45 protein-coding genes, 1 tRNA gene and 2 other annotated features (2 of these 48 running past the window's edge) are annotated in these 57671 nt (G+C 33.6%); of the genes, 34 read left to right on the top strand and 12 right to left on the bottom strand.

The window, feature by feature from the left end; all coding sequences use genetic code 11:
* Both JK636_RS15115 and JK636_RS15120 read left to right on the top strand, forming a co-directional pair.
* On the top strand, window positions 1–714 hold the final stretch of the coding sequence (locus JK636_RS15115) for an MGH1-like glycoside hydrolase domain-containing protein (protein ID WP_202749846.1). It extends 1383 nt beyond the left edge of the window; 714 of the gene's 2097 nt are visible here — the last part of the coding sequence; its start codon lies beyond the left edge, outside the window; its stop codon occupies window positions 712–714.
* A 79-nt stretch (window positions 715–793) separates the two neighbouring features.
* Window positions 794–1804: a LacI family DNA-binding transcriptional regulator gene (locus tag JK636_RS15120; RefSeq protein WP_202749847.1), complete on the top strand. Its 1011-nt coding sequence runs from the start codon at window positions 794–796 to the stop codon at window positions 1802–1804.
* Between the two features lie 18 nt (window positions 1805–1822).
* Here JK636_RS15120 and JK636_RS15125 read toward each other — a convergent pair whose 3' ends face one another.
* Entirely contained in the window at window positions 1823–2911 is a 1089-nt protein-coding gene (locus tag JK636_RS15125) for an LCP family protein (protein WP_202749848.1), read from the bottom strand.
* Window positions 2912–3196: 285 nt separating this feature from the next.
* On the opposite strand from JK636_RS15125, the gene JK636_RS15130 reads away from it, so the two are divergent.
* The 12 genes from JK636_RS15130 to JK636_RS15185 all read left to right on the top strand — a co-directional run bounded on the left by JK636_RS15130 (window position 3197) and on the right by JK636_RS15185 (window position 14715).
* A complete protein-coding gene (locus tag JK636_RS15130) occupies window positions 3197–4687 on the top strand; it encodes an acyl-CoA carboxylase subunit beta (protein WP_202749849.1) in 1491 nt (496 codons plus the stop codon).
* A gap of 17 nt (window positions 4688–4704) precedes the next feature.
* Window positions 4705–5010 carry a hypothetical protein gene (locus tag JK636_RS15135; RefSeq protein WP_202749850.1) on the top strand — a complete coding sequence of 102 codons (306 nt, stop codon included), beginning with the start codon at window positions 4705–4707 and terminating at the stop codon, window positions 5008–5010.
* A gap of 453 nt (window positions 5011–5463) precedes the next feature.
* Window positions 5464–5859: a biotin/lipoyl-containing protein gene (locus JK636_RS15140; RefSeq protein ID WP_202749851.1), complete on the top strand. Its 396-nt coding sequence runs from the start codon at window positions 5464–5466 to the stop codon at window positions 5857–5859.
* A 69-nt stretch (window positions 5860–5928) separates the two neighbouring features.
* A complete protein-coding gene (locus JK636_RS15145) occupies window positions 5929–6717 on the top strand; it encodes a type III pantothenate kinase (RefSeq protein ID WP_202749852.1) in 789 nt (262 codons plus the stop codon).
* On the top strand, window positions 6717–7679 hold the full coding sequence (gene dusB / locus JK636_RS15150; protein ID WP_202749853.1) for a tRNA dihydrouridine synthase DusB: 963 nt from the start codon (window positions 6717–6719) through the stop codon (window positions 7677–7679). Before JK636_RS15145 ends, dusB begins: the two co-directional genes overlap by 1 nt.
* A 55-nt stretch (window positions 7680–7734) precedes the next feature.
* Window positions 7735–8550 carry a hypothetical protein gene (locus tag JK636_RS15155; protein ID WP_202749854.1) on the top strand — a complete coding sequence of 272 codons (816 nt, stop codon included), beginning with the start codon at window positions 7735–7737 and terminating at the stop codon, window positions 8548–8550.
* A 132-nt stretch (window positions 8551–8682) separates the two neighbouring features.
* Window positions 8683–9165: a transcription elongation factor GreA gene (gene greA / locus JK636_RS15160; protein WP_202749855.1), complete on the top strand. Its 483-nt coding sequence runs from the start codon at window positions 8683–8685 to the stop codon at window positions 9163–9165.
* A 24-nt stretch (window positions 9166–9189) separates the two neighbouring features.
* Window positions 9190–10701 carry a lysine--tRNA ligase gene (gene lysS / locus JK636_RS15165; protein ID WP_202749856.1) on the top strand — a complete coding sequence of 504 codons (1512 nt, stop codon included), beginning with the start codon at window positions 9190–9192 and terminating at the stop codon, window positions 10699–10701.
* A gap of 169 nt (window positions 10702–10870) precedes the next feature.
* Entirely contained in the window at window positions 10871–12607 is a 1737-nt protein-coding gene (locus JK636_RS15170) for a methyl-accepting chemotaxis protein (RefSeq protein WP_202749857.1), read from the top strand.
* A gap of 89 nt (window positions 12608–12696) precedes the next feature.
* Complete coding sequence (locus JK636_RS15175) at window positions 12697–13020, top strand: hypothetical protein (RefSeq protein ID WP_202749858.1); 324 nt, start codon at window positions 12697–12699, stop codon at window positions 13018–13020.
* Window positions 13021–13298: 278 nt separating this feature from the next.
* Entirely contained in the window at window positions 13299–13934 is a 636-nt protein-coding gene (locus JK636_RS15180) for an FMN-dependent NADH-azoreductase (RefSeq protein ID WP_202749859.1), read from the top strand.
* Between the two features lie 13 nt (window positions 13935–13947).
* Window positions 13948–14715, top strand: a complete 768-nt coding sequence (locus tag JK636_RS15185; RefSeq protein WP_202749860.1) for a DODA-type extradiol aromatic ring-opening family dioxygenase — start codon at window positions 13948–13950, stop codon at window positions 14713–14715.
* A 58-nt stretch (window positions 14716–14773) separates the two neighbouring features.
* Here JK636_RS15185 and JK636_RS15190 read toward each other — a convergent pair whose 3' ends face one another.
* On the bottom strand, window positions 14774–16549 hold the full coding sequence (locus JK636_RS15190) for a sensor histidine kinase (protein ID WP_202749861.1): 1776 nt from the start codon (window positions 16547–16549) through the stop codon (window positions 14774–14776).
* Complete coding sequence (locus JK636_RS15195) at window positions 16542–18107, bottom strand: response regulator transcription factor (protein WP_202749862.1); 1566 nt, start codon at window positions 18105–18107, stop codon at window positions 16542–16544. Before JK636_RS15195 ends, JK636_RS15190 begins: the two co-directional genes overlap by 8 nt.
* 339 nt (window positions 18108–18446) lie before the next feature.
* Here JK636_RS15195 and JK636_RS15200 point away from each other — a divergent pair, with 339 nt between their 5' ends.
* The 6 genes from JK636_RS15200 (at window position 18447) to JK636_RS15225 (ending at window position 27688) form a co-directional block, all read left to right on the top strand.
* Complete coding sequence (locus JK636_RS15200; RefSeq protein WP_202749863.1) at window positions 18447–19760, top strand: ABC transporter substrate-binding protein; 1314 nt, start codon at window positions 18447–18449, stop codon at window positions 19758–19760.
* 121 nt (window positions 19761–19881) lie between these two features.
* Window positions 19882–20772 (top strand): carbohydrate ABC transporter permease, encoded by an 891-nt coding sequence (locus JK636_RS15205; RefSeq protein WP_420839273.1) that lies wholly within the window; start codon window positions 19882–19884, stop codon window positions 20770–20772.
* A complete protein-coding gene (locus JK636_RS15210) occupies window positions 20769–21587 on the top strand; it encodes a carbohydrate ABC transporter permease (protein ID WP_202749864.1) in 819 nt (272 codons plus the stop codon). The genes JK636_RS15205 and JK636_RS15210 overlap by 4 nt, the downstream gene beginning before the upstream one ends.
* A 348-nt stretch (window positions 21588–21935) precedes the next feature.
* The gene (lacZ, locus tag JK636_RS15215) at window positions 21936–24950 is read left to right on the top strand and encodes a beta-galactosidase, LacZ type (protein ID WP_202749865.1); all 3015 of its coding nucleotides are present in this window, start codon (window positions 21936–21938) and stop codon (window positions 24948–24950) included.
* A 105-nt stretch (window positions 24951–25055) separates the two neighbouring features.
* A complete protein-coding gene (locus JK636_RS15220; RefSeq protein ID WP_202749866.1) occupies window positions 25056–27248 on the top strand; it encodes an alpha-galactosidase in 2193 nt (730 codons plus the stop codon).
* Window positions 27249–27367: 119 nt separating this feature from the next.
* Window positions 27368–27688 carry an MGMT family protein gene (locus JK636_RS15225; RefSeq protein ID WP_202749867.1) on the top strand — a complete coding sequence of 107 codons (321 nt, stop codon included), beginning with the start codon at window positions 27368–27370 and terminating at the stop codon, window positions 27686–27688.
* A gap of 38 nt (window positions 27689–27726) precedes the next feature.
* Here the strand turns inward: JK636_RS15225 and JK636_RS15230 are convergent, their stop codons facing one another.
* The 3 genes from JK636_RS15230 to JK636_RS15240 are packed head-to-tail and all read right to left on the bottom strand — an operon-like array spanning window position 27727 to window position 30099.
* Window positions 27727–28596 (bottom strand): ABC transporter ATP-binding protein, encoded by an 870-nt coding sequence (locus tag JK636_RS15230; protein ID WP_202749868.1) that lies wholly within the window; start codon window positions 28594–28596, stop codon window positions 27727–27729.
* Window positions 28596–29702 carry a hypothetical protein gene (locus JK636_RS15235; RefSeq protein WP_202749869.1) on the bottom strand — a complete coding sequence of 369 codons (1107 nt, stop codon included), beginning with the start codon at window positions 29700–29702 and terminating at the stop codon, window positions 28596–28598. Before JK636_RS15235 ends, JK636_RS15230 begins: the two co-directional genes overlap by 1 nt.
* Window positions 29695–30099 carry a GntR family transcriptional regulator gene (locus JK636_RS15240; RefSeq protein ID WP_034570137.1) on the bottom strand — a complete coding sequence of 135 codons (405 nt, stop codon included), beginning with the start codon at window positions 30097–30099 and terminating at the stop codon, window positions 29695–29697. The genes JK636_RS15235 and JK636_RS15240 overlap by 8 nt, the downstream gene beginning before the upstream one ends.
* A gap of 216 nt (window positions 30100–30315) precedes the next feature.
* Here JK636_RS15240 and splB point away from each other — a divergent pair, with 216 nt between their 5' ends.
* The 4 genes from splB to JK636_RS15260 all read left to right on the top strand — a co-directional run bounded on the left by splB (window position 30316) and on the right by JK636_RS15260 (window position 33416).
* The gene (splB, locus tag JK636_RS15245) at window positions 30316–31338 is read left to right on the top strand and encodes a spore photoproduct lyase (RefSeq protein ID WP_202749870.1); all 1023 of its coding nucleotides are present in this window, start codon (window positions 30316–30318) and stop codon (window positions 31336–31338) included.
* Between the two features lie 18 nt (window positions 31339–31356).
* The gene (locus JK636_RS24155; RefSeq protein ID WP_420839274.1) at window positions 31357–31431 is read left to right on the top strand and encodes a ferredoxin; all 75 of its coding nucleotides are present in this window, start codon (window positions 31357–31359) and stop codon (window positions 31429–31431) included.
* Between the two features lie 140 nt (window positions 31432–31571).
* Window positions 31572–32786, top strand: coding sequence for an NAD(P)/FAD-dependent oxidoreductase (locus tag JK636_RS15255; protein WP_202749871.1), 1215 nt, complete (start codon window positions 31572–31574; stop codon window positions 32784–32786).
* Window positions 32787–32843: 57 nt separating this feature from the next.
* Window positions 32844–33416, top strand: coding sequence for a 5-formyltetrahydrofolate cyclo-ligase (locus tag JK636_RS15260; protein WP_202749872.1), 573 nt, complete (start codon window positions 32844–32846; stop codon window positions 33414–33416).
* 25 nt (window positions 33417–33441) lie between these two features.
* On the opposite strand, the gene JK636_RS15265 is transcribed toward JK636_RS15260, so the two are convergent.
* Window positions 33442–33645: a hypothetical protein gene (locus JK636_RS15265; RefSeq protein WP_202749873.1), complete on the bottom strand. Its 204-nt coding sequence runs from the start codon at window positions 33643–33645 to the stop codon at window positions 33442–33444.
* A 732-nt stretch (window positions 33646–34377) separates the two neighbouring features.
* On the opposite strand from JK636_RS15265, the gene JK636_RS15270 reads away from it, so the two are divergent.
* Both JK636_RS15270 and JK636_RS15275 read left to right on the top strand, forming a co-directional pair.
* A complete protein-coding gene (locus tag JK636_RS15270; RefSeq protein ID WP_202749874.1) occupies window positions 34378–39381 on the top strand; it encodes a family 10 glycosylhydrolase in 5004 nt (1667 codons plus the stop codon).
* A 221-nt stretch (window positions 39382–39602) separates the two neighbouring features.
* Complete coding sequence (locus JK636_RS15275; protein WP_202749875.1) at window positions 39603–42524, top strand: LPXTG cell wall anchor domain-containing protein; 2922 nt, start codon at window positions 39603–39605, stop codon at window positions 42522–42524.
* 161 nt (window positions 42525–42685) lie between these two features.
* Here the strand turns inward: JK636_RS15275 and gltX are convergent, their stop codons facing one another.
* Complete coding sequence (gene gltX, locus JK636_RS15280) at window positions 42686–44323, bottom strand: glutamate--tRNA ligase (protein ID WP_202749876.1); 1638 nt, start codon at window positions 44321–44323, stop codon at window positions 42686–42688.
* 186 nt (window positions 44324–44509) lie between these two features.
* Window positions 44510–44766 (bottom strand) — a binding site (T-box leader).
* Window positions 44767–44924: 158 nt separating this feature from the next.
* Between gltX and JK636_RS15285 the strand changes: the two genes are divergently transcribed.
* Window positions 44925–45878, top strand: a complete 954-nt coding sequence (locus JK636_RS15285; RefSeq protein ID WP_243428239.1) for a metallophosphoesterase family protein — start codon at window positions 44925–44927, stop codon at window positions 45876–45878.
* A gap of 331 nt (window positions 45879–46209) precedes the next feature.
* Here the strand turns inward: JK636_RS15285 and JK636_RS15290 are convergent, their stop codons facing one another.
* Window positions 46210–46980, bottom strand: coding sequence for a histidinol phosphate phosphatase (locus JK636_RS15290; RefSeq protein WP_202749893.1), 771 nt, complete (start codon window positions 46978–46980; stop codon window positions 46210–46212).
* 168 nt (window positions 46981–47148) lie between these two features.
* On the opposite strand from JK636_RS15290, the gene JK636_RS15295 reads away from it, so the two are divergent.
* Window positions 47149–47223, top strand: a tRNA-Asn gene (locus JK636_RS15295).
* Window positions 47224–47601: 378 nt separating this feature from the next.
* Entirely contained in the window at window positions 47602–48222 is a 621-nt protein-coding gene (locus JK636_RS15300) for a nitroreductase family protein (RefSeq protein ID WP_202749877.1), read from the top strand.
* 54 nt (window positions 48223–48276) lie between these two features.
* Here the strand turns inward: JK636_RS15300 and ytaF are convergent, their stop codons facing one another.
* Window positions 48277–48861 carry a sporulation membrane protein YtaF gene (ytaF, locus tag JK636_RS15305; RefSeq protein ID WP_202749878.1) on the bottom strand — a complete coding sequence of 195 codons (585 nt, stop codon included), beginning with the start codon at window positions 48859–48861 and terminating at the stop codon, window positions 48277–48279.
* 175 nt (window positions 48862–49036) lie between these two features.
* Window positions 49037–49207, top strand: a binding site (T-box leader).
* Window positions 49208–49258: 51 nt separating this feature from the next.
* On the opposite strand from ytaF, the gene JK636_RS15310 reads away from it, so the two are divergent.
* Window positions 49259–50650, top strand: a complete 1392-nt coding sequence (locus JK636_RS15310; protein ID WP_202749879.1) for a glycine--tRNA ligase — start codon at window positions 49259–49261, stop codon at window positions 50648–50650.
* 1027 nt (window positions 50651–51677) lie between these two features.
* Window positions 51678–53057 carry a UDP-N-acetylmuramoyl-L-alanine--D-glutamate ligase gene (gene murD / locus JK636_RS15315; protein ID WP_202749880.1) on the top strand — a complete coding sequence of 460 codons (1380 nt, stop codon included), beginning with the start codon at window positions 51678–51680 and terminating at the stop codon, window positions 53055–53057.
* Window positions 53058–53112: 55 nt separating this feature from the next.
* Here murD and JK636_RS15320 read toward each other — a convergent pair whose 3' ends face one another.
* Complete coding sequence (locus tag JK636_RS15320; protein WP_202749881.1) at window positions 53113–54093, bottom strand: HD-GYP domain-containing protein; 981 nt, start codon at window positions 54091–54093, stop codon at window positions 53113–53115.
* A 180-nt stretch (window positions 54094–54273) separates the two neighbouring features.
* A complete protein-coding gene (locus JK636_RS15325) occupies window positions 54274–55698 on the bottom strand; it encodes a branched-chain amino acid transporter BcaP (protein ID WP_202749882.1) in 1425 nt (474 codons plus the stop codon).
* Between the two features lie 244 nt (window positions 55699–55942).
* Between JK636_RS15325 and JK636_RS15330 the strand changes: the two genes are divergently transcribed.
* The 3 genes in view from JK636_RS15330 to JK636_RS15340 are tightly spaced (at most 29 nt apart) and all read left to right on the top strand, a layout consistent with a single transcriptional unit that may run on beyond the window.
* Window positions 55943–56728: a transporter substrate-binding domain-containing protein gene (locus tag JK636_RS15330; protein ID WP_202749883.1), complete on the top strand. Its 786-nt coding sequence runs from the start codon at window positions 55943–55945 to the stop codon at window positions 56726–56728.
* A gap of 29 nt (window positions 56729–56757) precedes the next feature.
* Entirely contained in the window at window positions 56758–57411 is a 654-nt protein-coding gene (locus JK636_RS15335; RefSeq protein WP_202749884.1) for an amino acid ABC transporter permease, read from the top strand.
* On the top strand, window positions 57408–57671 hold the 5' portion of the coding sequence (locus JK636_RS15340) for an amino acid ABC transporter ATP-binding protein (RefSeq protein WP_202749885.1). Its footprint extends 465 nt past the window's final position; only the first 264 of its 729 coding nucleotides appear in the window; the start codon lies at window positions 57408–57410; its stop codon lies beyond the right edge, outside the window. Before JK636_RS15335 ends, JK636_RS15340 begins: the two co-directional genes overlap by 4 nt.

Below are 57671 nucleotides of genomic sequence, written 5' to 3' on the forward strand. Positions count from 1 at the left end.
GAAAGCGGCATGGATAATGCAGTGAGATTTGATAAGGATTACGGTATAAGCATTCTCGAAAATAAGGATGAGGAAGGAAAGGCTTTAGGGTACTCCATAAGCCAGGAATCCGTTGACTTAAATTCTTATCTTTTTGCAGAGAAAAAGCTTTTATCTAAAATAGCTGCTATTCTTAATAAGCAAGAAGACAGCAGCAAATATGAAAAGGAAGCAGAGTATGTAAAGAAATTTATTCAGAAGAATATGTTTGACAGTGAAAAAGGCCTTTTCTTTGATATTGATATTAAAACTAAAAAGCCATTAACAAACAGAGGTATGGGACCTGAAGGATTAATTCCTCTGTGGGCTGGAGCTACTTCTAAGGAGCAGGCTGAAGCAGTTAAAAACAACGTAATGGATTTAGCTAAATTTAATAGTAAGGTTCCTATTCCCACAGCTTCAAAGGATAATGAGAGATATAATCCTGTGAAATATTGGAGAGGCCCTGTTTGGCTTGATCAGGCATATTTTGCAATTGAAGGCTTAAAGCTTTATGGTTATGAAAGAGAAGCAGAAGAGCTTTCTAAAAAAATATTAGACAATGCTGAAGGGGTTAATGAAAAAGGCAAGACTATTAGAGAAAATTATAATCCTGAAAGTGGAGAAGGACTTCACTGCACCAATTTCAGCTGGTCTGCAGGAATGGTTTATTTGCTTTATAAAGAGTATATTTAAGTAAATTGTATATTAAAAATCAATGTGTTATGATTACAAATAAGGAATAAGTTTCATGGAAGGCGGGGAGAAGTCCTAAATGGCTACAATTAAAGAAATAGCTGAAAAGGCAGGAGTATCTATTGCAACTGTCTCAAGAGTTTTAAATTACGATGAGTCACTAAATGTATCGGATGCCACAAGAAAAAGAATATTTGAGGTTGCTCAGGAGCTTGAATATGTTACTACAAAGGAAAGAAAAAGTAAGAAAGCGGCTTATGAGGTCTGCATTATTAAAGGATATTCAGAAAAGGAAGAATTAGAGGATACCTATTACTTATCTATAAGACTTTCTATTGAAAAGTGCTTAAAGGAAGAAAATATAGATTATATAGTTATTTCTAAGGATAAGCTTATAGATGAAAGACTTAAGACTATAGACGGAATATTGGCTGTAGGCATTTTTTCTTCTAAAGAGGTTGAAATGCTTAAGAATATAAACCATAATATAGTATTTGTTGACAGCGATCCAGAGGATGAGGATTTTGATTGTGTAGTAATTAGTATGAGAAGAGTAGTTAAAAAGGTGCTTGATCACTTTATAGTCTCAGGTCATAAAGAGATAGGCTATATAGGTGGAATTGATAGCTTTGACGAGGCCAGTCAAAAACTTACGGATTACAGGGAACGATGGTTTAGGGAATACATGAAGGAAATGGGGCTTTTAAATGAAAGTTTTATTAGAATAGGAAGCTTCACTCCTGCCAGTGGTTATGAACTTATGAAGGATATTTTAAGCACGAATAAGTATCCTGATGCTTTTTTTATAGCTAACGATTCTATGGCCATAGGAGCCTATAGGGCTGTTATGGAAAAGGGACTTAGTATTCCTGGGGATATAAGCATAATAGGCTGTAACGATATATCAACAGCTCAGTTTATAGTACCTCCTTTAAGCACTGTAAAGATTTATATAGATTTAATGGGAGAAACTTCTGTTGAACTTTTGCTTGAGAGGGTTAAATTTGAAAGGAAGATAAGTAAAAAAATTGTGCTTCCAACTAAACTTATAATTAGAGAAAGCTGCAAAAAAAGTCCTGAAGAGTATTAACTTTTCAGGACTAAGTTTTTAAAACAGAGGAGCTTTAGCCTCAGGTTTGATATTTCTATAAATAAAGTTATTAATTTGATTTACCGTTGTTCTGTTGTCAGGTTTTAAAGTTAAATACCAAATGCCTCTGATAACCTCACCTTTGCAGTAGCCGTCTAAAGGGAATCTTTCCTGTTCAACAGCTCTAAGGTTTTGTGTAAGTACAGAGCTTCCAAGCTTTATAATTTCACTCTTTGTAAGACTTGTTTCTATCATAGGAAATATTTCTGAAGCTAAAGAAGTATATTTTAATAATCCAGTACTTTGAATTTTTTTAAACAGTTCATTTAATACTATTCTCTGTCTTGAGGTTCTTTCAAAATCACCGTGGCCTACGCTTCTGATTCGGCAGTAGGCAACGGCTTGAATGCCTTTTAAATTTTGAATTCCAGCCTCTTTTACAAGATGAGGCCTTTTGTTTTGAAGGTCTGCAGCTTCTTTTATTCTGTAATTTAACTCCTTTACTTCATAGTCTTTGACTTCTACAGCAACTCCTCCAAGTACATCAATTACCTTTTCAAGATTGAAGAAATCAACTGCGGCATAATCTCTTATATTAAGGTTAAAATTTTCATTAAGAGTTCTGATTGCAAGCTGAGGGCCGCCATAGGCATAGGCATCTCCGATTTTTCCGCGGCCATGGCCGTAAATTTTAACATAGGTATCTCTCATAACAGAAGAAAGCTTAATTTTATTATTTTTAAAATCTAACGTAACTATAATTATTGAATCTGAATGAGGTGCATCATATTTTGCTCTTCCAACGTCTGTACCATATAGTGCTATATTTATTATATCGCTCCTATTTTCAGGCAAAGGAAGCTGTTCTGCCTCAGTCTTTGGTGAAGGGATAGTTTCTAAACTAGATGGAGTAAACTGAAAATCATCCTGGCTCGGAGAAGGTTCGGTCCTAATTCCAAGGTCTTCATCTGTTTTTGAAATCCTTACATTTTTTATTTTATTAAGCTGAGAATAAGCGTATATGCTGGCTGTGGTTGCAGAAGCTATAAATAGTATAATAAATATGTATAAAAACTTTTTAAAAGTTTTAGTATGTTTTCTTTCCATCTTATACCCCCTTATATTTATAAAAATTATTAGCGGATATTGTTTTTCTATTATTTATATTTCCCGCTTCAAGGATACAAAATGCCGGGGGTTGTTGGATGCAGTGGAACAAAATTCTATATAAAAATATAAAGTGAATTTTGTAAATCTTTTTATTTGTGATATTATTTATAGTAATGATATTTTGGAAAAATATATAAATATGAAAATATATAAATATTTATATATTTTTTATTTAAACTCAATTTGATTAGTATAAACAATTTAAAGCATAGGAGGAATCTCATGGACAGCATACAGAAGCTAATAGATACAAAAGAAAAGTCTAACCAAGGCGGAGGAGAGCAGAAGATAGAAGCTCAACATAATCTAAATAAGCTTACGGCAAGAGAAAGAGTAGAAACTGTTATTGACAAAGGCTCCTTCATTGAAGTCGGTTCCTTAGAAGGGAAAAACGGCGGCGGCGTTATAACTGGCTATGGAACTGTAAATGGAAGATTAACATACGTATTTAGTCAGGATTATACTTCCAGTGGAGGAAGTATTAACTTAATAAACAGCAATAAGATATGCAGGATAATGGATATGGCTTTAAAGATGGGAGCGCCTATTATCGAAATTTATGATTCTGTAGGAGCAGATATATCTGAGGGAGTTGAAGTCTTAGGAGCCTATGGAAAGATAATTAGGAAAAATGCTGAACTTTCAGGTGCCGTACCTCAAATAGCAGTTATAGCCGGAGCCTGTACTGGAACAGCAGCTATAAGTGCAGCAATGAGTGACTTTACCATAATGGTTGAACACAGCGGGGAGCTTTACATAAATTCTCCAGATAAAATTGCTGAAGTGGAAGAGAATTACGTTAATATTAACATGTATGGAGATGCTGTAAGCGGAAGTAAGAATGGAACAGCTCAGCTTACTGCAAAGGATGATAAAGAGGCCCTAGAGGTTGCTAGAAGACTCATTGATTATCTGCCTTCAAATACTTTAGAACTTTCTTTAAATACTAATGCTGATGAATTAAGTGTTCCAGAAAGTGCTTTAGATGAGATATCAAAAGAAAAAAATTATGATATATATGAAATTTTAAATTATATAGGCGATAAAGACAGCCTAATAGAAATAAACGGAAATCATATGAAAGAAGTCTTAACAGGGCTTATGAAGCTGAATGGTATTACTATTGGAGTTATGGCTACAGATAAAATTGAAAATAATGAAGGCATATGCATTAAGGCTGTAGATAAGCTTACAAGGTTTGCAAAGCTTTGTAGTTCTTATAATCTTCCAATATTAAGTATAGTAGACACAAAAGGCTTTAGAATTGCTTTAGATGAAGAAAGAAACGGCTTGGCGTTATCAGCTTCAAAACTTTTGTTTACACTTTCTGAAGCAAAGGTACCAAAGGTTTCTTTAATAATAGGAGATGCCTTTGGAAGTGCATATATAACCTTAGCCAGTAAGGAAGCTGCTTTTGATATTACATACGCTTGGCCTAGTGCAAGAATTTCAATAGGAGAGCCTGAAGCTGTAATTAAGAGTATATATAAGGAAGAAATTTTAAGTTCAGATAAACCGAAGGATAAGGAGAAAGAAATAATCGAAAAATACGGTGATGAATTTACGAATCCATATTTAGCTGCAGAAAAGGGTATTATAGACGATATAATCCTGCCTTCCGAATCAAGAATAAGATTATTTGCTGTAATTGATATGCTTCAAAGTAAAAGAGTGATAAGCTATCCTAAAAAGCATGGAAGTATTTTTATATAGGGAGGTTGAAGGTAATAATGGTTAGTTTTTTTAGCAGTTCAACTGGTATAGCTGTTTTAGCAATTGCAGCATTTGTGGTTATTTACTTTTTAGGACCGAATCGTAAAGAAACTGATATTAGTGACAATGTAAATGATGAACAGATAGCGGTATCAAAAATAAGCACAGTACGTGAAGAAGAAAACAGACAGGAAGATTTAGAGGTTGTTGCGGTTGTTATGGGAGCTTTATCCGCTTATCTAGATACACCTGTATCAAAGCTTAGAATAAAGAGTATAAAAAGAGTTGAACAAAACGTTCCTGTATGGAGGTCAAAGCCCTAAATGGGCTTTGACGGGCAGATTGCGAGCGAGAGCGAGTGATCTAAGCTGCCCAGTGGGCGGAGCCAAAGCCCTAAATGGGCTTTGACGGGCAGATTGCGAGCGAGAGCGAGTGATCTAAGCTGCCCAGTGGGCGGAGCCAAAGCCCTAAATGGGCTTTGACGGGCAGATTGCGAGCGAGAGCGAGTGATCTAAGCTGCCCAGTGGGCGGAGCCAAAGCCCTAAATGGGCTTTGACGGGCAGATTGCGAGCGAGAGCGAGTGATCTAAGCTGCCCAGTGGGCGGAGCCAAAGCCCTAAATGGGCTTTGACGGGCAGATTGCGAGCGAGAACGAGTGATCTAAGCTGCCCAGTGGGCGGAGCCAAAGCCCTAAATGGGCTTTGACGAGCAGATTGCGAGCGAGAGCGAGTGATTTAGACTGCCCAGTGTTCGAGAGAAAGGAGAAGAGAAATTAAAATGAAGAAATATTATGTAACTGTTAATGGAAATAGATATGAGGTTGAGGTTGAAGAGGTAATGGGGAATTTTGAGCCAGTACAGCCGCAGATAACAGAGTCTAAAGCTTTAAAGACAGAAGTTAAGCAGCAAGAAATCAAAAAAGAAACACCTAAAGCAGCGCCTAAGGCAGTACCAGAAGGGGGCACAAAAATAAATGCTCCAATGCCAGGTACAATAGTTGGAGTTAATATAAAAGAAGGAGACAAAATTAACAAGGGAGATTTATTATTTGTTCTTGAAGCCATGAAAATGGAAAATGAAATTGTTTCACCAGTTGATGGAACAGTTGTAAGTGTTCAAGTTTCAAAAGGGCAGAGTGTTAATACCGAGGATTTAATGGCAGTTATAGAATAGAAATATTTTTCTCTTGACAAATTGTTGCCAGGGTTTAAAATTAAAGGCGTGAAAAAAGAGGTGTTAGATATGATTTTAGTTTTAGATGTTGGAAATACAAATATTGTTCTTGGTGTTTATGAAGGAAAGAATCTAATAGCAGACTGGAGACTGGCGACAGATCATAAAAGAACTGCGGATGAGTACGGTGTTCAGGTTATGCAGCTTTTTACTCAGAAAAAGCTTGAGCTTGATAAGGTTGAGGGTGTAATAGTTTCATCAGTAGTGCCTAACATTATGTATACAGTAGAACATATGGTGAGAAAATACTTTAATCAGACTCCCCTTGTAGTAGGCCCTGGCATAAAAACAGGTATAAATATCAAGTATGATAATCCAAAAGAAGTTGGAGCTGACAGAATAGTTAATGCTGTAGCTGCACATGAAACTTATAATAGAGCTCTAATAATCATAGATTTTGGTACAGCAACTACTTTTTGCGCTGTAACTAAAAATGGAGATTATTTAGGAGGGACAATTTGCCCAGGTATAAAAATATCGGCAGAGGCATTATTTGAAAAAGCAGCAAAGCTTCCTAGAGTTGAACTTGTCAAAACTCCGGGAGTTATTTGTAAAAATACTGTTACAAGCATGCAGGCCGGAATATTATATGGCTATACAGGTTCTGTTGATTATATAGTAGAAAAGATGAAAAAAGAAATGCAGGACTATGGAGAGAGCGAGCCGCTTGTTATTGCTACAGGAGGACTTGCAACTTTAATAAGCAAGGATTCAAAGCATATTGATAAGGTTGTTCCTTATTTAACTTTGGAGGGACTAAGAATTATTTATGATAAGAATAAAGAACAGGTGAGTTAATGAAGATCGGAAATCTTGAATTTAATAATAATGTGTTTCTGGCACCTATGGCAGGAGTTACAGATATAGCCTTTAGGGGGCTCTGCGTTGAGATGGGCTGCGGTCTTTCATATACTGAAATGGTTAGTGCCAAGGGACTTTATTATAAAAGCGATAACACAGAACAAATGCTAAGGGTTTCAGAAGAAGAAAAGCCTGTGGCAGTGCAGATTTTTGGAAATGATCCTTATATAATGGCTAAGGCCTGTGATTATTTTAATGATAATGATGACATATGTTTAATTGATATAAACATGGGGTGTCCAGTACCTAAGGTTGTAAAAAATGGTGAAGGCTCTGCACTTATGAGAAATCCTAAGCTTGCAGCTGAAATTGTCAGAGAAGTTAAAAAAGCTTCAAAAAAGCCCGTTACTGTAAAATTCAGGAAGGGTTTTAATGACAGAGAAATAAACGCTGTAGATTTTGCAAAGGAAATGGAACAAGCAGGAGCATGTGCTGTTGCTGTTCATGGAAGAACCCGAGAGCAGATGTATGAAGGGAAGGCAGATTGGGATATAATAAGACAAGTAAAAGAAAGTGTAAGTATTCCTGTTATAGGAAATGGTGATATTTTTTCTGCAGAGGCTGCTGTGCTGATTAGTAATTACACAAAGTGTGACGGCATTATGATAGCAAGAGGCGCTCAAGGGAATCCATGGATTTTTAGAGAAGTAACTCAGGCTTTGAGAGGGGAAGAAGTCACTTACCCTTCAGATCTTGAAAAAATAGATTTGGGTATAAGACACTTGAGCTTAGCGGTACGATATCATGGAGAACTTAAAGCAGTAAGAGAAATGAGAAAGCACATTGGCTGGTATATAAAAGGAATGAAAAATTGTACAGATATTAAAAATGAAGTTAATGCTGAAAAAACTGCACAAGGTGTAAAAGATATATTAAATAGATATAGAAATATACTGTAATTTTTAAAATATGTATGAATATAATAGCATTGTAAATAATTATTAGAGGTTCATAATGAAGCCTGTTATATATGTAAGTACCGACTTAAACAAGGCATATTATGATGACAGCTTTCTTGGTAGGATTAAGGATAGGTTTAGAATAAGGTTAAAAGGAGAGAGTTTTATAAAAGAGCTTGATTTAACTGTTGCTCATGTAAAACTCCCTCCTAATTTTAATAATAAAGCTTACCTTGGCAATATGGAGAAAGCTAAGAGTTTCATAAGGAAGCAAAGTGTGGAGCTTGCTCCAAAAACAGCTAGAAATTTGGATTTTAATATTTTAAATGAATTCCAAAGAAAACTTTTCGCTTATGGAGTAGTTAACAGTGTAAAAATACTCCTTAGAATAAGTCAAAAAAGTATTAAAACTTCCTGTATTGTTATTTATGATGCCGCAGACAAAGAACTTTATAATATAGTCTGCGAGCTTGCCAAGGAATGCAAATATTTTATACTGGTTTCAAAGGACATAAAAAGAACAAGAACCTTAAGTGACTACATAATAGCCAATTATGGCATATCCCCTGTTGTAACAGCTGATTATGATTATGCTGTAAGAGAAGCAGATTTTATAATAAGCTCAATGGAAATTGAAGCTAAGATACCAGTATGGTACATAAATAATTTGTTTATTCCAGATAATACATCCACAGTAATAAATGACGTAAGCTTTGCTGTGCCATGGGATATAAATAATCTGGAATTTGGCTGTGAAGTGTTGGGAGCTATTTTAAATCAGATGCAGGAGAGAGATGTAGAGAAAGCACTTAGGTATAATGGAATTTATTTAGATAAGGTTAAGTTTAATGAAAAAGTTATAGAAATGTAGAAGGCAAAATTGCTAGTTGTTGACATTATGAAAATGCTGTTTTATAATATGTACTTAATGAATTAGCTTGTTTAGCTTACATGAATTATTGGGTAAGGGAATTATGATTATATTTTAGAAGGGGAGAAAGAAATGAGTGATTCAAAAAAGTTTTTAATGACATATGAAGGTGTAAAAAAGTTAGAGGAAGAATTAGAATATCTTAAAACAATAAAAAGAGTTGATATAAAAGAAAAAATAAAGGTTGCACGTTCTTTTGGGGACTTAAGCGAAAATGCTGAGTATGATGAAGCTAAAAATGAACAAGCTTTTGTTGAAGGTAGGATTGCTCAGCTTGAAAATATGCTTAAAAATGCAACTGTAGTTGATGAGTCTGAAATTCCTAGAGATAAGGTTAGCGTAGGTTCTATTGTTAAGGTTAAGGATTTTGAATTTGATGAAGAAATGGAGCTTTCTATTGTTGGTTCTGCAGAAGCTGATCCTATGGAAAATAAAATTTCTAATGAATCACCAGTTGGAAATGCGCTTATAGGAAAAAAGGTAGGGGATGTAGTAGAAGTTCCAGTACCAGATGGAGTAAATAAGTACGAAATACTTGGAATAAGAACAGCTTAAACAAACGAAGTGGAGGAAAGATAAATGGCTAATGATGAATTAAATGTTCAGCAGCAGGAAGCTAAGTATAATGAGCAGGTAACGCTTAGAAGACAAAAGCTTGCTGATCTTCAAGCACAGGGGAAGGATCCATTTGATGTTTATAAGGTTAATAGAACTCATACATCACAGGAAGTTAAAGATAACTTTGAAAGTTTAGAAAACCAAACTGTTACTGTTGCAGGAAGACTTATGTCTAAGAGAGTACAGGGTAAGGCTGGCTTTTCACACATTCAAGACAGATTCGGAAGACTTCAAATGTATATAAAGATTGATGATGTTGGAGAAGAAAAGCTAAAGGAATTTAAAACTTTAGATTTAGGAGACTGGATTAGTGTAACAGGTTTTGTATTCAAAACTAAAACAGAAGAAATTTCAGTACATATTAAGGATTTCCAGTTAATATCCAAGTCATTGAAGCCGCTTCCAGATAAGTGGCATGGTCTTAAAGACCCAGACCTTAGATATAGACAAAGAGAAGTTGATCTTATAATGAATGAAAATGTAAGAGAGACTTTTATTAAGAGAACTCAAATTATTAGATATGTAAGAGAGTTTTTAGACAATAGAGGATATCTTGAGGCTGAAACTCCAATACTTTCACCTATTGCTGGCGGAGCAGCTGCTAGACCATTTACTACTCATCATAACGCTCTTGATATAGATATGTATCTTAGAATAGCTACAGAGCTATATTTAAAGAGACTTATCGTAGGCGGCTTTGAAAAAGTTTATGATATGGGCAAGAACTTTAGAAATGAAGGTATAGATATAAGACATAATCCAGAGTTTACTATGATAGAATTATACGAAGCTTATGCTGACTACAATGATATGATGGAACTTATGGAAAACCTTGTAGCTTACGTTTGTCAAAAGGTTAACGGAACTACAAAGATAACTTACCAAGATACAGAGATAGATTTAACTCCACCATGGAGAAGATTATCAATGGTGGATGCAGTTAAAGAATATGCCGACATAGACTTTACTACAATTAAAACTGATGAAGAAGCTCAGGCTATTGCTAAAGAAAAGCATCTTGAGTTTAAGAAAGAAATTAAGGACTGCACAAAGGCAGATGTATTAAATGGATTGTTTGAAGAATATGCAGAACATCATTTAATTCAACCTACTTTCTTAATTGATTATCCAGTTGAGATTTCACCTCTTACTAAGAAAAAGAGAGGAAACGCAGACTTTACTGAAAGGTTTGAAGGATTCATCTTTGGAAGAGAAGTATGTAATGCTTATTCAGAGCTTAATGATCCAATAGTTCAAAGAGATAGATTTGAGCAGCAGGCTAAGGAAAGAGAGCTTGGAGACGATGAAGCTTATATGATAGATGAGGAATTTATGAGTGCTCTTGAAACAGGGATGCCTCCAACAGGCGGACTTGGAATAGGCATAGACAGAATAGTAATGTTCTTAACAGATGCTATTTCTATAAGAGACGTATTATTATTCCCAACAATGAAACCAATAGATAATAAATAATTAATAATTAATAATCGATAAAGCGGTTGGCTTAGGCTGACCGCTTTATTTTTTAAAACTCATGATTCGAGTTACTTCGACAAGCATAGTGTAGTAAAATGAATTTTGCATGTATACTCTTACTGGTATGTGGAATAAAGTTACAATAAATGAGATTATTGGAGGAGAAATGAATAATACAATTAAGTCATCAACAATACCTTACTTCAAACGATTAAAAACGAAGATAACCGTATTATTTTTTATTATATCATTAATTATGATTAGTCTGCTTTCAAGTGCTTTGTATTTAATAAACTATAATATAACGACTAAAGGTCTTGTTCAAAGAGCTTCAGATATTTCAAAAAATACACTTGGATATATTGATGTTAAAGAGTTTCAGAAGCTAAAAATAAAAGAAGATGAACAAAAAGATTCCTATAAAAAGATGAGAGAAAGTCTTAGCGCTATTAGGGAGTTCAGTGGTGCAAAATATGTTTTTACAATGAGGAGAAATGAGGATGGAAAGTTCTCTTATGTTGTTGATGGATCTAAGGAAGAAGGTATGTCTCATATTGGAGATATAGAAGATATCAATAACAGATATGAAACTGCTTGGAATGGGAATATATATACTGATAAGAAAATAAGGGATGAGGGAAAGTGGGGAATACTTATAAGCTCCTACTATCCTATAAAAGAAAATGACAAGGTGATAGGTTTTGTTGGTATAGATTATGATGCAGAAGACACATATCTAGCTTTACATAAGTTTAGACTTACAGCTATACTTATATCTCTTGGAATAAGTTTAATTATAGCATTTTGCGGATATCTTGTTGCAAGTTACGTCTCTAAACCAATAATAGAGATAGCCGGTATTGCAGAAAGTGTTGCTTCAAATGACTTGAATGTACGAAAGTTGAAAATAAGAGATAATGATGAACTGGGAACTTTATCTAAGTCATTTAACCTAATGATTGATAATATTAGAAAAATGATTAATAAAATGCAACGGACATCAGATGAATTAGTACAAGCCTCGAAAATTATAGGACTTTCAACTCAAGAAATCGCATCTTCTAGTGAAGGAATTACAAGTCAAGTTCAACAGATTGCAGCAGGAGGCACTGTACAGGCTGACGAGGCATCTAAAAGCTACGATTTAGTAAGTAATTTATCAACTAAAATTGAAGATATGAATGAAAGATTGGATATTACGTCTAATAATACAACAAATATGCAGGATGCAAATAGGCAAGGAACAATTGCTATTAGTAGTCTTGAAAATAATTTTGATAGGTATCTAGGAACAGCTCTAGAAGTAGCTTCAAAGGTAGAAGAACTTCACTTATCTTCAAAATCAATAGTTAGTATTTTAACAACAATTAATTCAATCGCTGAGCAGACTAATCTTCTAGCTTTAAATGCTGCCATCGAAGCTGCCAGAGCAGGAGAGCATGGAAAAGGCTTTGCAGTTGTATCAGAAGAAATAAGAAAATTAGCAGAGCAGGCAGCATTTTCTACTAAGGAAATTCAAGGTATAGTGGACAAAATTTCAAAGGATGTTTTAAATATAAGCAACCTTACTGTTGAATCTAAGGATTTGATATTTTATGTAAAGGATGCAATAGATAAATCAAAGGAGTCATTAACTAATATAGAAGTATCAGCGACAGATACAGTAAATGAGATAAATAACCTGGACAATGATATAAAATACATTGAGACCTTAAAAGAAAGAGTTTTAAAGTCTGTTCAAGATATGGCTGCTATTGCACAGGAGTCTGCTGCTGGAACTGAGGAAATCAGTGCTTCTTCGGAAGAACAGTCGGCATCAATAGAAGAGGTTCTATCTTCTATTGATAGCTTAAATGAAATGATAGAAGAATTAAACGATATGATTAAAGAATATAAGTTATAAACAAAAGCTCTATAATAAGTAACTCTTTTATTATATAAACATACTATATAGAAGGACAAGCAAAGTTGTTTATAAGGAGGCAGTTATATATGAGCTATGGTTTTGGATTTGTTGAGAATGTTCAAGATAACTTAGGACAAACTGTTAGTATATTCACTACAAGTGGTGGACAATCTGGTTCAGGTTTTACTGGAGTTTTAGCTAATGCAAATAATGATTTTGTAAGATTAGTTAATCAAATAGGTCAGGGACCAGGATGTGCTCTTGGAAATTGTTGTGACAGTTTTGGCGGGCATGATGGATATAATGAGGCAGGAATGAATTGCGGTAGAAATATGTTAGGAACAGTGGTTGATATTCCATATAACAGGATGGCAGCCTTTGTCCATAATGCTGTAGGTTCACACTGGTAAAAATAAAAACTTCCTCTGAGACTAAACAGAGGAAGTTTTTTATTCTCAATAATGTTGTAAAACTATCCGCTGTAGAAGTCAAATGAAAATTATTTTCAATTATTTTATTATAGATACTTGACAAAAGTAATTATAATGATGTATTATAGTTACATAAGATAACTAAGTAACTATAAGTTATGATATGTGATGTATAAAAACTATTTAAATTACTATTACTATAAATGTACAAGTGCTTAGTTGAAAAAATAGAAAAGAGCATAAAGGAGAAGATAAAAATGTCAAAAATACTATATATTACTGCAAACCCAAAAGCTAAGGAGCAATCTTTCAGCTTAACTCTAGGAGAGGCTTTTTTAAACACTTATAAGGAATTAAATCCTAATGATGAAATTGTTAATGTAGATGTATATGATATGGAAGTTCCACTTATAGATGAAGTTGTTTTTAGTGCCTGGGGTAAATTTGGTCAAGGACTTTCCTTTGGTGAATTAACCTCAGAAGAACAGCACAAGGTATCAGTTATGAACGAAATATTAGAGCAGTTCTTATCTGCTGATAAATATGTTTTGGTTACACCTCTTTGGAACTTTTCTGTTCCTCCAATGATGAAGGCTTATATTGATAATATATGTATTGCAGGCAAAACCTTCAAGTATACAGAAAATGGTCCAGTGGGATTATTAGGAGGTAAAAAGGCTGTTCATATTCAGGCAAGAGGAGGAATATATTCTGAAGGTCCCGCAGCTGCTGTTGAAATGGGAGATAAATATATAAATGCCGTTTTAAATTTTATAGGCATTACTGATAAAGAATCTGTAATAGTTGAAGGAATGGCCGCAGCTCCAGATAAGTCAGAGAATATAAAGAATGATGGAATAGCAAGAGCTAAGGAAGCGGCTAAGAGATTTTAGGGGAGATGAGAATATGGTACCTTCAATATTTGTTTGTCACGGAGGACCAACTCTTGCAATAGAGGATAATCAATACACAAGCTTTTTAAAAAACTTGGGCAAGAGTATTAAACCAAAGGCAATAGTCATTTTTACAGCACATTTTGAAGAAGAAATTACTACTATATCTTCTGTAGAAGGCACTTATGATATGATTTATGATTTTTATGGTTTTCCTAAAGAGCTTTATTCAATGAAGTATCCTGCAAATGGATCACCAGAATTAGCTTCAAAACTTCAAGGAATGCTTAAAAATTATAATATAGAAAGTAAGTTTGATACTAAGAGAGGCTTAGATCATGGTGCTTGGGTTATCCTTCACCTGATGTATCCTGAGGCTGATATTCCAGTTGTACAGATTTCTGTAAATCCATATCTTTCAATGGAAAGGCAGTACGAAATAGGAGAAGCAATTAATAAGCTTAAAGAGGAAGATATCCTTGTTATAGGAAGCGGCTCTACAGTTCACAATTTGAGAACTATAAACTGGGAGGCTGTAAGGCCTGAAAAATGGGCTGAGGAGTTTGACAATTGGCTTATTGATAAAATAGAGAAAAATGATTTAGAGTTATTATTTAAATATAGGGAACTTGCACCAAACGCAGAGAGGGCTGTTCCAAGAGAAGAGCATTTGGTTCCTCTATTTATAGCTATGGGAAGTGGACAGGAAGGTAAACTGCCAAAGCTTCTTCATAAAAGCTATGAATTTGGTACTTTAAGTTATATTTGTTTTGAGTTTTAGCAATTAATAAAAGCAGCTAGTGTGATACTGGCTGCTTTTGTTAATGTTAAAAATAAAGTTATACTTTTATTAGAGGCAAGTTAACATTTATTGTTGTTCCAACTCCGGTTTTGCTATTTATAGTTACTCCATATTCAAGGCCGTAAAGCATTTTAATTCTATCATCAACATTTCTGATGCCTATTCCGGTAAAGTGTTCGCCTTTTGATGGAATGGAGGAATAAAGTTCTGATATTTGTTTTTCCTCCATTCCTGTTCCGTTATCAATAATTTCACAGAATAAACTATTGTTTTTTTCGGAAATAAAAACATGGATTCGACCATCATTGCCATCGGTAAATGCATGAAAGAAAGCATTTTCTATAAAGGGCTGAAGAATGAGTTTTGGCAGCTTATACTTAATGCACTGCGGCATTACATGAAAACTTGTTTTAATATTATCACCATATCTCATTTCATTAATAAAAACATAATGTTTAAGATTATCAATTTCCTGTTCAACAGTTATGGTTTCACTTGTGTTACTAATAGTATTTTGTAGCAATGAAATAAAAGCATCTATTGTTTCACTTGTATTCTCCTTATCTCCTTTAAAAACAAGAAATTTAATTGAGGCTAAGGTATTATAAATGAAATGTGGATTAATCTGCATTTGAAGAGCTGCTAATTCTGCTTGACGCTGCTTTTTTTGAGCTATAAGAAGCTTTTCTACATATTCGTTAATATCATCTAGCATAATATTATAAGATTTACTCAGCTGTTCTATTTCATAACCACCCTGAAGGTCTATATGATTTTTGAAGTTTCCTTCTGCTACCTTTGACATTTGCTTTACCAATATTCTTAGAGGTTTAGTAGTTTTTCTGGTAATAAAAAATAAAACAATAACAGAAATTAAGATTATAAGAGCGCATATAACAGTAATTTCATTGATATTATACATATCGTCCAAAGCTGTTTTTGTATCAACGCGGTTAATTAAGTAAAGATTATAAATAGGCATATAACGAGACATTACAGTATAATCACTGTTATTTGATTTTATATTTATATATTTAACTGTTTCATTATCTATCGTTTTAGCCGCATCAAGCAGGCTGGCATCTTTCTTGCCTATTAAACCCTTATTATTTGAGGAAACAATAGTACCATCATAGGACATTAGAAAAATATCGTTGCCTTTTGTGGGAAAGTTAGAATAAAACTTACTAAATACATTTTCATTTATTAGTATATACAGTATTCCAAACTGCTCATTTGTATTTTTGTCCTGCAATACCTTTGTAGCTATAATAACGTTATTATTTTCTGTTGAACTTGTAAAGCCTGAACTTCTGTATTGATATAAAAGTCTGTCAGGATTTTCTAAAGCATATCTTGTTATTTTGTCGTTTCTTATATCATCTTTAGATGAAGTTATTAAAGCTGAACTTCTTGTATAGGTATAGTTATTGGTTCCTAAAACTACAAAATCAATGTTTACAGGGTCTAAAACTGCATCAAGAGGTTTTAGATGCTGTTTCATATTATATATTGTTGTTGCTTGCTCTATAGTGCTTCCAGAGTTATTAGTAAGAAACCTTCTAAATGCCCAACTATTATTAACAGTATTCATTACAGTAATAAGCTTGTCATTTAAATCAGCAGAACTATCCTGTATTTGTCTTAGAATTTTATTGTTTGTTATTGTAAAATTACCAATAAAAAGCTTTCGTGATATATTCATTACAGAAAAAGCAGTAATGGCAGAAATAGCTATGCTGCTGATAAGGATAATCAAGGTTAATTTGAAAAATAAACTTAGAGATTTAAATCTGTTAATTAATTTATTCATAAGTGCCTCTTTTATTGCTTATAATATTTTTTCTGAATTTACTTGGAGTTACTTTTGTAAATTTCTTAAATACCTTGCAAAAGTAACTGTGATCTGAATAACCCACAAGATAACTTACTTCAGAAACAGGGATATCCTCATTTTTTAAAAGTTCAAGTGCCTTTTCAACACGAACCTTGTTAAGATAATCACTAAAACCTTCAGTTATGTGAGAACTAAAATAAGAAGAAAGGTAATAGTAATTAAAATGAAATTTATCTGCAATATCTTTTAGTGACAGCTGTTCATTATAATGACTTGAAATATATTGAGTAATTTTACTTATTATTTCATCGTTAATTGGAAGCTCTTTGCTATTTAAGGCTTCTGTTATATCTTCTTTAATCTTTTCAAGTAAATTTAAAAGTTCATCAGCATATTTTGAATCATCGATTTTTTGAAAATACTCTATTTTTGAACGGCTAATTTCTTCTATATCAAAGTTAAGTTCGTCTAAGATATTTAATATGTTGTAAAATGCATTTTGAAATAGAGTCTTTAATTCAAACTCTTCTGCGCTGCATTGAGTTATGCAATTCTCAATGTATTGTTTCAAGTAATTTAGAGCTGAAGCTATATTTAATGAATAGAGCATTTCAGAATAATACTTGAAATCGAATTTTTGCTTATACCTTTTATTAGAAAGTTTATGCTGCATTATGAGAACTTCATTCTTTAAGAAAAATTTATAGTCTAATAGTAATTTAAAATTATAATAAATATCTTTAAGATTAGTTAAGAAAGTAAAGATGCTGCTTACAGCAAAATATATATCTGGGAAGTCGTGGATAAGGGCTGCAAGCATATTATCTAAGCACTTTAAAATTTGAGAATAATCTTTATTATTAAAGTTAATTAAAATTACAAAGAAATCTTTTGTTGTATCTAGTTCATAAAAAGTAAAGTTATTTAAGGCGAGTTTTATTCTCTTTAAAAGTAAATGCTTTAACCTTGAAATATTTTCGGAATCTTTACCACATATTTTTTTAATATCTGTGCCTAGAAGCAGAAAGCTATCACAAGGGAAAGCTTCGGAAACCTCAGAGGGTGTAAGGCTGTATGCAAATCCAGAAACGAGTTTATTTAACTCGTTTACAATATTAGGCTTAATTCCATTTGTTGAAATAGTTAGGTTTGGAATATTTAAGGCTATATTTTTCAGAAGCATAAGCATCTCATCAGGATTAAGCTTTGGCTTTAGTATATAATCGTTTACGCCAAGTTTAAAGGTTCCTTTTACATAGTTAAAGTCACTATAGCCGCTTAGAATTACTATTTGTATTTGCGGATAATTTTCTTTAACAAACTTTACAAGCTCTAGTCCATCCATAACCGGCATAACTATATCAGAAAGAATTATATGAGGCGTAAGAGTCTCAATTAAGCCTAAGGCTTCTTTTCCATTAGAAGCTTCTCCAACTATGGTAAAGCCCTCTTTTTCCCAATCTACAAGGTGCTTTATTCCTTGTCTTAGCAGATACTCATCATCTACTATTAAAATTTTGCACAAGTTGTCCAATAATATCAGATCCTTTTAGATTAATAGTTTATAATTAAAGTTGACATTAAATTTTGTATGATTAAACAAATAATAGTTATGATTATTATAATAATTATAAATTAAAGCTTAATAATATGCAATTATAGCAAAAACTATAACATAAATGAAAAGGTATACAAAAATATTTCTATAATCTTAAAAAAGTACAAATTTATAAAACGACATTACAAAAACTATATTAAAATTAAACAAATTGATATAAATATATTCTTATAAAATTTTTAAAATATTAGCTACAATATATTTAGAAACAATGTAAAGCGTTTCAAAAAAGATTTTTAGAGGGGGAAAATAAAAATGAACTCAAAAAAAATAATGGCGCTTGCGCTAACTGCAGTTATGACTTTAGGACTCGCAGCTTGCGGAAAAACCACAGCTGATAATACCAAGGCTCCTGCAGATGGAGGAAAAAAGAAACTAGTAATTTGGGCATGGGACGGATCTTTTAATATAGTTGCTGCTAATGAGGCAAAAGCAATATATCAAAAAGAAAATAAAGATGTGGATGTAGAAGTAGTAGAAATGGCACAAAATGATATAGTACAAAAGTTAAATACTAACCTAAGTGCAAATTCTACAGAAGGGTTGCCTAATATAGTTTTAGTAGAAGATTATAGAGCACAAAACTTTTTAAATTCATATCCTGATGCTTTTAAGGATATTTCAGGTAAAGTAAATAATTCAGACTTTATGGATTATAAAATTAAGCCTAACAGCCTAAGTGGAAAATTATATGGACTTCCTTTTGACAGCGGAGTAACAGCTTTATTTTATAGAACCGATTTAATTGAGCAGGCTGGCTACAAGAAAGAGGATATGAACAATTTAACATGGGACAAATTTATTGAGATTGGTAAAGCAGTTAAAGCTAAGACTGGAAAGCAAATGCTTACACTAGACCCAAGTGATTTAGGTCTTATAAGAGTTATGCTTCAATCAGCTGGAAAGTGGTATGTTAAAGATGATGGAAAAACTGTAGATCTTGCTGATAACCAGGCACTTAAAGAGTCTATAAAGACTTGGAAGGCTCTTATGGATTCTGGTATTGTAAAGCCGATTACAGGATGGGATAACTTTGTTGGAGCATTCCAAAAGGGTGATGTTGCATCTGTTCCTACAGGCTGCTGGATTTCAAGTTCTGTTATGAAAGCACAAGATCAAAGTGGAAAATGGGCTGTAACTGCAATTCCTAGATTAAGTACAGTATCAAGTTCAGTAAACGCTTCTAACCTTGGAGGTTCAAGCTGGTATGTATTAAACAAGGTTGGAGATTCAAACTTAGCAGCAGACTTCCTTGCTAAAACTTTTGGAAGCAGCAAGGATCTTATGAATACACTATCACAAAAAATTAATCTTGTAAGTACATTAAAGGCTGCTTCAAGTACTGACAATTACAATAAAGCAGTGGATTTCTATGGTGGACAAAAAGTATTACAAGACTTTGCAACCTGGTCATCAAAAATACCTTCTGTTAACTACGGAACAAGCACTTACAATATAGAAGACATTTTATCAGGTGCAGTACAAAATATAGTTAGCAAAAATGCAGACATGGATGCATCTCTCAAAGATGCACAAAAACAAGCTGAAGCTGCAGTAGCTAATCACTAAGCATAAGTTTTAAGGTAAATCGCTATTTGTATTCCGAACGTTATCAAATAGCGATTTACTAATTAAATCATCTAGATATGTTTAATTGCTAGTTAATAAATTCTAGCAAGGGGGGAGAGCTTTGAGTATTAATAAAAAAGGCACCTTAGAGAGAAAGCAAAATATAATTGGCTGGTGTTTTACAGTAGCAAGTATAATTTTAGTAATCACCTTTGTTTTTTATCCTATGATACAGGCATTTATTACCTCGTTAAAATCAGGTGCTGGTAATAATCTCAAATTCGTAGGCCTAAGTAATTATAAAAGACTTTTAACTGATGAAACCTTTAAAAAAGCAGTTTTTAATACTTTGATCTATTTAGTAGTTCAAGTACCTATTATGATTTTACTAGCTTTATTTATATCAGTACTATTAAATGATAAGAATCTTAAAGGAAAGGGATTTTTCAGAACCGCTATTTTTTTACCTTGTATAACTTCCTTGGTTGCTTATTCAGTAATATTTAAAAGCTTATTTGCTAATGATGGACTTATGAATAAGCTATTTATGAATATACATTTGATTTCTTCACCAATAAATTGGATGACTAGTCCTTTCTGGGCCAAGATTACAATTATAATAGCAATAACTTGGCGTTGGACAGGTTATAATATGATATTTTATTTAGCAGGTCTTCAAAATATAGACCCATCAATTTATGAAGCAGCTGAAATAGATGGAGCTTCAGCAACAAAGCAATTTTTTAACATTACTTTACCTTTATTAAAGCCTATTATTTTGTTTACAACAATAACTTCAACTTCAGGAACCCTTCAGCTTTTTGATGAAGTTATGAATATAACTGGAGGCGGACCGGGAAATGCCTCGACTACAATATCTCAGTATATATACAATCTTAGCTTTAAGTACACTCCTAACTTTGGTTATGCAGCAGCAGTTTCCTATACTATTGTAGCTATGATTGTTATATTATCACTAATTCAATTTAAAGTGGCAGGTGATAATAAATGAAAAAGACAACAAATGTATTTAAATATATATTTTTATCTATAGCTTCTCTGATTTCTATTTTCCCATTTTTATGGATGATTATAAGTATGACTAACAAATCTGTAGAGGTTACTAAAGGCTCATTGATTCCAGGTACACATTTATTTGAAAATATGAAAAATCTTTTTACAAATAACCTTCACTTTGCTAATTCCTTAGTTAATTCAGCAAAAATTGCAGTAATAACTACAGTAATAGCTTTGGTTGTATCTTCATTGGCAGGATACGGTTTTGAAATTTACAGAAACAAAGTTAGAGACAGGATATTTAGTATTTTACTTTTGTCTATGATGGTTCCTTTTGCATCACTTATGGTACCTTTGTTCAGGATGTTTAGAAACTTTAAGATATTTGGACTAAATACAACTGCTTCAGTTATAATTCCAGGCATAGCTACAGCATTCCTAATATTCTTCTTTAGACAGAATACTAAGTCCTTTCCAAAGGACTTGCTGGAGGCTGGACGAATTGATGGATTAAGCGAATTGCAGCTCTTTACAAGAATCTATGTTCCAACAATGAAGTCTACCTATGCAGCTGCAGCTATTATTACTTTTATGAGCAGCTGGAACAACTACATGTGGCCTCTTATAACCCTGCAAACTGCAAGTAAAAGAACAGCGCCGCTGATAATTTCTACTATGAGTTCCTCTTACACACCAGATTACGGAATGATAATGGCAGGAATTGTTATTACAACTCTGCCTACAGCTCTGGTATTTTTCTTAATGCAAAAACAATTTGTTGAGGGTATGCTGGGCTCTGTTAAAGGATAACAATTAGAAGTTTATATAATACAATTAAGAGTTAGTAGTTAAGGAGTAAATTCTAATTATTAACTCTTTATTTATAAATTTAGAAAGCTTAAGTCCTAAGTGGACTTAAGCGGGTAGTTTACACGTGGAACGAGCACTCATAAACTACCCAGTGATCCGAGTAAAAGGAGGTTAAAGTCCTAAATGGACTTTAACGAGTAGTTTGCGAGCTGGAGCAAGTAATCTTAAACTACTCCGTGTTTCGACTAAAAGGAGGTTAAAGCCCTAAATGGGCTTTAACGAGCAATTAGCGAGCGGAAGCGAGTGATCTTTAATTGCTCAGTGTTTCGACTAAAAGGAGGAATTAAAATGAACTATAAAAACCCAAGCCTTGAATGGCTTTCAAATCCTTCAGTTTTTAAAGTGAATAGATTAGAACCTCATTCAGACCACAAGTACTATTTAAGTGAAGAAGAAGCAAAAAATGAAGAAATGACCTTAAGACAAAGTCTAAACGGTAATTGGAAGTTTAGCTTTGCTATTAATCCAAGTTCAAGGGTTAGTGATTTTTATAAATTAGAGTTTGACTGCAGCTGTTGGAAGGACATAACTGTTCCAGGGCATATTCAGCTCCAGGGTTATGATAAACCACAGTATATAAATACTATGTATCCTTGGGATGGGCACAGCTTTTTAAGGCCGCCTCATATATCTGAAGAGTATAATCCTGTAGGCAGTTATGTGAAGTATTTTACTTTGGAAGAAGAACTTAAAAATAGTCCGTTGTATATATCTTTTCAAGGAATAGAAAATGCATTCTATGTTTGGCTCAATGGAGAGTTTGTAGGCTATAGTGAAGATAGTTTTACACCCTCTGAGTTTGATTTAACTCCATATATTAAAGAAGGCGAGAACAAGCTGGCTGTTGAGGTTTATAAAAGGTCTACAGGAGCATGGCTTGAAGATCAGGACTTTTGGAGATTCTCAGGCATCTTCAGAGATGTATATTTATATTCTATTCCTAAAACACACGTGCAAGATATATGCGTAAAGACTGACTTAGACAAAGAATATAAGAATGCCTTGCTTGAGCTTGAACTTAAATTAGTTGGAAATTTAGATACTAATATTAGCTTAGTGCTTATTGATAAAAATGGTGTTGCAGCAGCAGAAGTTTCTGAAACCGCTGCAGATTTTATGACACTTCGATTACAAGTAAATAATGTTGAACTTTGGAGTGCTGAAAGACCTTATCTTTATAATCTTTATATTTTTGTTAAAGATGATGCTGGGAATACTATAGAAATAATTCCACAAAAGATTGGTTTTAGAAAATTTGAGATGCTTAATAAGGTTATGCACCTAAATGGCAAGAGAATAATTTTTAAAGGAATAAACAGACATGAGTTTAACTGCAGAAAGGGAAGAGCCATAACCAAGGAAGATATGCTTTGGGATATTAAATTCCTTAAGCAGCACAATATAAACGCAGTTAGAACAAGTCACTATCCAAATCAAAGCTATTGGTATGAGCTTTGCGATGAATATGGCATATACTTAATAGATGAAACAAACTTAGAAACTCATGGATCATGGCAGAAGATGGGCGCTGTTAAGCCGGATTGGGTTATTCCAGACAGCAAGATAGAGTGGCGTGATATTGTTTTGGATAGGGCTGCTTCTATGCTTGAAAGAGACAAAAACCATCCTTCAATTTTAATATGGTCTTGTGGAAATGAGTCCTTTGGAGGAGAAAATATCTTTAGAATGTCTGAATATTTTAGAATGAAGGATCCCTCAAGGTTGGTTCATTATGAAGGAATATTTAATGATAGAAGATTTAACGCTACAAGCGATATGGAAAGCAGAATGTACGCTAAAGTTACTGATATAGAAAAATATCTCAATGAAAATCCGGAAAAGCCTTACATAAGCTGTGAATATATGCATGCTATGGGGAATTCCTGTGGAGCAATGCATAAGTATGTAGAGCTTGAAGATAAGTACGACATGTATCAAGGAGGCTTTATTTGGGACTATATTGATCAGTTTGTAGTTAGGAAGGATAGGTACAGTAAAGAATTCTTGGCTTATGGCGGAGACTTTGATGACCGACCAACAGATTATAACTTCTGCGGCAATGGAATAGTATATGCTGATAGAACAGTTTCGCCTAAGACTCAGGAAGTAAGAAGACTTTACCAAAACATAAAGCTTACTGTAGATCAAAATGGAGTGTTAGTTGATAACCAGAATTTATTTATAGATACCTCTGAATATTATTTGGAATATACCCTTGAGTTTGAAGGAAGGGAGATTTTTAAGGATATTCTTGAAGTTAATATAAAAGCTCTTGAAAAGCAATACGTTAAATTCAATTTGCCCGAAACTCTTAAAGCAGGTGAGTATTCAGTTAATACTTCCTTTAAATTAAAAGAGACTGTTTTATGGGCAGACAGGGGTTATACTGTTGCCTATGGCCAGTTTGTATATAGTGTAGAAGAAAATGCAGTTCCGAGTAAGCCAGAAAAACCTGAGGTTATATATGGAGATATTAACATTGGAGTTAAGACCAAAGATTTCAGTGTCCTATTCTCAAAGCAAGAAGGTGGAATTATATCTTTAAGATATGGAGGTAAAGAGGTTATTACACGTGCTCCAATGCCGATATATTGGAGAGCAATGACGGACAATGACAAAGGAAACGGTCAAGGCTTCAGATGTGGTCAGTGGCTTCAGGCTAGTATGTTCCAGCGCTGTACAAATGTTGAGGTAACAGAAGATGATTGCAGCGTTACTGTAAAATATACTTATACTTTACCTACAATACCTGAAACACAGGTAAGTGCTGCCTATACTTCTTATGGAAACGGAGAAATTAAAGTAAGCTGCGATTACAAGGGAACAGAAGGTTTGCCGGAGCTTCCTATATTTGGTCTTGCAATTAAGCTTTCTGCTGACTTTGATAGTTTTGAATGGTATGGAATGGGACCTGAAGAAAACTACACTGATAGAAAGCATGGTGCATGTTTAGGCATCTTTGAAAAGTCAGTAATTGAAAATGTTTCAAAATATGCAAAGCCGCAGGAAAGCGGAAATCATACAGGAATAAGATGGGCAAAAGTAAAGGCTAAAGAGGGCTTTGAACTTAAGTTCACTGCTTCGGGTGCTCCGTTTGAATTAGGAGTATCACCTTATACTGCCTTTGAGCTTCAAAATGCTCTTCATCATTATGAACTTCCTAAGGTACACTATACAGTAGTGACTATAGCAGGAAAACAGATGGGTGTAGGAGGAGACGACAGTTGGGGTGCTCCGGTGCATAAAGAATACCTGATCGATTCTTCTAAGGATATGCATTTTGAATTTATAATAGGAAGATAAGAAGTTTTCTATTATAGCACAACACGTTAATTTAATTTTTATAACTGCTGACGAGCATACTATGTCAGCAGTTCTTTGACTATATAAGAAAGGGAAGAATACTATATGAGTATTATTTATAATAATGAAAATAAGGTTTTTCATCTTCAGGCAGGAAATACAAGCTATATAATGCAGGTGCTTAAAGAAGGTTATCTGGCACATTTATATTGGGGAAAAAAGATAAAAAATATCAATGCAGAAGATTTATTAGTACTTAGAGAGAGATGCTCCTTTTCAGCAAATCCAAATCCAGAAAATAAAGCATTATCTCTGGACACTCTGCCTCAGGAATATCCATCCTATGGAGATACAGATTTTCGTATTCCGGCATATTCAGTGCAGCTTGAAAATGGTTCAACAATAACAGATTTAAGATATGAGAATCACAGAATTGTAAAAGGCAAGTCTCAGCTTGAAGGGCTGCCTTCTACTTATGTAGAAAGTGATGAAGAGGCAGAAACTTTGGAAATAGTAATGCTTGATGAGCTAGTTGGACTTAGAGCTGTATTATCTTATACTGTTTATGAGAATTATAATGTAATCACAAGAAGTGTTAGATTTATAAATAATGGAGAAAGCAAGTTGAAGCTTCTTCGTGCTTTGAGCATGAGCATAGATTTTAATAATGAAGACTACGACTTTATGCACCTATATGGTTCTTGGGCAAGAGAAAGACATGTTGAGAGAAGATCTCTTTTAAAAGGAAGCCAATCAGTAGAGAGCAGAAGAGGTTCAAGCAGCCACAATCATAATCCTTTTATTGCATTATTAAGCAAGGACACTGCAGAAGAGCAAGGTGATGTATATGGCTTTAGCTTAGTTTACAGTGGTAATTTTCTAGCTCAGGCTGAAGTTGATCAGTATAGTACAACAAGAGTATCTATTGGAATAAATCCCTTTGATTTCACATGGCTTTTAGAGCCTTCAGAGAGCTTTCAAACACCTGAAGTAGTAATGGTGTACTCAAATGAAGGTTTGGGCGGCATGTCAAGAACCTACCATAAGCTTTATCGTACAAGACTATGCAGGGGAGAGTTCAGGGATAAAGTAAGGCCTGTTTTAGTTAATAACTGGGAAGCAACATATTTTAATTTTAATGCTGAGAAAATAGAAAATATAGCTAAGGCAGGAAAAGAACTTGGAATTGAACTTTTTGTATTGGATGATGGATGGTTTGGCAGAAGAGATAGCGATAACAGTTCATTAGGAGATTGGATAGAAGATGCTAGAAAACTTCCAGGGGGTCTTGAGGATTTAGCAAGGCGTGTTAATAGTATTGGACTTAAATTTGGCCTATGGTTTGAGCCTGAGATGGTGTCACCAGACAGTGATTTATATAGAGCTCATCCTGACTGGTGCTTGCATGTGCCAAGTAGAAGACGTTCAGAGGGAAGAAATCAGCTTGTTCTTGATTTAACAAGAGAAGATGTCTGCAATTACATTATTGAAGTTGTATCTAATATTTTAAGAACAGTTCCCATAAGTTATGTAAAGTGGGATATGAATAGAAATATGACTGAAATAGGTTCAGCTTGTCTGAGCGCAGAAAGGCAAAGAGAAACTGCTCATAGATATATATTAGGTCTTTATAAAATACTCGATAAGATAACTAAAGACTTCCCAAATGTATTATTTGAAAGCTGCTCAGGAGGCGGAGGTCGTTTTGATCCGGGAATGCTTTATTATATGCCTCAGACTTGGACCAGCGATGACACTGATGCAGTAGAGAGATTAAAGATACAATATGGTACAAGTATTGTTTATCCTTTAAGTACAATGGGAGCTCATGTATCCGCAGTACCTAACCACCAGGTTCATAGAAATACTTCTCTCAAGATGAGGGGAGATGTAGCTATGTCCGGCAACTTTGGATATGAGCTTGATCTTACTAAGTTTAATGATGAGGAGAAGAAAACAGTCAGATTGCAGATAGATCAGTATAAAGAATTGAGAGAGCTAATTCAGTTTGGAAGCTTATATAGATTAATGAGTCCTTTTGAAGGAAATGAAACTGCCTGGATTATTGTGTCAGAGGACAAAACAGAAGCTTTTGCAGCATACTTTAGAGTCCTTGCGGCACCTAATGGTCCAATTTCAAGGTTAAAATTAAGAGGACTAGATACTGATAAAATGTATACTGTTACTGGCAGCAATAAAACTTATAGCGGAGAGCAATTAATGTACGCGGGAATAGGCATTCCAGAGCTACAGGGTGATTATCAAAGCATTACATGGAAGTTAAAAAGTATAGATTAAAAATAAGTATGTTTATCACCCATAAAATTTGATATAATATAATGAAAAATAGTAGATTCCAATTTAGTTTTGGGCCTACTATTTTTTATATAGTGGTATTAAATACAGGAGAATGCAGGATGAAGGATTTTTTCTTAAGGGTTTATGAAATAGTAGCTCAAATACCGCAAGGAAAAGTAGCTACCTATGGGCAGATCGCTGAAATACTAGGTGAAAAATCAAATGCAAGGGTAGTTGGCTGGGCCATGAGAGCAGTTCCCTCTGATTTAAAACTTCCTTGCCACAGAGTTGTAAACAGGCTTGGAGAAATGTCTCCGGGTTATGTCTTTGGTTCAAGGGAGCTTCAAAGAGAAATTTTACAATCAGAAGGTGTAATATTCAAAAGAGATGGAACAATCAATTTAAAGAAAAGTCTTTGGGCTGGACCTGAGATTAAATAAACAAACCCTCCAAGGTGCAAATGCCTTGGAGGGTTTGTTTATTTTTCAACTGCAAAAATGAGCATGTCTTCCAGGGTTAAATTTAGCTCTTCTATAAATAAAGCTCCATTATCTTTGAGTTTAGCAAGAAGCTCCTCGCTGTAATTATCAGTAACTATATTGTAGCTTCGGCCAAGTTTAGTTACATTTATAAATTCAGGCCAGCATTCAAAGCCGGAAGGGGCGGTATCTTTAAATATTATTTGAAGCTTTTTCATAGAGGTTTTTAGATTGTCGAGAGTATTGTCTTTTAATATTTCGCCATCGTTTAAGAAAACTACCTGATCACATATGCTTTCGAGATCGCTTAGGTTATGAGAGGAGATTACAACTGTTGTTCCTCTTTCAGATACGTCCTCTACTAAAAGCTGTAGAAATTTTCTCTTTACTATCGGGTCAAGACCGGAAGTAGGTTCATCAAGTACTAAGAGTTCAGGTGCTAAGCTCATAGCAAACATGAAAGCTACTCTTGAAGCATTACCCTTTGACAGCTTTGAAAGTTTTTTATTAAGAGGTATTTCAAAGACTGCATTTAATTCATAAAATTTGTCTATATCAAAGTTTTTGTAAGCAAATTTATAATATTTAACTATATCATTTATTTTATATGAGTTAAAAAAATCATTTCTATCTGCCACATAGCCAATAGTTTGTTTCAGTTCAAAATTATCCTTTATATCATAGCCATTGACCTGTATCTTTCCGCCGTCAGGGTCGTAGATATCAACTATAGTTCGAAGAAGAGTAGATTTTCCTGCACCGTTTGGACCTACAAGTCCCATTATAGTTCCTTTTTTAACTTCTAAGTTTATATTCTTTATAGCCTCCTTGCCAGAAAAGCTCTTTGAAACATTAATTACCTGAAGCATTACTGAATCCTCCTTCCATTCATTATTTTACTGAACAACTTATATATAAAAACAAACATAGGTATCCATAAAATATCGAGAACTAAATATAAATTATGCTCAATGCTTTCCTTGCCCTGAATACCGTAATTGTTCATAAGATAGGTTGAGTAATTCATTCCTAGTACAGCAGAGTATAAATAATAAAGTAGTCCAGATATAATTAAGCTTCCGATAATAGTAAAGGTTAAAGAGAAAATGACTTTGAAAATAACTTCACTAAATCTAAACATGAATATATCAGAGATGTTTTCAGCTTTAATCTTTGAGTTAAGCTTTATGGCTGCATATACAAGTATAGCGGATATTAACAGAAGTATAATGGAAGTTAAAAAGTAGCATTTATCCATATAGTTAATTGTTGAAAAACTAAGAGTACTGAATCTTTTTTCGCCAATAGAGAACTTTCCAGGTGAAAACAGAAAGGTGTTAATATATTCTATGGCAGTTCTTAATCCATTAATTTTTTTACTTACAAAGTTTTTCATAAGACTAAGACTAAGAAAGATCATACAAGTATATATAACAGGAAATATGACACCTGCTATCATTTTTCCAAATATCATTTGAAACAGTTGAAGCAGCGTTGAGAGTAAAGTTAAAATTGCTATTATGCAAAAAAGCTTTAAAAACAGTTCAATTGATAGTTTTCCGAAATTGGAGCCTAGATAGCTCTTATTAAAGGCTAATATTAAGAAAGAAATTATTCCATAGATAACAGCTGGAACAATAATACTTATTATAAAGCTTATAGTTTTTGTGACTATAATGGAAGCTCTGGAGTAAGGCTGAGTAAGCATAAAGTAGTATTTTTTATCCTTCTCCATATAGGAATAAACTACGGTAGTTATGCAAAAGGCAAAGAAGAAGAAGTACATAAAGTTTAGTGTGTAGGCTGGAGTTGTATAATCAGTAATATTTGAAAGTTTAGATATTCTCTTTAGAGCGAAAAAGTTTCCTGAAAACTGAAGCAATGCTATAGCATAACATATTCCATAAGCAGACATAGAGGCAAGTATATTCTTCTTTTCAGTATAAAACAGAGCTTTATTAAAATACTTATTCATTATTATCTCCCCCTTCACTATCTCCTAATAGCTCCCCATAAAGCTCATCCATAATCTTTTTAATATCTCCCTTTTTAATTCCCATATAATGTGCATCCATTAAAAGCTTTTTCAAGTCTTCTTTCAACTTAGCCATTTTATCCTCCTCCAATTTGGGCTTATAATCTATAGCTACGAAAGTGCCTTTACCTCTTAAGGTTTCTATTATCTTCATTCGTTCTAATTCACTGTAAGCTTTGCTGACTGTATTTGGATTTGTTGTAAGCATGGAAGCAAGCTCTCTTACGGATGGAAGCTTATCTCCAGGCATGAGTATTCCTTTTATAATGCTTTCTTTTACAGCGTTTATAATCTGTTCGTATATTGGAGTGCTGCTTCGAGCATCGATATTGAACAAGCCATCAGCTCCTTTCAAATAAAATAATAATAATGTATTAAGTGCACTAGTTTATATAGTACACTTATAATATATTACATATACTGGCAGAGTGTCAAGCATTTTTTATATTATAACCTGCTTATAAATCTATAAAATAAATACTTAGTATACTATTTATTGGGTTTTGTAATAATAATCATGATAAATTATAAAAAGGAGAGCAAAATTAGTGATATGTTTATACCTAAGAGAATTATATTTGAGAAGGATTCGTTAAAGTATGAAATGGCACAAGAGATTCTTAATAAATTTAAGGATAATGCAAATATAGAAATTATAAATTTGAATTCTAATAAATATAAGGAACATATTCCAGGAAATGACTTATTTTCACAATATAGAGAAGGAAAGAGGACTTTAGTTGTAGGAACTAAGAAAAGCCTAAAATTTCAAGCATGTAAGCCTTCAGCTCATTACCAGCTCCCGTTGGTATCGGGTTGTATGGGACAGTGTGAATACTGCTATTTGAATACACAACTTGGTGATAAGCCATTTGTACGAGTTCACGTTAATATAGATGATATTCTTGATAAGACCGAAAAGTATATTAATGAGAGGCTTCCTGATATTACTATGTTTGAAGGCTCAGCAACTTCTGATCCGTTACCGTTAGAACCCTATACACATTCATTGCAAAAAACTATAGAGTTTTTTGGCAATAGCGAAAAGGGGAGATTTAGATTTGTAACAAAATATAATGATGTAGATTCACTTTTAAATGTAGAACACAATGGACATACAGAAATAAGATTCAGTATTAATACCTCATTTATCATAAATCAGTATGAACATATAACAGCTTCTAGAGATAAAAGAATTGAAGCAAGTATGAAGGTTGCAGAAACAGGATATTTAACGGGTTTTTTAATTGCGCCTGTATTTATATACCCTAATTGGAAGGAAGAATATCATGATTTGCTTCTTGAACTAAAAAGGAAACTTCCAAATGATTTGATGTTTCCAATAACTTTTGAAGTAATATCACACCGATATACTACAGTAGCAAAAAATAGAATTCTTGAGATCTTTCCTGAAACTAAGCTTCCTATGTCAGATGAAGAGCGTAAGTTTAAGTTTGGTCAATTTGGCTACGGAAAATATGTATATCCTAAAGAAAGCATGGAAGACATAAAAGAGTTTTTTAGAAAAGATATAGAGCAGCTATTTAACAATAAGGAAATTAAATACATTATATAAAATGCAATAGACGAAGAAATACTAAATTCACAAGTTGCTGATGCAAAAGACGCTGCCAACTCATGTCCTGTAAACGCAATTACAGTAGAATAGATAAAGGATGCCAAGTTGTTATGCTTGGCATTCTTTTTCGCAAATTTGATTCAAGTCATATTTTTTATACTAAAAAAATTTTATAATTAATTATAAGGTACTTAATATTAATAATCTTAGACTAAAATGGTGGTGATTTTATGAATAATAATATAGTTATAATAGGCGGAGGAATTGCAGCTGTAAATGCGGCGAAGGCAATTCGAGAAATAGATAGTGAAACGAAAATATATATATTTCAAAACGAAAAAATATATCCCTATTATAGAATAAGATTAACTAAAAGCTTGTTTGATAATATTGATACAGACAAAATGTTGCTTCAGAAGAGAGAATGGTATGAACAGAATAATGTAAAGTTACACTTGGATAAGGAAGTTGTTGAGGTTGATGTACTAAACCATAGTGTTACTTTAAATGATGGAGCCATTTTAAAATATGACAAGCTATTGCTGGCTAGCGGATCAAATAATTTTATACCTCCTATCAATGGAATAGACAAAAAGAATGTGTATACCATAAGAAAGTTTGATAATATACAAACTATAAGAGCTAATATTGCTGATAAAAAGACTATATTGACCATAGGCGGCGGAGTACAGGGACTTGAAACTGCATGGGCATTGCGTATACAGGATAAAGAGGTTGTTATAGCTGAAGCTTTAGAAAGATTGATGCCCCGTCAGCTAGATAAAAGAGCATCTGAAATTCTGCTAAAAGCAATTGAAAGCTTTAACGTAAAAGTTCTTTTAAATACTCAAATAAAAGAAATTACAGGAGAAGATAAAGCAGAGGGTATTATAACAAAGGATGGAAGAACATTTAACTGCGATATGATAATTTATTCTGTGGGTATTAGGGCAAATAAAAAACTTTTAGAAAATACACCTGTAAAAACAAATCTTGGAGTTATTGTTAGTGATAAAATGGAAACTAGCGTAGAAAATGTTTATGCAGCAGGTGATGTTGCTGAGTATAATGGCAAGATAGGCGGACTTTGGAATATTGCTGCAGAACAGGGTAAAATAGCAGGTTACAATATTGCAGGCAAAGATGCAGCATATACTGGATTAATACCGGTTACTACAATGAATGCCTTTAATTTATCATTATTTTCTGCGGGAGATATAGATGAAAACAGCTGCGATAAAACATTGGCTGACGAAAGCATAGATAAAATATCCTATAAAAGAATATTTATAAAAGATAATAAAATAATAGGAGCGATTTTAATTGGGGACTCTAAATATTCTACTTTACTAAAGAATGCCATTGAAAAAGAAACTGTACTCTCTGATACTGATTTATCCAATACTTCAGTTGACGATTTGCTTGTTAAACTAAAATCTAAATAATTTAGATACCAGTATACATTGATTAAGTATAAAATATAAAGTATAGGGGGGATACTTGTGGAGAAAAGTGAAATTAGAAAGAAAATACTTGAGCAGAGGGAATCAATAGATTCAGATATAAGAAGCAAATGGGATGAAAGCATATTTAAAAGACTTATAACAAGTGAACTATACAAGAGAGCAAATACAATATTTACTTTTGTAAGTTTTAAAAGTGAAGTAGATACTCATATGATTATTAATGATGCTATTAGTAATCACAAGACAATATGTGTACCAAAAATTAATTCAAAGCAGGAAGGAATTAAACTATATAAAATAGATAGCTTTAATCAATTGAAAAAAGGCTATTTCGGAATATTGGAGCCAATTGAAAGCTGTCAGCAAGTTGATAAAAATAGTTTAGATTTAATACTAATGCCTGGAGTTGCTTTTGACAGGTATGGGGGCAGGGTAGGCTACGGAGCTGCATTTTATGATAGATTTATATCTAATATGAACAAGCATGTTGACAAAATAGCCTTGGCATATCACTTTCAAGTGCTAGATAGTGTTCCTATGAACGAACATGACATAAGAATCGACGGTATAATCACAGAAAAAGAAAATATAAGTACTGCTTTTAAATAAATAGAAAAAGCTTATGGCAAAACTATTAATAGAGACAAATATACCCGCAAGAACTATCACCAAACTTGATATTCTTACGGGTATATGAGCCTTTGCCTTTTTTGTTTTTATGAATTCCAACTCCACGTCCAATTTCACTGGTTTCAAACTTTCGCTGATTTAATGCTAATTCATTCATGTCAATTTTAAAGCCTAGATTTTTACTTAAAGCCTTTTTTGATTTCTTCATTTATATCATCCTTTCCTAGATATCTTTATTAACAGAACTTACGCAGAATTTTAAATACGAGTAGTATCAATGCTTCCTATAATCTTTACCCCGTCAGGCTTTTTTGGGTTTCACATGACGCTTTAACTCGCCTACTTCCAATATTTCAATCAACAATAATAACATCATCATTTACATCATTAATTTATCATATGAAGATGCTAAATGTAAAGAGTTAAATACTGTCTCAATCCATGTAACAACAACCATCTTGGAAAGATTAAGTGCTTAAGTACCCTATTTTAGCAGGGTTTTATTTGTATGCGTAAGTTCTGTAATAAAAATCAGGACAATAATAATCCTCCAATTGAATAATAACTTCTTAATTTTTTAATGAAAAATTGTTGAAATTATAGATTTAACAATTTTATAAAAATATACTACGAATATTCATAAAATTATTGAAAGTTTATTTTATATACCTTATAATGGAATTAAATTCAATTAATGTAATAATGATAGATAGATTAAATTTACCTTATAGGGGTTTAAGTCCCATTATTAACTTATTTATGAATTATAAAGGCTTGAAAATCTCTATATTATAACATGAATAAGTTAAGTTTTTAGACTAAATCTTGTATAAAAATGAATAAAAGAATCACTATTATGTTTGTTGAAAACGTTATAATACGCAAAAGCTTCTTCTGAATATTTTGCGTAGAAATAATTTTAAGGGGGAAGGATATAGTAATGAAAAGGAAATTTTTGAGAACTCTAGCTTTATCATTGGCGGCCTCAATTATTTCAACTTACTGCGTAGGCACTACAATTAAAGCCGACAGCAATCTTGTACCGCTTACAGATACAAGCGGTAATCCTATTTTACTAAGGGGTAATCCGATTTCTATTCCTAAGGATCCGCCTCATGAAAAAAGGCAGTTTAGGAGTGCGTGGGTAGCCACGGTAGATAACATTGACATTCCGCAGTGTTCAACCGAAGAACAATTCAAAGCTGCATGGCTTAAGATTCTGCAGCAATTTCAAGACTTAAATATGAATGCGGTTACCTTTCAAGTAAGACCTATGAATGATGCTTTCTACAAATCAAATTTAAATCCTTGGTCAGCTTATTTTTCTGGTATTCAAGGAAAGGACCCAGGCTGGGATCCACTTTCATGGATGATTGAAGAAACTCACAAGAGAAACATGGAATTTCATGCCTGGTTTAATCCTTATAGGGTAGCTCAAGGTTGGGATGTATTACAAACAAGTACTGTAGCTGATGCAATAGCAGCAGCAAAACTGTCTGACGATAATTTTGCGAAAAAGCACCCTGAATATTTATTAAAGTTTGACAGTAGATTAATTTTAAATCCTGGTATACCAGAGGTTCAGAAATTTGTACAGGACAGTATTATGGAAGTTGTAAATAAATATGATATAGATGCTGTACATTTTGATGATTACTTCTATCCATATAAGGTTGGCAGAACAGACCCTATAACAGGTCAAACTATTTCATCTGCTTTTGGAGATAATTCTTACACTTATGGAGACAACACTAATGATTTTGAAACTTTTAAGAAATATCCAAGAGGGTTTACTGATATAGACAATTGGAGAAGAAATAATATAGACAACTTAATACAAAATATTTCTAAGGCAATAAAGAGCTCAAAGCCATATGTCAAATTTGGTATAAGTCCTTTTGGAATTTGGGCGCATTTAGGTAATCATCCTGAGGGAAGTGCAGAGGGTGCAGGTTCAGGTACAGCTCTAACATCCTCATCAAGTTATGATGACATATATGCTGATACGAGAAAATGGGCAAAAAATGGATGGATTGACTATATTACTCCACAGATTTATTGGTATTTTGCTCAGATTCCAGCAGCGCCTTATGGAGAATTAGCAGCATGGTGGGCTGATGTAGTTAAGGGCACAAATTGCCAGCTTTATATTGGACATGCTAATTATAAAATTGGTTCAGGTGGAGCATGGCAGAATGATCAAGAAATACCAAATCAATTAAAATTTAATTCAATGTATCCGGAAATTAAAGGAGATACATTCTTCAGTCTGGCAGATTTAAATAAGAACAATCTAAAGGTTACAGACATAATTAAAAATCAATATTTTAATACAAGGGCACTAGTTCCAAGTATGCCTTGGCTTGGAACAAATGCACCTAACAGCCCGGACAATGTATCTGTATCAGGTAATACAATCAGCTGGAACGATACAGAAAATAATGACTCAGCTTATTATGTAGTATATAGATTCAATGGTAATGAATTAGGAGATTTCGAGGATCCGCAAAATATAATAGGTGAAGTAAGAAGAACACAAAGTCAGACAAGCATAACTTACACAGATACAACTGCAAGTTCTGGACAAAGCTATACCTATGCTGTAACTGCATTAAACAGACTTAATAATGAGAGTAAAGCAAGTACCACTGAAGATGCAAAAACAGCAGCTGTTCAAGCAGCTATAAGTGCTATTAGTGCTTTACCTGACAATGTTACTTTAACTGATGAACCTGCCGTTTCAGCAGCAAGAGCGTTAGTTATAAAGGCAAATGATGATGCTAGTATCACAAATTTAAATAAATTGACAGCCTGCGAGAATGCTATTAAAACATTAAAGGTTAAGGCAGCAGTAGATGCCATTGCTTCACTTCCTGATTCCAGCAGTGTAACACTATCCTCTGAAACCACTATTTCTAGTGCAAGAGCATTGGTAACAGTAGTAAAGGATGATAGTAAAATCACAAACTTACAGAAACTGCTGGATTGTGAGGCTGTTCTTAAAGCAATAAAAGCTCAAAGCGCTATAGCTGCAATAAATAATTTGCCGGCAGTAGATACAATGGCTTTAACAGACAAACAAGCTGTTCTGGCTGCTAGAAAGCTTGTCACTGCAGCAAATAGCGATAAGGACATAACTAACCTAGTAAAATTGATAAGCTGTGAACAAAGATTAATTCAATTAAATAAAGAAAAAACTGCAAATGACGCAATTTCAGCATTGCCGGAAGCTAATAGTCTTAAGTTGAGTGATCAGCCCAATATAGTGACCGCAAGAAGTTTGGTTACAAAGGTAAATGATAATGCAAAAATAACTAACTTGCAAAAGCTTGTAGATTGCGAGTCAAAGATAACAGCAATCAGAAAAGCAATAGCAGCAATAAAGACGCTGCCGGCAGCAAGCAGTATAACATTAGCTGATGAACCAGCAGTAACAGCAGCAAGGGCGCTGGTAACAGCTGCTAATGATACCGGAAATAATATTACAAACTTAAGTATATTAACAGACTGTGAAGATAAAATTACTCAGCTTAAGAAAGAAAAGGCTGCAATAGATGCTATAGCTGCTTTGCCAGAAGCTGAAAGTATTACCTTAGCAGATGAGGGCACAGTTGTGGCAGCAAGAGCATTGGTAACAGCAGCAAACAATAATGCTAACATAACTAATCTTAATAAATTAGTAGACTGTGAGAATAAGATCGCTCAGTTAAAAGGACAAGGTGGAGTAAGCCAGGCAGATAAGGAAAAAGCGGCTATTGATGCAATAGAAGCACTTCCAGTACCAACTAGTATTACTTTGTCCGATGAGAAAGCAGTAATACAAGCAAGAGAGCTTGTAACTAAGGCAAATGCAGATAATAAGATAACAAACTATAATAAGCTAATTGAGTGCGAAGCAAAGATAGCTGCTTTAAAATTAGCTAAAGCTCCGCAAGTGATAGAAAGCTTTGAAAGTGGACTTGGAGGTTGGCATTTTACTGTTGGCTCAGGAACAGTGTCAGGTACCCAAGCTATAGATACAGCTCAGAAGATGTTTGGTAATAACTCATTAAAAATTAATTTTGACTTTAGTAAAGCAACATTAAAAACTTCAGCTGCGGTCTATGAAGGTCCTGGTAGTAACACTCCTGTTATAAATGACAATCTAACTAAGATTGGAATGTGGGTGTATGCAACTCCAGAGGCTCAGGGATATGCGCTTAGAATGATGCTCTATTATAATTTTGGAATTGCTGGTCAGACAGCAGATTATTTAACTTTTACTGATGCTATTAACTGGACTGGATGGAAGTATGTTGAAGCAAGTCCTTCAGTTCTCAATAAGCCTCCATATAAACTTCATCCTAATGGAGCAATAAGAATAATGGCTTCTGATGTAACGAATCTTGCTAAAACAGGCTCTATTTATATTGATGACATTAGAGCGGTATATGGAAATCCAGGTGCTGCAGCAAGCATTAAGGGTTCTATGCTTAAAGATAATGTTAAGGTAGCACTTTCAGCAAATGATAATACTGCAAAAATCTATTATACAACAGATGGAAACAATCCGACTACTGCAAGTACAGAGTATTCTTCACCTATAACTCTGACTGAAACTACAACCATAAAATTTATAGCTGTTGATGGTGCAGGAAACAAGTCTGAAATTTTATCAGAAACTTACACTGTAGATGAACAATATAGAAAAGAAAAAGCGGCAATAGATGCAATAACAGCTCTTCCGGCACCAGAGAACATAGTACTAACAGATGAAGCAGTTGTTGCAGCAGCAAGAGCATTGGTAACAGCAGCAAATAAAGATGCCAATATAACTAATCTAAGCAAACTTACTGCCTGCGAAACAAAAATAGTTGAGTTGAAGGCGGCGGCAGAGTCAGCAATACAGGCACAGCTTGCAAAGGAAAAAACAGCAATAGATGCAATAACAGCTCTTCCGACACCAGAGAACATAGTACTAACAGATGAAGCAGCTGTTGCAGCAGCAAGAGCATTGGTAACAGCAGCAAATAAAGATGCCAATATAACTAATCTAAGCAAACTTACTGCCTGCGAAACAAAAATAGTTGAGTTGAAGGCGGCGGCAGAGTCAGCAATACAGGCACAGCTTGCAAAGGAAAAAGCAGCAATAGATGCAATAACAGCTCTTTCAGAACCGGAGAGCATTACTTTAACAGATGAAGCAGCTGTTAAAGCAGCAAGAGTATTGGTAACAGCAGCAAATAATGATGCCAATATAACTAACTTAAGCAAATTGACCGCTTGTGAAGCAAAGATAACAGAGCTTAAGCATGATGCAAATATAAAAGAAACTATAGATAAAATAACAAAGGCTCCGGATAAATCTAATACAGAAATAAGCATTGCTGAAAACAGTAAAGTTAAAAAATCAATATTAGATGCAATTCAGGGAAAAGACAAGTCGGTGACATTTACAAATGATACTATATCCTGGACATTTGATGGAAAGGATATGAAAGGGAGTACAAAGGATTTAGATCTTTCTGTAAATATTGCTGATATTAATCAATCAACAACACCTAATAAAGAAGCTATTAAGGAAAAAATAAATGGAGCTGATGCGTTAATTCTTTCCTTTGCAGAGAATGGTGTTTTACCTGGAAAAGCTACAGTAAAAGTAAAGCTATCAGACGCATGGCTGTCAGGAAAAGACTTGAAGAATATTTATGTTTATTACTACAATCCACAAACAAAAGCTATTGAAGCAATCGCAGAAAAGCTGACAGTGGATGCAAATGGATATATAACTTTCTCCATTGATCACAACAGTGATTACTTTGTAGTAGATAAAAATCTTCAGCCTAAACAAAACCTTCCTAAAACAGGTAACTTTGTAGATTTTAATGTATTGGTAGCGGCAGGTCTAATTTCCATAATAGTTGGATTAAGCTTACTATTAAAAAGAAAAATTAGAAGAAGCTAAAACTTAATATTATCAAAATAATACTTCAGTAAAAGGATTCCGCCTAAAGGCTAAAGAGCTTAAAGGCGGGATTCCTTCACTTTTGTATATTTTGGGTTTTGAAATCAGAAATTTTACAATTGCTGAAAGAATTCCTGCAAATATATTGCGGAGCTATTAAAGATTAAGTTTTCTATAGCTGCGAATTATACTATATAAATAATTCCAAAGGGGGAATGGAAATGAAAAAAGTTATGGTAGTTGTCTTCTGCCTTATTTTAGTTTGTCAAACTACTGTATTTGCTTCCGGACAGGTAATAGTAAATCAGAAGGCTAGTCAACCTCTAACTAAAGCTAATACACAAATATCATGGAATGATGCGGTTGCTCAAGCAATGTCACTATTTGCAGATGGCGGCGGCTATTACACAGGCAGTGGGCATCCAACCGGATTTACACAAAATACTTGGGAAGGTATGGACGGGGCATTTCAAATTGGACCTAATGATACAAAACCGACAATAGACGTAAGCAAAGCACGACCTTCCTTCTGCTCTTCAGGTATTTATATGCTGCTTTTAAAGAGCATATCAATTTGGGACAATGACCGAAACACAATTTCTAAAGATGCATGGGTTAACTTGAAACCGTATACGTTAAACATTACCGATGAATCAGGCAATGTTATTCCTCGTGAAAATGACGGTTATGGCTGCTGGGGACGTGCGAATGCTAATGGACCTGGACTTGGTGTTTTAGTTAATGAACTAGGCGCTGGTGAGAATTATTATATTGGAAACAAAACTGAATACTCATCTGCGGATGATTATTATGCTGCTTGGGATGGAGCTAAGCCTGGTGATTTCCTTAAAATATTCTGGAACAGCGGAATAGGCTGCGAAGACAACAATCCAGTTGGAGACGAAGCTGGACATATGGTGATGTTCTTAGGAAAGTACAAGCATTATGCTGCCGATGGAACAAGAGATGACATTATAACCTGGTGGTCTTCAAACGGAAGCCGTACCGATATAAATGCTGGATATGGTGTTCAAAGTTGCGCAATTTCTAAAATATACAGAGCTGTTTTAACAAGAGTTACTAATCCAAACAATTTCAATAAAGCAGCTTCAATTGACAGATTCAACGTAAATACATGGCTTGACAGCCTAAATGGAAAGCATCATGGAACTGTTGACGAACTAAAAAATAATTCAGGAATAAAAGCTAATCAGGCACCAACCGATACAAATCAAACGTCAGCCGATCAAAAATGGAATGATACAGTGGCTCAGGCAATGTCTTTATTTGCAGATGGTGGCGGTTATTACACGGGTAGTGGGCACCCAACCGGATTTACACAAAATACTTGGGAAGGTATGGACAGGGCATTTCAAATTGGACCTAATGATGTCAAGCCAACAATAGATGTGAGTCAGGCAAGACCTTCTTTTTGTTCATCAGGTATTTATATGCTGCTTCTAAAGAGCTTATCAATATGGGATAATGGTAGCACAATATCAAGGAATGCATGGGTTAACTTGAAACCGTATACGTTAAACATTACCGATGAATCAGGCAATGTTATTCCTCGTGAGGACGACGGCTATGGCTGTTGGGGGCGTGCAAATGCCAACGGACCTGGACTTGGTGTCTTAGTTAATGAACTAGACGCTGGTGAGAATTATTATATTGGAAACAAAACTGAATACTCATCTGCGGATGATTATTATGCTGCTTGGGATGGAGCTAAGCCTGGTGATTTCCTTAAAATATTCTGGAACAGCGGAATAGGCTGCGAAGACAACAATCCGGTTGGAGACGAAGCTGGACATATGGTGATGTTCTTAGGAAAGTACAAGCATTATGCTGCCGATGGAACAAGAGATGACATTATAACCTGGTGGTCTTCAAACGGAAGCCGTACCGATATAAATGCTGGATATGGTGTTCAAAGTTGCGCAATTTCTAAAATATACAGAGCTGTTTTAACAAGAGTTACTAGCCCAGGCAATTTCAATAAAGCAGCTTCAATTGATAGGTTTAATGTTAATAAATGGCTTTCTGACTTGAATGGAAAACATCATGGTACTGTTGAAGAATTAAAATTAAACACAGGAATAACTGCAAAAGCAGCAATAGATGCCATAGCAGCGCTTCCGGCACCGGAAAAGATAGCTTTAACAGATGAAGCAGCTGTTAAAGCAGCAAGAGCATTGGTAACGGCAGCAAATAATGATATAAATATAACTAATCTAAGCAAACTTACTGCCTGCGAGCAAAAGATATCAGAACTTAAAGCGGCGGAGTCAGCAAGACAAGCACAACTTGCAAAGGAAAAAGCAGCAATAGATGCAATAACAGCTCTTTCAGCACCGGAGAGCATTACTTTAACAGATGAAGCAGCTGTTAAAGCAGCAAGAGTATTGGTAACAGCAGCAAATAATGATGCCAATATAACTAACTTAAGTAAATTGACCACTTGTGAAGCAAAGATAACAGAGCTTAAGCATGATGCAAATATAAAAGAAACTATAGATAAAATAACAAAGGCTCCGGATAAATCTAATACAGAAATAAGCATTGCCGAAAACAGTAAAGTTAAAAAATCAATATTAGATGCAATTCAGGGAAAAGACAAGTCGGTGACATTTACAAATGATACTATATCCTGGACATTTGATGGAAAGGATATGAAAGGGAGTACAAAGGATTTAGATCTTTCTGTAAATATTGCTGATATTAATCAATCAACAACACCTAATAAAGAAGCTATTAAGGAAAAAATAAATGGAGCTGATGCGTTAATTCTTTCCTTTGCAGAGAATGGTGTTTTACCTGGAAAAGCTACAGTAAAAGTAAAGCTATCAGACGCATGGCTGTCAGGAAAAGACTTGAAGAATATTTATGTTTATTACTACAATCCACAAACAAAAGCTATTGAAGCAATCGCAGAAAAGCTGACAGTGGATGCAAATGGATATATAACTTTCTCCATTGATCACAACAGTGATTACTTTGTAGTAGATAAAAATCTTCAGCCTAAACAAAACCTTCCTAAAACAGGTAACTTTGTAGATTTTAATGTATTGGTAGCGGCAGGTCTAATTTCCATAATAGTTGGATTAAGCTTACTATTAAAAAGAAAAATTAGAAGAAGCTAAAACCTAATATTATTAAAATAATACTTTAGTAAAAAGATTCCGCCTAAAGGCTAAAAAGTCTAGAGGCGGAATTCTTTACGTCATATGACACAACAGAACTAATGATAAAGGTAAGAAATGATTTGATACGCATGTATAAAAACTAACTGTTTAATAATTACTTATATAAGCCTGCTGGCAAAGCTTAATCTTTCCTTTAATCTTTCGGTACCCAATACTTTAATCATTTCGTATAAATCAGGAGTAGCTGTTTTTTTAGTCAGTGCGATCCTCAATATCATTGCAACATCTCCAATGTGTCCTTTATAGGCAGATGGATTTTTCTTGAAGTTTTTAACACTAGAGCAGTAACCTAGAGTTTCTCCGAAAGCCTTAAGTTTATTAAACCAGGTTTCTTTATTATCGCTTTCGCAGTATACATTTATATAGCCGCTTAGAATTTCTTGAATATCATATTTGCTTAAAGCTTTCGGAAAGTTATAGTCTCCATTCTTTGAGTAATACAAATCATCATAAAAGAAGAAAATATCCTCACGCACGTCAGACCATTTGCCTATATCTTTTCTTGGTTTTTCAGAGTTTCTTTCTATATTAAAAATTTGTATACAGTAGTTAGAATCAGCCTTTAGAAAAGCAGCCATTTCTGTATCATACCTTTCACACCAGTTCAAATACAGCTCATATATATCTGAGGACTTCATTAAAGCTATTATATCCTTGCTTATTGCTGTAAGCTTGTTTAGATCGAATATAGCACCCGTAGCGCTTATTTTGTTGATATCTATTTTGAAGTCCGTATAGGGGCTTAAAGGATTTTCTTTTCTCCAATCTTCATAATTTGAATTTATAATATGAAGCAGATATTCTATAACTGCGTTTGGCAGATATCCTTCTTCTTCGTAAAAGCTAAAGGCTAATTCAGGATCTTTTCTTTTGCTTAGCTTTCTTTTTGAAGTTCCATCCATCTTCATAAGAGTAGGTATGTGAGCATATTTAGGTCTCTCAAAGCCTAGTACATCAAACAGTTGAAGATGAATTGGAGTAGAAGAAAGCCATTCTTCACCTCTTACTACATGTGTAGTTCGCATAAGATGATCATCTACAGCATGTGCAAAATGGTAGGTAGGAAGACCATCTGTCTTTAATATTACAATATCCTGAATATTTTCTGGCATCTCTATTGTGCCCTTAATTAGGTCGTTAAAGACTATCCTTTTATCTGGACTTCCAGGTGACTTTAAACGTATTACATAGTTTTTTCCTTCTATTAGATCTTGCTTAACTTCCTCTAGGGTTATATTTCTATGTTTTGCCCAAGGCCCATAGTAACCTGTATTAACTTTCTTATCTTCTTGAAGTTTTCTTAACTCTTCTAATTCTTCAAGAGTGCAGAAACATGGGTAGGCAAGACCTTTTTCAAGAAGAAATTTTACATAGGTTTTATAAATAGTTTCTCTTTGACTTTGTATATGAGGACCATAGCCAGCGTCTTCATCAAAAGAGATATTATAAGTTTTTAGTCCTCTGATTATTTCAGAAGTGCTGCCTTGAACTTCTCTCTTTTTATCCGTATCCTCTATTCTTAAATAGAATGTGCCGCCACTTTGATGTGCAAGCCTTTCATAAATAAATGCAGCAAAAAGACTACCTAAATGAAGAAAACCTGTAGGACTAGGTGCAAATCTAGTAACCATAGCTCCTTTTGGCAAGTCTCTTTTAGGATAAATATTTTCATAATAATCAGGACTAGTATTTATATCTGGCAAAAGTAAATCTGCAATTAGTTTATTTTCATTCATATTATTTCTCCTCCTTTTTGTCGGAACACGGGGCAGTTTAAGCCTGCTCGTTCCCACTCGCAAACTGCCCGTAAAAGTACATTTAGCACTTTTACCTCCTAATCTTTCAATTTTAGGTACCAGCAGTTTGCTATGCTTGTTATTATGAGGAATCTGGGTGTTAAAATAAAAAAAGTCCTCCGTCCTTAATAGGACGAAAGACTTGCTTCCGCGGTACCACCTAAATTGATAATACATCCACTCTGATGAGGTGAAATTATCTCTGCGCACAAGATATTTCAGATCACTCCTTGAATAACGTCAAGGTAACCGTAGGATTTACTTAATTATTTTCAATCCCATACTCCAAGGCTTCTTTCAAGAAATGCAAACACCGAATTTCCACCAGCATCGGTTCTCTTTAATTTTATAATTTCTCTACTATTCCTCTTCAAAGTATTTACAAATAATATATTATTGTATTAATTATAAAGTCTTGGATATATATGGTCAATACTTAATTTTATATTTTAAGAAAATTTTTAAAAATATGAATTCAAGTATTAACTTATTGTGTGATATAATCATTTTAATAATTATAAAGAGGGGTTCTAGATAAACTATGAAAGTAAGAATGAAGTTTTTAGCAGCGGCAATTATAGCCTCAGCTTTGTCTATTTTAATATTTACTAGAAGCTCAGATTTTCTAGTAAGCGAAACTGTAAAAACCTCATCACTGCCTAGAGCAGATATATCCTTTTCTGTATTAGGAGATATTCATGAAGATACAGAAAAATTTCAAACAGCCATTTATGATTTATATAAGGTAAGACCGAATATGGATGCGCTTGTTCTAAATGGAGATGCAGTAGATCAAGGACTTCCTAGTCAATATGATTCAATGAAAAAACTTCTAAGCAAAAACAGCTCAATACTCCCAAAAACAATAATAAAAAATATAGGAAATCACGAGTTTTTTGATTATAAAAAAGAATATAATACAGCTGAAGATGTTAAGGACTTTATAGGAAGATATCTTCAGTTTGCCGGAGAAGAGAAGGTTTATCATGATAAATGGATTAAGGGGTTTCATTTTATATCTTTAGGCTCAGAAAATGGAAATACAAAAGATTTTAATTCAGTGAAGGCTTATATATCAAAGGAACAACTTGCGTGGTTTAAAGAAACTATAGCAAAGGATTACGAAAAAGGAAGGCCAATATTTGTATTTCTTCATCAAAATTTAAATTCAAATGCTAGTAAAGGCTGGGTTGGAACTGATCAGGCAGAAGATATACGAAAAATTTTGGCACAGTATCCAGAGGCTATATTATTTACATCGCATACACATGCGTCACTTGAAACTACTAATGTAACTTTGAATCAGCCTTTTACAATGGTTCATACCGGTGCTGTGCATTATACTTTAAAGATTGGGAGCAATGGTGCAAGGGAGAGAACTGATGATAATTATGGGATATATGTTGAAGTTATAGACAATAAAGTTTATATAAAGGGCAGGGACTTTAATAATAAGACTTGGGTTTTTTCTAAAGAGATAGTAAATACTAAATAAGTTTTTATAAAAGTGTGGCTGTCTCAAAACAACTTAAACCTACTACGTGGTATTTGAATTCTAGGAAGCTTTCACTTCGCAGATAAGACTAATAATTAAAAAATTTATAAATCCTAAATCCTGACACGGGGCAACTAAAGAGCAGGCTGTTGCCACAGCCTAAGGTGCCCATGAAAAGTCATTTAGACTTTTCATCTCTCTTCGTTCAAACAATATAGGATTCTTAACGGCTTTATAAATTTTTTATTTAAAGTCTTATTACTGCTTGTTCAAATGCTTCTACGTATTCAAATAACACGCTAAGTTTAGTTGTTCTGAGACAGCCTCTATTTTATTTCATGTATTCCATTTTTCTTTCCTTAAAATACACAGGCTTTAAATTACATCTGTCAGCGATTTCTAGTGCTATATTAATATTATTTCCAATAGCAGCAGCATTGTGTGCATCGGAGCCAATAGTTACCTGTCTTCCGCCAACCTCATAAAACCTTCTGTAAATTTTAAGCAGACTATCAGCAGCAACCTTATACCTTAATCTTCTAGTATTTATTTCTAAGGGAATATTGGAAACAACAGCAGTTTTTAATACTTCATCAATATACTCGGAGAAATCATCGTAATAAATCTCCTTATCTTCATAACGAGCGTATCTTGTAATATAGTCAATATGGCCTAGGCTGTCTATAAAGTTATGAGATTTAAGGCATTCAAGCATGCAGGTAAGATACTGTTCATAAGTTTCTTTTTTGGTTCTGCCCGCATAAAAATCTTCTCTAAATATATCAATAGTGTCTACTAAGTGTATTGATCCAATGACATAATCAAAAGGGAAACTTTCAATAATCTGTCTGTTCTCTTCTACACAATCGCTTCTCATACCCAGTTCAATTCCTAAGAGGGTATTGCTGTTTCTATATTTGTTATATTCGTTAAAGTAGTCTTCAGGGTTAAAGATAAAATTGCCCTTGATTGGATACTTTAAATCCATATGCTCAGTTATTATAAGTCCTATGTTTAGTTCTTTAGCCTTTTTTACAGCATCCTCTATGTCCATTTTAGAATCAGTAGAGAATTTAGTATGTAAATGACTGTCAAATATAATCATAATAATCACCTTACTTTAAAAAATATTTTGTATATATAATGCAAAAGTTCTAATACATTATATATATCTATTATATCAAAACAAAAAAATATATTCTTAAAAAATTTTATAAAAAACTATTGCAATATTTCCATCCTATGCTATAATAACAAATGTAGTAAACATTCCGTGGTAGCTCAATGGCGGAGCATTCGGCTGTTAACCGAAGGGTTGGAGGTTCGAGTCCTCTCCACGGAGCCAATTTACTCAAATAATTAACGAACTATTGGTGCGAAAGCGCTTTTTTTATTTTTTGAGTTAAAACAGGGATGCTCTATCTAGAGTGTCCCTGTTTTAACTTCTTAACTAGATAACTTCTTATATAGATAGCTGCTTATCTTCTCGTATGATGGTCTTATATACTTTTGATTACTAATATTCGATATAAAGTAAAAGAATATGAATACCAAACTTTAATTGTACATAATGCACTATTGAAGCAATTATTTTTGGTTAATCGTTACATAGTGAATATAATATATTTATGATAAACTATTAATATAATCTAAACAAAATATAGTAAGATACATTTAGTAAGTTGTATGCCTTATTATACCGAATGACAAAGGAGAATGTTTTATGGAATTATTACAAGCGATTGAATCAAGAAGAAGTATAAGAAAGTTTAAATCAGAGCCTATTCCTGAAAATTATATTAATGAGTTATTAGAAGCAGGAAGAATAGCACCATCAGGATCAAATCTTCAACCTACGCGTTATGTTGTAATAAAATCTGAGGAAGCTAGAGCGAAATTAAAAGAATGTACACCTCTTCCTTTTGTATCACAAGCACCAGCTGTAATTGCAGTATGTACAGATGCAGGTGTAGTAGCTACAACTGAGATAAGATCAAGAGAACTTATGGAAGCTAATGCTTTTGCAGATACTCCTCTTAATAATACTAAGAATGAAGATGCAGATGCTTATAACAAAAGAAGAAAGTCAATGGATGAAGCTACTTTAAGAGCATACTTGAATTTAAATGCAGCCATAGCTATAGATCACATAACTTTAAGAGCAGTTGATTTAGGTCTTGGAAGCTGCTGGGTTATGATGTTCGATAAAGAAAAGGTAAAAAGTCTATTAAACTTAGATGAAAGATATGATGTTGTTGCATTAATACCAGTTGGATACCCTGATCAAGCTCCAAAGCAAAGACCAAGATTAAGTATGGAAGATGTATTGTTAAAGGAAATATAATATTTAGATAACTATCTTAACAGCGCTGCTCTTATAAAAGCAGCGCTGTTTGGTTTATATAAATAATTCATAAATTGCTAGGCAGATTATTATAATGCCTGACAATATGGAGGCAAATTTGCCTATAAGATTTGAAAAATATTTTTGCCCTAAAAATATTCCTAGTGGTATAAAGACAAAGCTAAATATAAATGTTAGTAGTGAAGTTATCCATAGGTTTATACCTGTAATACTTGCTCCGATACCCATTCCTATATTATTCACTGCTAAGGCAAGTCCTAATACAAGAGCTTCTCTTGTATCGATTATTCCTGATTTATCTTTATCAATTTTCTCAGGATCATCCATTATTTGTTCGTAAGAGTTCTTATTATTAGTTTTAAAGGCTTCATATAGGCTCCATAAGCCTAAACAAATCAAGACTATGCTTCCGAGTGAGTTAGTAAGATGCTTTGGAACAAGGTGGTAGATAGCCTTTCCAAACATCATAGCTCCAAAGGTGCCTAAGCAGGACATAAAGGCCACAATAGCTGATTTTAGTATGTTTATTTTAAGATTTTTAATCCCGTAAGCAATGCCTACAGCAAGATTATCAATGTTTGCAGAAAATGCAAATAAGAAAGAGGATAAAATATGCATAAGAAGTCTCCTATCTTGAAAAATGCTATGTTTATAGGATATTCAAGATAGTATAATTTGGTGACACATTCTATAAGCTTTCTTGGAAGCATAGTATAAAATTAATATTATTGCTAATAATATGATATTATTGACAACACTTTCTAATATGTTAGAATAATATATATCAAATAAATATTACACGATGAAAAAAGAAGAGTAATAATAGTAGCTTTAAAGAGAGACTGTGTTTGGTGCAAACAGTCAGGCGAGTATTATGAAGGGAGCTTTTGAGTGCATAAGTTGTTAAAGCAGGGCTTTTGCCAACAAGGGTGGAACCGCGGAATTTTTAAATTTCGTCCCTTATGGTAAGGAGTCTTTTTTTATTACAAAAAATTAAATATTGGAGGTAGGTAAAATGGCAGTTGAAAAGACTATGGATAAGATAGTGGCACTTGCTAAAAACAGAGGATTTGTATTTGCTGGGTCGGAAATATACGGCGGACTTGCAAATGCATGGGATTTTGGTCCTCTTGGAGTAGAGTTTAAGAATAATGTTAAAAAAGCTTGGTGGAGAAAGTTTGTTCAAGAAAGTGCATATAATGTTGGAGTTGATACAGCAATACTTATGAACAGCCAAGTTTGGGTTGCTTCAGGACACGTTGGAGGTTTCTCAGATCCATTAATGGACTGTAAGGACTGCAAGTCCAGATTTAGAGCAGATAAATTAGTTGAAGATCATATGACAGAGCAGGGAGCGGAAGTTGCCAGCGCAGATGGCTGGAGCAATGAACAGCTTAAAGGATATATTGAAGAGCATAATATAGTTTGTCCGAAATGTGGCAAGAAGAATTTTACAGATATAAGAAAGTTCAATCTTATGTTTAAAACCTTTATGGGTATTACAGAAGACTCAAAGTCAGAGGTGTATTTAAGACCTGAAACAGCGCAAGGTATATTTGTTAACTTTAAAAATGTTCAAAGAACTTCAAGAAAGAAGGTTCCTTTTGGTATAGCTCAAATAGGAAAATCTTTCAGAAATGAGATAACTCCAGGTAATTTCATATTTAGAACAAGAGAGTTTGAACAGATGGAGCTTGAATTCTTCGTAAGGCCTGGAACAGATTTAGAATGGTTTGATTATTGGAGAAGCTACTGCTGGAACTTCCTTTTAAATCTTGGTGTTAATAAAGATAATTTAAGAATGAGAGATCATGCTAAAGAGGAATTGTCCTTCTACAGCAATGCTACTTCTGATATAGAATTCTTATTCCCATTTGGATGGGGTGAGCTTTGGGGAATAGCTGATAGAACAGACTATGACCTTAAGAAGCATGCTGAACATTCAGGAGAAGATATGAGCTATCTTGATCCAACAACAAATGAAAAATATGTTCCGTACTGTATAGAACCATCTCTTGGTGCAGACAGAGTTACACTTGCATTATTATGTGATGCCTATGATGAAGAAACTCTTGAAGATGGTGATGTTAGAAATGTACTTCATTTCCATCCTGCACTTGCACCATTTAAAGCAGCAATACTTCCATTAAGCAAGAAACTTTCGGAAAAATCAAATGAAGTTTATGATAAGTTAAGAAAGAAGTTTAATGTAGAATATGATGAAGCAGGAAGTATAGGCAAGAGATATAGAAGACAGGACGAGATAGGTACGCCTTACTGCATAACTATAGATTTTGATACTTTAGAAGATAATACTGTTACTGTAAGAGATAGAGATACTATGCAGCAGGTTAGATTAAATATTGATGAATTAGAAAAGTTTATTGAAGAAAAATTAGAGTTTTAGTTTAAAAGGCTGTATATGGGCAAAGATTCATATATAGCCTTTTATTTTATGCATACATTGCAATTGGACTGCATTAACTTTTGTAGTAAAGCTGTCAGGTAACACTATACTGTTATCACTAATTATTTTTGAATAGAAATTTAATAATTTTAAATAATTATTGTAAAAGCTGATCATGCCAGTTTTTCTTAATAAGTGGATACTATTATTTTTATTGATTTGATGTCTATAAAGCCTTCAAATCATACGGAGGCTAAGTCAGTTGTTATACCTGCAGTAGAATAAATTTGTATAATAGGTGAATTCGACAAAGTTCTCTCCTGAGAAGTGCTAAGTTAATTTAATTAAAGAGGCTAAGTTGAAATTATTGAAATGAATAATTTTAGATAAAAAAATTACCGAACATGGGGGTGTTCGGTAATAAAATGGGGTTTATCATGGGGATATATTATATCTTATTAAAATATGGGGAATTATATTAATGTTTCCTTACGGCACAAGAGTAGTATAGCACACTATATTCATGCTTTACAATACTAAAATTAAAAGTTTTTATTTTAAATAAATTCGCACAATTTCGACAATATTCAATTTAATTCATGGAAATTAGATATACAAGTGAGCTGCATATTAGGCTAATTATACCTGTGATTAATGTTATAAACCTTGAGTTTCTGTTAATTTTACTTTTATAAACAATTGGTACAGCACATATAATACCTAGTGGGAGACGAAAATTGTCGTTTATTGTTATGTATACTTGACATAGAATCCAAAGTCCTAAGAGTTTTATCAAGAAATACTCCTCTTTTTCGTGCTTTTTTATAAACGGAATAAGTACAAGCAGGGAACTTAGAATTAATGTTATTAAAGCCATAATCACCACACCTTAAATTGATCCCTTCTATTTATATGCGTTAAGTTTGTAGAAATTGCTGTAAAAGTGGTATAATTATAGAAGGATTTTAAAGATAATATTTTGGATAATATTGAGTACATATAATGCTTTAATAAAGGAGAATTTTTCATGAAAAAAGATTTTGAAGAATTTAAAGAATTTATAAAAGGAAAGAATACAGCAGTTGTTGGAATAGGAGTCAGCAATATACCGCTGATACGCTTTTTATTAGAACTAGGGGCAAGAGTAAGTGCTTTTGATAAAAAAAATGAAGAGCAGCTTGGAGAGATAGCTGAAGAGTTTAAATCTAAAGGTGTTAAGCTTGTTCTTGGAGATAATTACTTAGATAATTTAATAGGGTTTGAGGTTATATTTAAAACGCCATCAATGAGAATAGATAGTCCCTTTTTAGTTAAAGCAAAAGAAGAAGGAGCTTATATTACTTCTGAGATGGAGGAGTTCGTTAAATATTGTCCTGCTAAGGTTTTCGGGGTAACTGGAAGCGATGGGAAAACTACAACTACCAGTCTGATTTATAATATATTGAAAGAAGAAGGTTATAAGACCTGGGTTGGCGGAAACATAGGAACTCCTCTCTTTGCTCAAATTGAAGAAATACAAGAAACTGATAGGGTTGTTCTTGAGCTTTCAAGTTTTCAGCTTATGACAATGAAAGTATCCCCAGAGGTTTCTATAGTTACGAACTTAAGTCCTAATCATCTCGATATGCATAAGGATATGGAAGAGTATGTTGATTCTAAGAAAAACATATATAAATATCAAGATAATGATGGAGTTTTAGTTTTAAATAGAGATAATGAAATAACTAATTCAATGGTAAATGAAGCAAAAGGAAGAGTCCTTCAATTTAGCATTAAAGAAACTATAGAAAATGGAGCCTATTATAAGGATGAAAGCTTGTATCTTTTAGGTAAGGAAGTTTGCAAGGCAGAAGATATAGTTATTGTAGGAATGCATAATGTAGAAAATTATCTTGCTTCTTTCTGTGCATTAAGTGAAGATGCAAGCATCGAAAGTATGAAAAAGGTTGCTACTACTTTTAAAGGAGTAGAACATAGGATTGAGTTCGTCAGAGAACTTGAAGGGATTAAATATTATAATAGTTCTATTGCTTCAAGCCCATCAAGAACACTTGCAGATATTAAGGTTTTTGGGAAACCTGTCATTTTAATTGCTGGCGGATATGATAAGAAAATTCCTTTTGAACCTTTGGCTGAAGAAGGATATCCTTATATTAAAAAGTTAGTTTTACTTGGTGCTACTAAAGAGAAGATCAGAAATGCCTTTGAGAAGATAATAGATGAGAAAAATCTAAACTTGCCAATAATAACTGCTGATACGCTTGAGGAAGCTGTAATAAAATCAACAGATGCTTCTGAAAAAGGGGATGTTGTTATACTCGCTCCGGCCTGTGCAAGCTTTGATATGTTTGTAAACTTTGAAGTTAGGGGAAATGAATTTAAAAAAATAGTTAATAATTTAAAGTAATATAAAATAAGCTGCCTGCAACAACGCAAGGCAGCTTATTTTGTAAGTGTGCTTCTTAGAGAATGACATCAGAAATAAATAAAGTTAACTTTTCTTGTAAATTACAAAAATTATAGTTATTATCTTGTCTAACAGCTATTATTGGTCTTGTTGGGTTGTCTTTGTTTTGCATTATCACTATACCATATAAATTATTGCTTAATTTCACTGGCAATCCGTTAGGATAGCAGTAAATTGATTGAACAAAATCCCTATAAATATCAGCGCTAAATCTAGCAGCACCCTCCGCTGCAATTTTTTCGATTGCCATATGAGGTAAAATACCTTTTTCGTTGTTGATAATTTCTAAGTATTCATTGCATATGTTTATTATTTTGGCAAATTCATAGATGTTTTCGCCGATTAATCCAAGAGGACCTTGTCCATCTTCTCTTTCATATAATTGGCGTATTGATACATAAATTGTAGCTCCAAATACTACATTTTTTTTTACTAAATTATAGGCAGTATCAACATGATTATTCTTAGAAGTAAAAAGTTTTCCTATGTCATGAAGTAAAGCACTGACTGTTAAGTTTAATAGTTTTTTTTCATCGTACTTTTTACGATTGCCAACCATAGCTGCTAAAATAGTAATGTCAATAGAGTGTACCCCTAGTTTTGATAAATCATCATTTGGTGCAAGGTTATTTAATAGAACTGCATTCTCAGACAAATTTATGTTTTGTAAAATTTCTTTAATAATATCATAAACTTTTTTATCGTCCACATAATTTTTGCTTTTTATTTCTTCTAGTAATTCCTTCATTATCTTAAGAGCAGATAATTTGTTTGCTGTAGGTAAAACCTCTTGAAGAGACATTTCATCATTGCCATCCTCTATATAAATACTAGTTATGCTCATTTTTTTTAGTCTTTTAATAGCGTTTTCAGTAAGTCTGTTACCTTTGTTTAAAAACATTATTTCGGTTTCAGTGTAAATTGGACTTGCCAATACTTCGTTTAATATTTTATCGCTAACAATAACTAATTTCATTTTATAATACCTCCGACACGTTACTATATTAAATTATTATAGCATAAATTATTCGATATATGTATATTTGTGTCGAAAATGAAAAGAGGGAGTTATTGGCTACTTGGCAAAAGTATCGATAATTTATATATGGATAATATACATGAAAAGTATCCCTTTTTTTAAGGGATACTTTTTAATTTAACTTGCATATTCTTCTTGAATAGTTTCTTTCTTTTCACTTAGTGCACTGTTTTTTATTCCGTATAAGAAATATACTACTAGACCAATTAATAGCCAAGCTATAAATCTATATTGTGTTATACGAGGCAGAGAGTATATTAAATATCCACAGAAGATAATAGCGAGTGAAGGAACTACTGGTACAAATGGGCACTTAAAGCTTCTGTGAAGATCAGGTTGTTTCCTGCGAAGTACTATTACAGCTGCAGAAACTATAATAAATGCGGCTAAAGTGCCAATATTGGTTAACTCTGCAACGATTCCTATTGGTGTAAAACCCGCCATTAAAGCTGTTACAATTCCAACTAATATAGTGCTTTTCACTGGAGTTTTAAACTTAGGATGAACTTCACCAAATGCCTTTGGAAGAAGACCGTCTCTAGACATTGCAAAGAAGACTCTTGTTTGTCCAAACATCATAACTAATAATACTGAAGTTATTCCACAAACTGCACCTACAGAAACTAGTGCAGATCCCCAGTTTATTCCTATTTGTTGAAGTGCAAATGCAACCGGTGCTGAGGTTTCTTTAAACTGAAGGTAAGGAACCATTCCTGTTAGTATTGCTGATACAATAATATATAAAACTGTACAAATAATTAAGGACCAAATTATTCCTCTAGGCAAGTCCTTTTGAGGATTTTTAACTTCTTCTGCAGCTGTTGATACTGCATCAAACCCAATATAAGCAAAGAAAATTATTGAAGCCCCTTGGAATACTCCCTTCCAGCCGTAGGGCATAAAAGGTGTCCAGTTAGAAGGTTTTACATGGCTTACCCCTAATATGATAAATAATACTACTACGAGGAGTTTGATTCCTACCATAATGTTATTTACTTTTGCACTTTCCCTAACTCCTATTATTAATAAAGAAGTTATTACTCCTATTATGAGCATAGCAGGGAGATTAACTACTCCACCGTTTATCCCTGGAGCATTTATTAGTGCTTTAGGAAGATGAATTCCAACAGCTTCTAAAAGATTAACTATATATCCGGACCATCCAATAGCCACTGCAGCTATTGCTACAGCATACTCTAAAATTAAGTCCCATCCTATAATCCATGCCCATATTTCCCCAAGTGCTGCATAGCCATAAGTATAAGCGCTTCCTGCCACTGGGACCATCGCCGCAAATTCGGCGTAACAAAGACCGGTAAAGGCACAAGCAAGACCTGAAATAATAAAAGATAATATAAGTGCGGGTCCTGAATAATTAGCTGCCGCTACGCCTGTCAATACAAAGATACCGGTGCCGATTATCGCTCCTACACCAAGCATGGTTAATTCAAATGCACCTAATACTTTGTTTAATGATTTTCCTTCGCTGTTATCTTGCAATAAATCCCTTATAGGTTTTAATCTGAAGATATTGTTCTTCATTGTTGACGCCTCCTTTTTTAAGTGTTTATTAGATAATATCAGCAAAATGGAGTTGTAACAACTCGTATACGAGGGCTAAAAACAGATAAATAATTAACTAGAAAGAGATGAAAACGCTTTCCTTATGAAATTCGACAAAAAATATAATTCAATATTTTAAAAAATGAATAATATTTAATTGACAACTTGCAAAAATTTTTGATAGTATGTTTATAGAAAATTCATTAAAAAGGAGAAGTTAAGTATGAAAAAGGTATTAGCAGGTATGGTTGTTTCGATGGTTTTAGTAGGTTTACTAAGTGGGTGTTCAAGTCAGGCTAATGCAGAGGCTTCTAAAAGCAGTAATAAGTCAGGTAAGAAATATATTATTGCAACTGATGCAACATATGCACCCTTTGAGTTTCAAAAAGATAACAAATATGTAGGTATAGATTTAGATATTTTGGATTCAATAGCTAAACTTGAAGGTTTTCAATATGAATTGAGTCCTATGGATTTTAAAGGTATAATTCCAGCTCTTCAATCTAATCAAATAGATGGTGCTATCGCAGGCATAAATATAACTGATGATAGAAAGAAGATTCTTGATTTTTCTGATGGATATTATGAATCGGGTTTATCTGCTGTTATTAAGAAAGGTAATGATAAGGTTAAATCCTTGAATGATTTAAATAATAAGATATTCGCTGTGAAAAAAGGAACAGCTGGCGCAAAATATGCAGAAGATAATAAAGAAAAGTTATCAGCAGAAATAAAATACTTTAATGATACGCCGTCTATGTTCCAAGAAGTCAAGAATGGTAATGCTGATGTTACCTTTGAAGATTATCCGGTAATTGCATACATGATTTCAGTAGATCCAAATAGCGGTCTTGCTGTTGCTGGTGATAAGATAACAAAAACTGATTATGGGTTTGCAGTAAAGAAGGATAGTAACAAAGAACTTCTAGATATGTTTAATGACGGATTTAAAAAGATTAAAACAAATGGAGAATATGACAAAATTATAAGTAAATATATAAAGAAGTAGTTAGTGACTAAAATAGGAGGCTGAAAGGGATGTGGGATATTATAGCTTTATTTAAGGAAAGTTTGCCAAGTTTGATTTCTGGATTACTTGTCACTTTGAAAGTAGCTTCAATTTCACTTGTTATAGCAGTTGTCTTGGGCTTAATATTTGGACTTATGTCTATCGGTAAATCTAAGTTTTTAAAAGCTTTGTCTATAATATATGTAGACATCATAAGAGGTACACCTCTTATTGTTCAAGCATTTTTTATCTATTTTGGTATATCAAGCGCTTTTGGCATTAAGATGCATGCTGTAACTGCTGGTATTATAGCTATAAGTATAAATGCAGGAGCTTATTTAGTGGAGATATTTAGAGCTGGAATTATGGCTGTAGATAAAGGACAAATGGAAGCTGCCAGAAGTCTGGGCCTATCATATAGTAAAGCTATGCAGAAGGTGATACTTCCTCAAGCTGTAAGAAAGATGATTCCTGCATTTATTAATCAATTTATTATATCATTAAAGGATACTTCGATTTTATCAGTTATTGGTATAAGAGAATTAACACAAAGCGGGGAAATAATAATTGCTTCTAATTATAGAGCTTTAGAAACTTGGGCTATGGTCGGGTTATTATACTTTATTCTTATTATGGTTTTAAGTTATTTCTCAAGATTTTTAGAAAGGAGACTTAGGTTATGAGTTTAATACAAGTTAAAGGAGTGAGAAAAAGTTTCGCTGGAACTGAAGTTTTAAAAGGAATAGATTTAACTATAGATAAGGGTGAAGTTGTATGTTTGATTGGCCCTTCGGGGTCTGGTAAAAGTACTTTGCTTAGATGCTTAAATAGGTTGGAAGAAATTAGTGAAGGTTTTATAAGCGTAGACGAGCAAAGCTTATATGATAAGAATATAAATACTAACAAGCTTAGAGAAAAGTTAGGTATGGTTTTTCAAGCTTTT

Origin of the sequence: Clostridium rhizosphaerae, assembly GCF_016765585.1 — a bacterium.
In the GTDB taxonomy this organism is placed as follows: domain Bacteria; phylum Bacillota; class Clostridia; order Clostridiales; family Clostridiaceae; genus Clostridium_AT; species Clostridium_AT rhizosphaerae.

What these genes read in the sequence shown, in the direction of transcription:
- JK636_RS15120 (WP_202749847.1), top strand. Translation starts at nt 794, where the DNA reads ATGGCTACAATTAAAGAAATAGCTGAAAAGGCAGGAGTATCTATTGCA.
- JK636_RS15125 (WP_202749848.1), bottom strand. Translation starts at nt 2,911, where the DNA reads ATGGAAAGAAAACATACTAAAACTTTTAAAAAGTTTTTATACATATTT.
- JK636_RS15130 (WP_202749849.1), top strand. Translation starts at nt 3,197, where the DNA reads ATGGACAGCATACAGAAGCTAATAGATACAAAAGAAAAGTCTAACCAA.
- JK636_RS15135 (WP_202749850.1), top strand. Translation starts at nt 4,705, where the DNA reads ATGGTTAGTTTTTTTAGCAGTTCAACTGGTATAGCTGTTTTAGCAATT.
- JK636_RS15140 (WP_202749851.1), top strand. Translation starts at nt 5,464, where the DNA reads ATGAAGAAATATTATGTAACTGTTAATGGAAATAGATATGAGGTTGAG.
- JK636_RS15145 (WP_202749852.1), top strand. Translation starts at nt 5,929, where the DNA reads ATGATTTTAGTTTTAGATGTTGGAAATACAAATATTGTTCTTGGTGTT.
- dusB (WP_202749853.1), top strand. Translation starts at nt 6,717, where the DNA reads ATGAAGATCGGAAATCTTGAATTTAATAATAATGTGTTTCTGGCACCT.
- JK636_RS15155 (WP_202749854.1), top strand. Translation starts at nt 7,735, where the DNA reads ATGAAGCCTGTTATATATGTAAGTACCGACTTAAACAAGGCATATTAT.
- greA (WP_202749855.1), top strand. Translation starts at nt 8,683, where the DNA reads ATGAGTGATTCAAAAAAGTTTTTAATGACATATGAAGGTGTAAAAAAG.
- lysS (WP_202749856.1), top strand. Translation starts at nt 9,190, where the DNA reads ATGGCTAATGATGAATTAAATGTTCAGCAGCAGGAAGCTAAGTATAAT.
- JK636_RS15170 (WP_202749857.1), top strand. Translation starts at nt 10,871, where the DNA reads ATGAATAATACAATTAAGTCATCAACAATACCTTACTTCAAACGATTA.
- JK636_RS15175 (WP_202749858.1), top strand. Translation starts at nt 12,697, where the DNA reads ATGAGCTATGGTTTTGGATTTGTTGAGAATGTTCAAGATAACTTAGGA.
- JK636_RS15180 (WP_202749859.1), top strand. Translation starts at nt 13,299, where the DNA reads ATGTCAAAAATACTATATATTACTGCAAACCCAAAAGCTAAGGAGCAA.
- JK636_RS15185 (WP_202749860.1), top strand. Translation starts at nt 13,948, where the DNA reads ATGGTACCTTCAATATTTGTTTGTCACGGAGGACCAACTCTTGCAATA.
- JK636_RS15190 (WP_202749861.1), bottom strand. Translation starts at nt 16,549, where the DNA reads ATGAATAAATTAATTAACAGATTTAAATCTCTAAGTTTATTTTTCAAA.
- JK636_RS15200 (WP_202749863.1), top strand. Translation starts at nt 18,447, where the DNA reads ATGAACTCAAAAAAAATAATGGCGCTTGCGCTAACTGCAGTTATGACT.
- JK636_RS15210 (WP_202749864.1), top strand. Translation starts at nt 20,769, where the DNA reads ATGAAAAAGACAACAAATGTATTTAAATATATATTTTTATCTATAGCT.
- lacZ (WP_202749865.1), top strand. Translation starts at nt 21,936, where the DNA reads ATGAACTATAAAAACCCAAGCCTTGAATGGCTTTCAAATCCTTCAGTT.
- JK636_RS15220 (WP_202749866.1), top strand. Translation starts at nt 25,056, where the DNA reads ATGAGTATTATTTATAATAATGAAAATAAGGTTTTTCATCTTCAGGCA.
- JK636_RS15225 (WP_202749867.1), top strand. Translation starts at nt 27,368, where the DNA reads ATGAAGGATTTTTTCTTAAGGGTTTATGAAATAGTAGCTCAAATACCG.
- JK636_RS15230 (WP_202749868.1), bottom strand. Translation starts at nt 28,596, where the DNA reads ATGCTTCAGGTAATTAATGTTTCAAAGAGCTTTTCTGGCAAGGAGGCT.
- JK636_RS15235 (WP_202749869.1), bottom strand. Translation starts at nt 29,702, where the DNA reads ATGAATAAGTATTTTAATAAAGCTCTGTTTTATACTGAAAAGAAGAAT.
- splB (WP_202749870.1), top strand. Translation starts at nt 30,316, where the DNA reads ATGTTTATACCTAAGAGAATTATATTTGAGAAGGATTCGTTAAAGTAT.
- JK636_RS15255 (WP_202749871.1), top strand. Translation starts at nt 31,572, where the DNA reads ATGAATAATAATATAGTTATAATAGGCGGAGGAATTGCAGCTGTAAAT.
- JK636_RS15265 (WP_202749873.1), bottom strand. Translation starts at nt 33,645, where the DNA reads ATGAAGAAATCAAAAAAGGCTTTAAGTAAAAATCTAGGCTTTAAAATT.
- JK636_RS15270 (WP_202749874.1), top strand. Translation starts at nt 34,378, where the DNA reads ATGAAAAGGAAATTTTTGAGAACTCTAGCTTTATCATTGGCGGCCTCA.
- JK636_RS15275 (WP_202749875.1), top strand. Translation starts at nt 39,603, where the DNA reads ATGAAAAAAGTTATGGTAGTTGTCTTCTGCCTTATTTTAGTTTGTCAA.
- gltX (WP_202749876.1), bottom strand. Translation starts at nt 44,323, where the DNA reads ATGAATGAAAATAAACTAATTGCAGATTTACTTTTGCCAGATATAAAT.
- JK636_RS15285 (WP_243428239.1), top strand. Translation starts at nt 44,925, where the DNA reads ATGAAAGTAAGAATGAAGTTTTTAGCAGCGGCAATTATAGCCTCAGCT.
- JK636_RS15300 (WP_202749877.1), top strand. Translation starts at nt 47,602, where the DNA reads ATGGAATTATTACAAGCGATTGAATCAAGAAGAAGTATAAGAAAGTTT.
- ytaF (WP_202749878.1), bottom strand. Translation starts at nt 48,861, where the DNA reads ATGCATATTTTATCCTCTTTCTTATTTGCATTTTCTGCAAACATTGAT.
- JK636_RS15310 (WP_202749879.1), top strand. Translation starts at nt 49,259, where the DNA reads ATGGCAGTTGAAAAGACTATGGATAAGATAGTGGCACTTGCTAAAAAC.
- murD (WP_202749880.1), top strand. Translation starts at nt 51,678, where the DNA reads ATGAAAAAAGATTTTGAAGAATTTAAAGAATTTATAAAAGGAAAGAAT.
- JK636_RS15320 (WP_202749881.1), bottom strand. Translation starts at nt 54,093, where the DNA reads ATGAAATTAGTTATTGTTAGCGATAAAATATTAAACGAAGTATTGGCA.
- JK636_RS15325 (WP_202749882.1), bottom strand. Translation starts at nt 55,698, where the DNA reads ATGAAGAACAATATCTTCAGATTAAAACCTATAAGGGATTTATTGCAA.
- JK636_RS15330 (WP_202749883.1), top strand. Translation starts at nt 55,943, where the DNA reads ATGAAAAAGGTATTAGCAGGTATGGTTGTTTCGATGGTTTTAGTAGGT.
- JK636_RS15335 (WP_202749884.1), top strand. Translation starts at nt 56,758, where the DNA reads ATGTGGGATATTATAGCTTTATTTAAGGAAAGTTTGCCAAGTTTGATT.